The organism is Klebsiella sp. w6, assembly GCF_033100215.1.
Lineage (GTDB): Bacteria > Pseudomonadota > Gammaproteobacteria > Enterobacterales > Enterobacteriaceae > Klebsiella > Klebsiella variicola.
The window spans coordinates 5131451-5188046 of sequence record NZ_CP136907.1 but is presented as its reverse complement, the minus strand read 5'-3'; the positions used below and the strand labels follow the sequence as shown (position 1 = coordinate 5188046).

At 58.4% G+C, this 56596-nt stretch carries 52 protein-coding genes and 4 pseudogenes (2 of these 56 cut by a window edge); 25 read left to right on the top strand and 31 right to left on the bottom strand.

All coding sequences use genetic code 11. The annotated features are described in order from the left end of the window. A protein-coding gene (locus R0140_RS25280) for a Na+/H+ antiporter (RefSeq protein ID WP_004206334.1) crosses the window boundary here: on the top strand, positions 1-369 show its 3' portion. 1278 nt of this gene lie to the left of the window's left edge; 369 of the gene's 1647 nt are visible here — the last part of the coding sequence; its start codon lies off the left edge, out of view; its stop codon occupies positions 367-369. A 162-nt stretch (positions 370-531) separates the two neighbouring features. Here the strand turns inward: R0140_RS25280 and R0140_RS25275 are convergent, their stop codons facing one another. Further along, a complete protein-coding gene (locus R0140_RS25275) occupies positions 532-1413 on the bottom strand; it encodes a LysR family transcriptional regulator (RefSeq protein ID WP_008807271.1) in 882 nt (293 codons plus the stop codon). A 105-nt stretch (positions 1414-1518) separates the two neighbouring features. Between R0140_RS25275 and R0140_RS25270 the strand changes: the two genes are divergently transcribed. The 7 genes from R0140_RS25270 (at position 1519) to R0140_RS25240 (ending at position 8668) form a co-directional block, all read left to right on the top strand. Next, positions 1519-1926 carry a CidA/LrgA family protein gene (locus tag R0140_RS25270; RefSeq protein WP_022065207.1) on the top strand — a complete coding sequence of 136 codons (408 nt, stop codon included), beginning with the start codon at positions 1519-1521 and terminating at the stop codon, positions 1924-1926. Beyond that, positions 1923-2612 (top strand): LrgB family protein, encoded by a 690-nt coding sequence (locus R0140_RS25265; RefSeq protein ID WP_023296899.1) that lies wholly within the window; start codon positions 1923-1925, stop codon positions 2610-2612. Before R0140_RS25270 ends, R0140_RS25265 begins: the two co-directional genes overlap by 4 nt. Positions 2613-3122: 510 nt before the next feature. Further along, positions 3123-3680 carry a fimbrial protein gene (locus R0140_RS25260; protein ID WP_074442684.1) on the top strand — a complete coding sequence of 186 codons (558 nt, stop codon included), beginning with the start codon at positions 3123-3125 and terminating at the stop codon, positions 3678-3680. Between the two features lie 60 nt (positions 3681-3740). Beyond that, positions 3741-4430: a fimbrial assembly chaperone gene (locus R0140_RS25255; RefSeq protein ID WP_032691118.1), complete on the top strand. Its 690-nt coding sequence runs from the start codon at positions 3741-3743 to the stop codon at positions 4428-4430. Continuing rightward, positions 4384-6963 carry a fimbria/pilus outer membrane usher protein gene (locus R0140_RS25250; RefSeq protein ID WP_042946882.1) on the top strand — a complete coding sequence of 860 codons (2580 nt, stop codon included), beginning with the start codon at positions 4384-4386 and terminating at the stop codon, positions 6961-6963. The genes R0140_RS25255 and R0140_RS25250 overlap by 47 nt, the downstream gene beginning before the upstream one ends. 36 nt (positions 6964-6999) lie before the next feature. Beyond that, positions 7000-7551, top strand: a complete 552-nt coding sequence (locus tag R0140_RS25245; RefSeq protein ID WP_044613841.1) for a fimbrial protein — start codon at positions 7000-7002, stop codon at positions 7549-7551. 19 nt (positions 7552-7570) lie between these two features. Beyond that, positions 7571-8668 carry a type 1 fimbrial protein gene (locus tag R0140_RS25240; RefSeq protein ID WP_023296901.1) on the top strand — a complete coding sequence of 366 codons (1098 nt, stop codon included), beginning with the start codon at positions 7571-7573 and terminating at the stop codon, positions 8666-8668. A gap of 54 nt (positions 8669-8722) precedes the next feature. Here the strand turns inward: R0140_RS25240 and actP are convergent, their stop codons facing one another. From actP to acs, 3 genes are all read right to left on the bottom strand, one after another. Next, on the bottom strand, positions 8723-10375 hold the full coding sequence (gene actP / locus R0140_RS25235) for a cation/acetate symporter ActP (protein WP_024623073.1): 1653 nt from the start codon (positions 10373-10375) through the stop codon (positions 8723-8725). Then, a complete protein-coding gene (locus R0140_RS25230) occupies positions 10375-10686 on the bottom strand; it encodes a DUF485 domain-containing protein (RefSeq protein WP_004177812.1) in 312 nt (103 codons plus the stop codon). Before R0140_RS25230 ends, actP begins: the two co-directional genes overlap by 1 nt. A 183-nt stretch (positions 10687-10869) precedes the next feature. Beyond that, positions 10870-12828, bottom strand: a complete 1959-nt coding sequence (acs, locus tag R0140_RS25225) for an acetate--CoA ligase (RefSeq protein ID WP_099216935.1) — start codon at positions 12826-12828, stop codon at positions 10870-10872. Positions 12829-12928: 100 nt separating this feature from the next. On the opposite strand from acs, the pseudogene R0140_RS25220 reads away from it, so the two are divergent. Together R0140_RS25220 and gltP are read left to right on the top strand one after the other, a co-directional pair. Continuing rightward, positions 12929-13129 (top strand): annotated as a pseudogene (locus R0140_RS25220) (hypothetical protein). 111 nt (positions 13130-13240) lie between these two features. Next, on the top strand, positions 13241-14554 hold the full coding sequence (gltP, locus tag R0140_RS25215; RefSeq protein WP_012543161.1) for a glutamate/aspartate:proton symporter GltP: 1314 nt from the start codon (positions 13241-13243) through the stop codon (positions 14552-14554). Between the two features lie 34 nt (positions 14555-14588). On the opposite strand, the gene R0140_RS25210 is transcribed toward gltP, so the two are convergent. Both R0140_RS25210 and fdhF read right to left on the bottom strand, forming a co-directional pair. Then, complete coding sequence (locus R0140_RS25210; protein WP_008807260.1) at positions 14589-15275, bottom strand: tetratricopeptide repeat protein; 687 nt, start codon at positions 15273-15275, stop codon at positions 14589-14591. A 793-nt stretch (positions 15276-16068) separates the two neighbouring features. Further along, the gene (gene fdhF, locus R0140_RS25205; RefSeq protein ID WP_077598908.1) at positions 16069-18216 is read right to left on the bottom strand and encodes a formate dehydrogenase subunit alpha; all 2148 of its coding nucleotides are present in this window, start codon (positions 18214-18216) and stop codon (positions 16069-16071) included. A 272-nt stretch (positions 18217-18488) separates the two neighbouring features. Between fdhF and R0140_RS25200 the strand changes: the two genes are divergently transcribed. The 3 genes from R0140_RS25200 (at position 18489) to R0140_RS25190 (ending at position 20983) form a co-directional block, all read left to right on the top strand. Then, on the top strand, positions 18489-19217 hold the full coding sequence (locus R0140_RS25200; RefSeq protein ID WP_008807258.1) for a response regulator transcription factor: 729 nt from the start codon (positions 18489-18491) through the stop codon (positions 19215-19217). A gap of 84 nt (positions 19218-19301) precedes the next feature. After that, positions 19302-20060 carry a type IV toxin-antitoxin system AbiEi family antitoxin gene (locus R0140_RS25195; RefSeq protein WP_008807257.1) on the top strand — a complete coding sequence of 253 codons (759 nt, stop codon included), beginning with the start codon at positions 19302-19304 and terminating at the stop codon, positions 20058-20060. 5 nt (positions 20061-20065) lie between these two features. After that, on the top strand, positions 20066-20983 hold the full coding sequence (locus R0140_RS25190; RefSeq protein ID WP_012969143.1) for a nucleotidyl transferase AbiEii/AbiGii toxin family protein: 918 nt from the start codon (positions 20066-20068) through the stop codon (positions 20981-20983). A 124-nt stretch (positions 20984-21107) separates the two neighbouring features. On the opposite strand, the gene R0140_RS25185 is transcribed toward R0140_RS25190, so the two are convergent. The 4 genes from R0140_RS25185 to R0140_RS25170 all read right to left on the bottom strand — a co-directional run bounded on the left by R0140_RS25185 (position 21108) and on the right by R0140_RS25170 (position 25677). Next, the gene (locus tag R0140_RS25185; protein ID WP_317703922.1) at positions 21108-22115 is read right to left on the bottom strand and encodes a carbohydrate kinase family protein; all 1008 of its coding nucleotides are present in this window, start codon (positions 22113-22115) and stop codon (positions 21108-21110) included. Between the two features lie 74 nt (positions 22116-22189). Continuing rightward, positions 22190-23131 carry an ABC transporter substrate-binding protein gene (locus tag R0140_RS25180; protein ID WP_012543155.1) on the bottom strand — a complete coding sequence of 314 codons (942 nt, stop codon included), beginning with the start codon at positions 23129-23131 and terminating at the stop codon, positions 22190-22192. A gap of 30 nt (positions 23132-23161) precedes the next feature. Continuing rightward, entirely contained in the window at positions 23162-24160 is a 999-nt protein-coding gene (locus R0140_RS25175) for an ABC transporter permease subunit (RefSeq protein ID WP_004206363.1), read from the bottom strand. After that, positions 24157-25677, bottom strand: coding sequence for a sugar ABC transporter ATP-binding protein (locus R0140_RS25170; protein WP_022065801.1), 1521 nt, complete (start codon positions 25675-25677; stop codon positions 24157-24159). Before R0140_RS25170 ends, R0140_RS25175 begins: the two co-directional genes overlap by 4 nt. Before the next feature lie 179 nt (positions 25678-25856). Between R0140_RS25170 and R0140_RS25165 the strand changes: the two genes are divergently transcribed. Together R0140_RS25165 and yjdP are read left to right on the top strand one after the other, a co-directional pair. Continuing rightward, positions 25857-28142: an ATP-binding protein gene (locus R0140_RS25165; protein WP_032741338.1), complete on the top strand. Its 2286-nt coding sequence runs from the start codon at positions 25857-25859 to the stop codon at positions 28140-28142. Positions 28143-28212: 70 nt separating this feature from the next. After that, a complete protein-coding gene (yjdP, locus tag R0140_RS25160) occupies positions 28213-28566 on the top strand; it encodes a DDRRRQL repeat protein YjdP (RefSeq protein ID WP_012543151.1) in 354 nt (117 codons plus the stop codon). A 22-nt stretch (positions 28567-28588) separates the two neighbouring features. Here the strand turns inward: yjdP and phnP are convergent, their stop codons facing one another. The 12 genes from phnP to R0140_RS25100 all read right to left on the bottom strand — a co-directional run bounded on the left by phnP (position 28589) and on the right by R0140_RS25100 (position 37421). Next, on the bottom strand, positions 28589-29347 hold the full coding sequence (phnP, locus tag R0140_RS25155) for a phosphonate metabolism protein PhnP (RefSeq protein ID WP_008807250.1): 759 nt from the start codon (positions 29345-29347) through the stop codon (positions 28589-28591). Positions 29348-29362: 15 nt separating this feature from the next. Beyond that, positions 29363-29926: a ribose 1,5-bisphosphokinase gene (phnN, locus tag R0140_RS25150; protein ID WP_023339424.1), complete on the bottom strand. Its 564-nt coding sequence runs from the start codon at positions 29924-29926 to the stop codon at positions 29363-29365. Beyond that, a complete protein-coding gene (phnM, locus tag R0140_RS25145; protein WP_016160122.1) occupies positions 29926-31062 on the bottom strand; it encodes an alpha-D-ribose 1-methylphosphonate 5-triphosphate diphosphatase in 1137 nt (378 codons plus the stop codon). The genes phnN and phnM overlap by 1 nt, the downstream gene beginning before the upstream one ends. Beyond that, complete coding sequence (gene phnL, locus R0140_RS25140; protein ID WP_008807247.1) at positions 31059-31739, bottom strand: phosphonate C-P lyase system protein PhnL; 681 nt, start codon at positions 31737-31739, stop codon at positions 31059-31061. Before phnL ends, phnM begins: the two co-directional genes overlap by 4 nt. Positions 31740-31846: 107 nt before the next feature. Continuing rightward, positions 31847-32605, bottom strand: a complete 759-nt coding sequence (phnK, locus tag R0140_RS25135) for a phosphonate C-P lyase system protein PhnK (RefSeq protein ID WP_012543148.1) — start codon at positions 32603-32605, stop codon at positions 31847-31849. Beyond that, the gene (locus tag R0140_RS25130) at positions 32602-33450 is read right to left on the bottom strand and encodes an alpha-D-ribose 1-methylphosphonate 5-phosphate C-P-lyase PhnJ (RefSeq protein ID WP_002885202.1); all 849 of its coding nucleotides are present in this window, start codon (positions 33448-33450) and stop codon (positions 32602-32604) included. Before R0140_RS25130 ends, phnK begins: the two co-directional genes overlap by 4 nt. Continuing rightward, on the bottom strand, positions 33443-34507 hold the full coding sequence (locus R0140_RS25125) for a carbon-phosphorus lyase complex subunit (RefSeq protein WP_008807245.1): 1065 nt from the start codon (positions 34505-34507) through the stop codon (positions 33443-33445). The genes R0140_RS25130 and R0140_RS25125 overlap by 8 nt, the downstream gene beginning before the upstream one ends. Then, positions 34508-35092, bottom strand: a complete 585-nt coding sequence (gene phnH / locus R0140_RS25120; RefSeq protein ID WP_008807244.1) for a phosphonate C-P lyase system protein PhnH — start codon at positions 35090-35092, stop codon at positions 34508-34510. It abuts the gene before it with no gap. Then, positions 35089-35541 carry a phosphonate C-P lyase system protein PhnG gene (phnG, locus tag R0140_RS25115; protein WP_008807243.1) on the bottom strand — a complete coding sequence of 151 codons (453 nt, stop codon included), beginning with the start codon at positions 35539-35541 and terminating at the stop codon, positions 35089-35091. The genes phnH and phnG overlap by 4 nt, the downstream gene beginning before the upstream one ends. Then, positions 35542-36267, bottom strand: coding sequence for a phosphonate metabolism transcriptional regulator PhnF (gene phnF / locus R0140_RS25110; protein WP_032701139.1), 726 nt, complete (start codon positions 36265-36267; stop codon positions 35542-35544). It abuts the gene before it with no gap. A 155-nt stretch (positions 36268-36422) separates the two neighbouring features. Continuing rightward, positions 36423-36857 carry a VOC family metalloprotein YjdN gene (yjdN, locus tag R0140_RS25105; protein WP_002885221.1) on the bottom strand — a complete coding sequence of 145 codons (435 nt, stop codon included), beginning with the start codon at positions 36855-36857 and terminating at the stop codon, positions 36423-36425. 228 nt (positions 36858-37085) lie between these two features. Beyond that, the gene (locus R0140_RS25100; RefSeq protein ID WP_008807241.1) at positions 37086-37421 is read right to left on the bottom strand and encodes a zinc ribbon domain-containing protein YjdM; all 336 of its coding nucleotides are present in this window, start codon (positions 37419-37421) and stop codon (positions 37086-37088) included. A gap of 544 nt (positions 37422-37965) precedes the next feature. Here R0140_RS25100 and proP point away from each other — a divergent pair. Beyond that, on the top strand, positions 37966-39468 hold the full coding sequence (gene proP, locus R0140_RS25095; protein ID WP_008807240.1) for a glycine betaine/L-proline transporter ProP: 1503 nt from the start codon (positions 37966-37968) through the stop codon (positions 39466-39468). Positions 39469-39517: 49 nt separating this feature from the next. Here proP and melR read toward each other — a convergent pair whose 3' ends face one another. Continuing rightward, positions 39518-40456: a transcriptional regulator MelR gene (gene melR, locus R0140_RS25090; protein WP_008807239.1), complete on the bottom strand. Its 939-nt coding sequence runs from the start codon at positions 40454-40456 to the stop codon at positions 39518-39520. Positions 40457-40695: 239 nt separating this feature from the next. On the opposite strand from melR, the gene R0140_RS25085 reads away from it, so the two are divergent. The 5 genes and pseudogenes from R0140_RS25085 to R0140_RS25070 all read left to right on the top strand — a co-directional run bounded on the left by R0140_RS25085 (position 40696) and on the right by R0140_RS25070 (position 45170). Next, positions 40696-42048, top strand: coding sequence for an alpha-glucosidase/alpha-galactosidase (locus tag R0140_RS25085; protein ID WP_050887558.1), 1353 nt, complete (start codon positions 40696-40698; stop codon positions 42046-42048). 93 nt (positions 42049-42141) lie between these two features. Further along, a complete protein-coding gene (melB, locus tag R0140_RS25080) occupies positions 42142-43557 on the top strand; it encodes a melibiose:sodium transporter MelB (RefSeq protein ID WP_008807237.1) in 1416 nt (471 codons plus the stop codon). A 5-nt stretch (positions 43558-43562) separates the two neighbouring features. Then, positions 43563-43682, top strand: a pseudogene (locus tag R0140_RS27855) (hypothetical protein); the annotation flags it as partial. Between the two features lie 150 nt (positions 43683-43832). Beyond that, positions 43833-44789, top strand: coding sequence for a plasmid segregation protein ParM domain-containing protein (parM, locus tag R0140_RS25075; protein ID WP_004146678.1), 957 nt, complete (start codon positions 43833-43835; stop codon positions 44787-44789). A gap of 9 nt (positions 44790-44798) precedes the next feature. Continuing rightward, on the top strand, positions 44799-45170 hold the full coding sequence (locus R0140_RS25070) for a plasmid partitioning/stability family protein (RefSeq protein WP_016160127.1): 372 nt from the start codon (positions 44799-44801) through the stop codon (positions 45168-45170). A 379-nt stretch (positions 45171-45549) separates the two neighbouring features. Here the strand turns inward: R0140_RS25070 and cbpM are convergent, their stop codons facing one another. Both cbpM and cbpA read right to left on the bottom strand, forming a co-directional pair. Then, positions 45550-45855 carry a chaperone modulator CbpM gene (gene cbpM, locus R0140_RS25065; protein WP_012543142.1) on the bottom strand — a complete coding sequence of 102 codons (306 nt, stop codon included), beginning with the start codon at positions 45853-45855 and terminating at the stop codon, positions 45550-45552. Further along, positions 45855-46772, bottom strand: coding sequence for a curved DNA-binding protein (gene cbpA / locus R0140_RS25060; protein ID WP_008807234.1), 918 nt, complete (start codon positions 46770-46772; stop codon positions 45855-45857). The genes cbpM and cbpA overlap by 1 nt, the downstream gene beginning before the upstream one ends. Before the next feature lie 75 nt (positions 46773-46847). On the opposite strand from cbpA, the pseudogene R0140_RS25055 reads away from it, so the two are divergent. Further along, positions 46848-46955 (top strand): annotated as a pseudogene (locus R0140_RS25055) (hypothetical protein); the annotation flags it as partial. On the opposite strand, the gene R0140_RS25050 reads toward R0140_RS25055, so the two are convergent. Continuing rightward, complete coding sequence (locus R0140_RS25050; RefSeq protein WP_032741555.1) at positions 46918-47601, bottom strand: TerC family protein; 684 nt, start codon at positions 47599-47601, stop codon at positions 46918-46920. The pseudogene R0140_RS25055 and the gene R0140_RS25050 sit on opposite strands and share 38 nt — an antisense overlap. Before the next feature lie 224 nt (positions 47602-47825). On the opposite strand from R0140_RS25050, the gene R0140_RS25045 reads away from it, so the two are divergent. After that, positions 47826-48611: a DsbA family protein gene (locus R0140_RS25045; RefSeq protein WP_008807232.1), complete on the top strand. Its 786-nt coding sequence runs from the start codon at positions 47826-47828 to the stop codon at positions 48609-48611. A 46-nt stretch (positions 48612-48657) separates the two neighbouring features. Here the strand turns inward: R0140_RS25045 and pgaD are convergent, their stop codons facing one another. The 4 genes from pgaD to pgaA are packed head-to-tail and all read right to left on the bottom strand — an operon-like array spanning position 48658 to position 54899. After that, on the bottom strand, positions 48658-49107 hold the full coding sequence (gene pgaD / locus R0140_RS25040) for a poly-beta-1,6-N-acetyl-D-glucosamine biosynthesis protein PgaD (protein WP_008807231.1): 450 nt from the start codon (positions 49105-49107) through the stop codon (positions 48658-48660). After that, positions 49107-50435, bottom strand: a complete 1329-nt coding sequence (gene pgaC / locus R0140_RS25035; protein WP_032741342.1) for a poly-beta-1,6-N-acetyl-D-glucosamine synthase — start codon at positions 50433-50435, stop codon at positions 49107-49109. Before pgaC ends, pgaD begins: the two co-directional genes overlap by 1 nt. Next, on the bottom strand, positions 50428-52443 hold the full coding sequence (gene pgaB / locus R0140_RS25030) for a poly-beta-1,6-N-acetyl-D-glucosamine N-deacetylase PgaB (protein ID WP_064160982.1): 2016 nt from the start codon (positions 52441-52443) through the stop codon (positions 50428-50430). The genes pgaC and pgaB overlap by 8 nt, the downstream gene beginning before the upstream one ends. 8 nt (positions 52444-52451) lie before the next feature. After that, complete coding sequence (gene pgaA / locus R0140_RS25025) at positions 52452-54899, bottom strand: poly-beta-1,6 N-acetyl-D-glucosamine export porin PgaA (protein ID WP_224238501.1); 2448 nt, start codon at positions 54897-54899, stop codon at positions 52452-52454. Positions 54900-55531: 632 nt separating this feature from the next. Here pgaA and R0140_RS25020 point away from each other — a divergent pair. Continuing rightward, on the top strand, positions 55532-56098 hold the full coding sequence (locus R0140_RS25020; RefSeq protein ID WP_012969132.1) for a helix-turn-helix transcriptional regulator: 567 nt from the start codon (positions 55532-55534) through the stop codon (positions 56096-56098). On the opposite strand, the pseudogene R0140_RS25015 reads toward R0140_RS25020, so the two are convergent. Then, a pseudogene (locus tag R0140_RS25015) lies at positions 56096-56224 on the bottom strand (hypothetical protein); the annotation flags it as partial. The gene R0140_RS25020 and the pseudogene R0140_RS25015 overlap by 3 nt on opposite strands. Positions 56225-56343: 119 nt before the next feature. Between R0140_RS25015 and R0140_RS25010 the strand changes: the two are divergent. Beyond that, positions 56344-56596: the 5' portion of a PerC family transcriptional regulator gene (locus R0140_RS25010; protein ID WP_306047856.1), read on the top strand. The gene runs 104 nt beyond the window's last position; the window shows 253 of its 357 coding nt (coding positions 1-253); its start codon is at positions 56344-56346; the stop codon falls past the right edge of the window.

Genomic DNA, 56596 nt, shown 5'->3' with positions numbered 1-56596 from the left:
GACAACGTGCAGCAGCGGAAAGAGGAACGGCTGGCGCGCGCAGCGACGGCAGACGTGGCGATTGTGGCGATCCAGAAGATGGAAGAGCGCCTGGCGGCGGATACCAAAGAGAATATCGATAATCAGCTGCTGACCGAAGTCAGTTCGCGGGTGATCGGTAACCTGCGCCGGCGCGCCGATGGTCGTAACGACGTGGAGACCTCTATGCTCGAAGAGAGCCTGGAGCGCCGCTTCCGTCTGGCGGCGCTGCGCTCCGAGCGTGGAGAGCTGTATCACCTGCGCGCCACCCGGCAGATCAGTAACGAGACGCTGCAGAAGCTGCTGCACGATCTCGACCTGCTGGAAGCGCTGTTAATCGAAGATCAATAACCTTTAGTCCGGATAGCGCGACGCTTATTCGGGCTACTGGCGAGACTGCAGTAAATGTGTCGCCCCGGTAAGCGTTAGCGCGACCGGGGGAAACCCGGGCAGCGGCGCAAGCGCTTGACCCGGGCTACCCATTCCTCTGCGAAACGCGTTGTCACCAGGGAATTATTCCAGCCAGAACGCTTTACTGCACGCCAGCCAGGCCTCAGCGCTGCGCGACATATACACGCCCTCCCGCCAAATCATCCCCAGCTCCCAGCGCAGCTCGCTTTGCAATGGGATCCAGCAAAAGTTCTGCGGGTCGAGACGCTGGCAAATCGGCTCGGGCAGGATCGCCACGCCAATGCCGGCCTGCACCATCGCGGCGAGAAAATCCCACTGGCCGCTGCGCACCGCGATACGCGGCTTTACGTCATGCTCGGTAAACAGGCGCATCAGCTGCTGGCTGAGGGCAAATTCTTCGTTGTAGATGACCAGCGGATACGCCGCCAGCTCGGCCGGCGAGAGCGAGGTCACGCCCTCCCACGGCGCGGTTCTTGGCGTCAGGACGCACAGCGGGTGGTTGAACAACGGCAGGGTGGTGAGGTGGCTACCCTCTTCGATGGGCAGGGCGGTCATCGCCATATCGAGCTCGCCGTTGCTGACCGCCTGCTGGACCGTCAGGCCGCCAAACTCGGCGATTTTCAGCTCGACGCCCGGGTAGCGCTCGCGGAAGCGGCTGATCGGCTCCGCCATCAGCATTCCGACCATCGGTGGAATGCCAAGCCGCAGCACCCCTTTATGCAGGTGGTTGATATCGCTCAGTTCTGACTCCAGCTGGCTGAACTCGCCAAGGATCGCCTGGCCGCGTTCAAAAACAACGCGCCCGGTATCGGTGAGCAGCAGTTTACGGCCATCGCGGATCAACAGCGTGCAGTTCAGTTCATCTTCGAGATTTTTGAGCATCTTGCTGATGGTGGGCTGTGTGACGAACAGCTTTTCCGCCGCGCGAGTAAAACTCTGCTGACGAACCACTTCAACGAAATAGCGCAGCGTTCGGATATCCATAATTATTCCCTGAGACTATACCTGCGATGATTTTAATTCATTTCTGTCCGCTTCGGCGGCTCTCTATACTGCACCCCTGACTTCTTTTTTTCAGGAATATCGCTCATGGCCTTCGCGCCAGCTCGCGTTGCCCCCGCCGTGGCGCAGCGTCTTCAAATCCCGCTGCAGGTGCTTCTTTATGTCGGGTTATTTATTTTTGCGCAATATCTGGTGAACAGGTGGCAGGTACCCCTGCCGGCTAACCTGGTCGGCATGGTGATGCTCCTGCTGCTGATCGTCTGCCGGGTGATCCCCCTGAGCTGGGTTCGCGCCGGCGCCCGCTGGCTGCTGGCGGAGATGCTGCTGTTTTTCGTCCCGGCGGTGGTCGCGGTGGTCAATTATACCCAGCTGCTGATGGTTGATGGCTGGCGGATTTTCCTGGTGATCGCCTTAAGCACGCTGATGGTGCTCGGCGCGACGGCCTGGGTCGTCGACAGGGTTTACCGTTACGAAGTGAGCCGGCTAAAAAAATGAATGATGTCATGCTGAGCGTCCTGTGTCTGGTGGCGACGCTGGGTCTCTATTACGCCAATAAAAGACTGTATCGCCGTTTTCATAAACTGCCGCTGATGCCGCTGGTGTTCACGCCGATCCTGCTGGTGCTGATCCTGGTGCTGGGCCATATCTCTTATCAGAGCTATATGGGAGAGACCCACTGGCTGCTGTGGCTGCTGGGCCCCGCCACTATCGCCTTTGCCGTCCCGGTCTATGAAAATGTCGCGGTGATCAAACGCCACTGGATGTCGCTCAGCGCCGGGGTGGTAACGGCGGTGGTGGTGGCGGTGACCAGCTCCGTATGGCTGGCGCGCGGATTGATGTTGTCTGATGAAATCCAGCGCAGCCTGGCGGTGCGCTCGGTGACCACGCCCTTTGCGCTGGCGGCGGCGAAACCGCTCGGTGGTCAGCCCGATCTGGTGGCGCTGTTTGTGGTGATCACCGGCGTCTTTGGCATGGCGGTGGGGGATATGCTGTTTTTACGCCTGGCTATCCGGGAAGGGATGGCGAAAGGAGCCGGGTTCGGCGCGGCTTCCCATGGTGCCGGGACGGCGCGCTCCTATGAGCTGGGCCAGCAGGAGGGCGTGGTGGCCAGCCTGGTGATGATGCTGTCTGGCGTAGTGGTGGTGCTGGCGGCGCCGTTAGTGCGCTGGCTGCTGTTTTAGCGTTCTCGTGTAACCGGTTGTTATGAAATATTGAGGGGCGGAATAGTTGTGAACTATTTTCGCCCCTTTTTGTTTATGCCGGTTATTGGTCATCAGAAAAGATTAAGGCAATTCTTATTACCATCCTCTCTTTGTAACTAAATATTTCATAATCAATACTGATCTAATTATATTGCGAATGATGTATAGGCTTTTTATTATCTCTAAGAATTTTATAAGTTTGTATCGCTATGATTTCAAAGGAACTTCATCTTATTTTTCTCATTTTTTAAGGCGATTTGTTTAAAAATCAATTTTTACATTAATAATTGAGCTTTTACCCTCTGTTCGTTATTCTTTTTACGCGGGCTTGTATTATTGAATGGATTCAAATGCTGGTCGTTTATTTATGTATAATATTAATTATCATAAATCATATGTCACGTAAATGTGTATGTGACGCCGCGCGGATGCAAATTCATTCTCTAATATATCTGCATAAAACAATTGACGGACTGATTGTCGTTTATAATGGATATGGGAATAAATATGAAGATGAGTAAAAAAATTCTGGCTGGTGCCCTGATTTTCTCTGCCTGCAGCGTGCTGTCTACCGTTGCTCAGGCCGATAACACCATTACTTTTAATGGTGTTGTTTCCGATACGACCTGTACGGCGACTATTGACGGCGGCGTAACGGCTATTGATATGGGCACCACCTCAGTGGCGGATCTGAAAGCGTATACCTTCGGCGCTGCCAAGAACTTCTCCTTTAGCTTAGCCGATTGCCCGACCGCGGAAGACGGTGGCAACAGTATCGCTCGCGTCACTTTTGGCGGTGTTTCCGATACCGCGAACAGCGATTATTTTAAAAACCAGGCGACTGATGAGCCGGCAACCGGTGTTGCTGTGGCCCTTTTCGACGAAGCGGGTAAGGTGATGAAGAATAATGAAGAGGGTTCGGATGTCGATATTTCTTCCGGTGCCGCAACCATTCCATTCACCGTTAAAATGGTGAAGTCGGGTGATACCGATCCGACGAAAGGTACCGTTCAGACAACTGTGACTTATAACGTGACTTATTATTAATTCGGCGTTTTGTTGAATGGAGAAAGGGGAATCGTCTGCTATTCCCCTTTAATTAAACGTATGAGATATCCTTTTTTTGTGGTCGGTTTTTTGCTGTCTTCCTCTATTGCGCAAGCCAGCGTGGTCGTGGGCGGCACGCGTCTGGTGTTTGATGGTGCGAAAAACAACGCCGTCATCACGGTTGAGAATAAAGATCAGAGCAGCAATATCGTCCAGTCCTGGCTCTCGGTGGTGGATGCCGCGTCGCCAGCCAAAGACGCGTTTATTATTACGCCGCCGCTGTTCCGTCTCAAAGCCGGAGAGAAAGGATTCGTGCGCGTTGTCCGCTCAGGAAAAAAATTACCCGACGATCGCGAGTCGATGTTTTGGCTCAATATCAAAGGGATCCCGGCAACGGAATATGTCCCGGATAAAAATGTGGTGCAGTTTGCCATCAACTCGAAAATAAAATTGATTTATCGACCTGCCGCGTTAAAAGGCAATACACCGGAATCGTATGCCGAAAAATTACAGTGGGGAAAAGCGGGGGACTCGGTGACGGTAAAAAATAACTCACCGCTGTATATGAATTTTTCCCAGGTTAGTCTTAACGGGAAAAATATTTCTGGCGCATGGTTTGCTGCCCCATTTTCTACTTTAAAAATACCCGTGCAGAGTACCTTGTCCGCGACAGGGAAAAAAGAGATCACATGGAGCGTGATTAATGATTATGGTATGTCAGGGAAGAAATATACCGCTATCATTCAGTAGCGTTGAGCTACTGTTTTCAACCAAAAGTATCTGCGTCGCTATTGTTTTGTGCCTGAGTACCTTGTCTTCTCGCGCTGAGGCCGGTGAATATTTCAACCCGAATTTACTCGAAGTCGCCGAGGATCCTGCGGCTTCGGTGGATCTGTCCTATTTTTCGCAAGATGGCGTACCGCCGGGCACCTATCATCTGGATGTTTACATCAATGATAAGTATGTCAGTTCAGAATCGCTGACCTTTCAGGAAATTGGCCATGACGCAGGCGCGACCGCTTCTCCCTGTCTTTCCGCGGAGTATCTGAATTCGTGGTTGATTAATACCACCGCCTATCCCCAGCTGTTCGCGGCAGGGGAAACCTGCGCCCGGCTGTCGGCGATCCCCGGGATGACATTTTCGGTGTCTCTTGCCCAACAGCGAATCGATTTTACCGTGCCGCAGGCCGCGATGCTGAATCGCCCAAGAGACTATATACCGGAGAGCCAGTGGCAGCAGGGGATCAACGCCGGTCTTCTCAACTATAGTGTCACCGGGCAGCGCAATGCGCCGCGGCATAATGGCGCGACCGTAGACAGCCAGTTTGTTAGCTTGCAGCCTGGGGTGAATCTGGGGCCATGGCGTCTGCGCAACTACAGCACCTATAGCCACAGCGACAACAGCAGCCGCTGGGAGTCGGTTTACTCGTACCTTGCCCGCGATATTCACACCCTGCGCAGTCAACTGGTGGTCGGTAATACCTATACCTCTTCCGGCATCTTCGACAGTGTGAGCTTTACCGGCCTGCAGCTCAGTTCGGACAAAGAGATGCTGCCGGATAGCCTGCATGGCTTTGCGCCGACGATTCGAGGGATCGCGCGCACCACCGCGGAGGTCTCGGTTTATCAGAATGGTTACAGCATTTATAAAACCACCGTCGCTCCCGGCGCCTTTGAGATTAACGATCTGTATGCCACCGGCAGCGCCGGCGATCTGTACGTCACCGTTAAAGAGTCTGACGGCAGCGAGCAAAACTTTGTGGTGCCTTTTGCCTCGCTGGCGGTCCTGCAGCGCGAGGGCCAGCTGGACTATGCGCTGAGCAGCGGCAGGACGCGCTCAGGCAGCTCCGACGATAAAGAATACAACTTTATTCAGTCTTCCCTGGCCTATGGCGCCACCAGTAACTTTACTCTCTATACCGGCTTTCAGCAGGCGGAAGATAAATACACCAACCTGCTGTTAGGCGCTGGCTTTAACCTTGGCACCATCGGCGCGCTGTCGTTTGACGGCTCTCAGTCGTGGGCCGACGTGAAAACCAGCGATACGGCCTCGTCAACCCGCAAAGAACAGGGGCAATCGTATCGCGTCCGCTTCAGCAAAAGCTTTCTGCAGACGGGCACCAGCTTTTCCGTGGCCGGCTATCGCTACTCCACCGCGGGATACTATTCGTTTCAGGATTTTGTCGATAACGCCTCCACGCAGCGCGACTGCTGTACGCAGAGCGGCAGAACGAAAGGCCGGTTTGACGCTTCGCTGTCGCAGACGCTGTTCGGCTATGGTTCGCTCTCGCTTTCTCTGGTCAATGAAACCTATTGGGACAGCTCGCGCATGGAGTCGGTAGGCGTGGGCTATAGCGGGTCGATTGGCAGGGCCTCCTACTTTATTAACTATTCCTATAACCGCAATGTGCAAAGCACCGATGACAGCGGCAATAACCGGCCGGCCAGCGATACCATCGTCTCCCTGACGCTAAGCATCCCGCTTGGCGAGACGCTCTCGGCGAATTACACCTTGAACCATGGTCGGCATAACGACACCACGCACAGCGTGGGGCTCAATGGCTCGGCGTTCGAGGATCGCTCTCTCAACTGGAGTCTCCAGGAGGGTTACAACACCCAGGATAAGAGCACCTCCGGCAACCTCAGCGTCAATTATCAGGGAGCAAAAGGCGATGTCGCCGGCGGCTATGGCTACGACCACTACAGCAATCACTACAATTATTCGCTGCGCGGCGGCATGGTTGCTCACGCGGGCGGGCTCACGCTGTCGCGCTTTCTGGGTGAGAGTGCTGCACTGATCGAAACGCCCGGCGTCAGCGATGTGCGGGTGCAGGGCCAGACCAACGTGACGACGGATGCCGCCGGGTATGCCGTCGTACCGTATGTTCGCCCTTACCATCGCAACAGCCTGGCGCTGGATGAACAGCAGATGGCTGGCGCCGAGGTGGATAACGTCGCCAGAACGGTGGTCCCAACGCGCAATGCAATCGTCAAAGTGCAGTATGACACCCGAATTGGCTATAAGGCGATGCTCACCCTGCGTACTCGCAACGGTGTGGTGCCTTTCGGCGCGCTGGTGACCCTTGATAATGATCGCGCCAGCGCGGCGCGCAGCAATATTGTCGGCGATGAGGGGCAGGTGTATCTCACGGGGCTGCAGAAAAAAGGCCAGCTGTTAGCGCGCTGGGGGGAGAAAAGCAGTGAGCAGTGCACCGTTCATTACGACTTCTCCAGCATGGCTCTTGGCGACGATATTCTGTTCTATCAGGCCGAATGCCGGTAATGGATGCAGGTTTTCAACATGGAAGAAGGGGCTGATATGAATATGCGAGACGGCAGCACAAGGGGCATCCTGGTGGCCAGCCTTTTGCTGCTCTCCCTTCCGGCGCTGGCTTATGAAGGCAGCAGCACGGTCAATTTTAACGTCACGGGCACCATCGAAGCGCCTTCCTGCGAGGTGGCCGTGGAACCGTCGAACAGTATCGATTTAGGCACCGTCTCCTCGCAGACGTTCTCCGGAAATGCCGGGTCGAGCGGCGCCAGCGTGCCGGTTAAGCTGGTCTTTTCCAGTTGTTCCGCCGATGCGTCGGCGGTAACCATCGCATTTAGCGGAGCAAAATTCGATAACACTTACACCTCGGTTTATAAAAACTTCCGCACAGGCAGCGACGGGGCCAGCGGCGTCGGTATGCAACTTCTCACTCTTGCCGATCAGCAGCCCCTCGGGCCTGGCGACCAGTATCTTTATACCTTTGGTGACCGTGCCGACGTCCATATCTTCAATATGGTAGCACGCATGTTTTCGCCCTATGGCCAGGTAAGGCCGGGGATTGTCGGCTTTACCGCCACGTTCGATGTGGCTTACAAATAACGTTTCGACAGGGATGGGTATGAAAAAACTGATCTTCTTGTTCATGCTGGTACTGTGTCCCCTCTATAGCTGGGCGGCCTGCACGGGAACCAACTATGGCGATGTCTCGATGACTAACTTGCCGGAAAAGATTCTGGTCAACGCCGGGAGCTACACCGCGGGCACCGTGCTGTATGACTCGGGGAAAATTACCCGCGCGCAAACGGAGCTGATTAACTGCGAGGGAAGCACCTACGCGGTGTTTGCCTGGTCCTCGAACAATGCCGGGGCGCTGATAGGGGATAATATCTATGCCACCTCGGTGCAGGGGATTGGCCTCCGCGTCAAGGTGTGGCTCAATATCAGCGGTGAATATGACGGTGATACCGATGATTTCAGCCCCGACTCGCAGGTGCATTATATCGGCGATGTGAATTACTATCTCGGTAAGCCCACCGGCCTGTTTGATTATTATGCCTCGACCCATTACACCCCGGCATATCAGCTGCAGCTGGTGGCCACCGGCGGCGCTATCGCCAGCAACAGTCAATTATCGTTCAGCGATCCGGTGGCTACGGTTTCGGCGAAGGATAGTAAGGCGACGCTCTCCATTTCCCGGCTGCACATCAGCGGCACCACCAGCATCCAGATGATCCCGATGGGGTGTATTGTCGGTAGCAATAATCTCAGTTTTGCCATGGGCAGCATCAATGCCAGCGAGTTCAACACCGCGACGAAGGTGGGGAACGCGCGGCAGTCCCTGACCCTTGCCTGCGAGCCGGGAACCAACGTTTCGATGCGTGTGGCGGCGGCGCAAGCGAGTGGGGATAACCCTGGCAACACGGTGATAGCCTTAACGGCAGAGGAGAATGTTGCCACCGGGGTGGGGGTTCAGTTGAATATGGATGGCGAAGCGCTGCCGTTAAATACCGATATCAGCCTCTATACTTCGAGCCGCACGACGGTGACCAACAGCGGCGCGGACGCCAGCTATAGCTATTTCACCAACCCCGACAGCCCAGGCGGGGCCGCGGCCATGCAGACGCTTGCCTTATCCACTAACTATTACAAGACGGGGAGCGCGGTGACCGCGGGTTCGGCAAACGCCACCGGGGTGATCACCTTAACCTATAACTAAGAGGTCGGGGGTGAGCCCCTTCTCCGGACGGCGCCGGGGAAGGGGAGAGAACGATTAATGCGCCTGGCCGCGTTCGATACCGATCCCGGTTTGTGAACGGATAAACTGGGCGCGGAACTGCTCGCGCTCGCGCATCCCTTCCGGTGAGTTATCGGTGGCGGAGAAGACCCAGATACCGATGAACGCGATGGCGATGGAGAACAGCGCCGGATATTCATACGGGAACAGCGCTTTCTCATGGCCGAGGATCTGCACCCAAATGGTCGGGCCGAGGATCATCAGAATGACCGCAGTCAGCAGGCCCAGCCAGCCGCCGACCATCGCGCCGCGGGTGGTCAGCTTCGACCAGTACATCGACAGCAGAATAATCGGGAAGTTACAGCTGGCGGCAATGGAGAAGGCCAGGCCGACCATGAAAGCGATGTTCTGATTTTCAAACAGAATACCCAGCAGAATGGCCACCACCCCGAGGATCAGCACGGTGATCTTGGAGACCTTCAGCTCCTGACGCTCGGTCGCGCCCTTGCGGAAGACGTTGGCGTACAGGTCGTGCGACACCGCTGAGGCGCCGGCGAGCGTCAGGCCAGCCACCACCGCCAGGATAGTGGCGAAAGCGACCGCGGAGATAAAGCCGAGGAACAGATTGCCCCCCACCGCATCCGCCAGATGCACCGCCGCCATGTTATTGCCGCCGATAAGCTGTCCGGCCGCGTCTTTAAACGCCGGGTTCGCGCCGACCAGCATGATGGCGCCGAAGCCGATAATAAAGGTCAGGATATAGAAATAGCCCATAAAACCGGTGGCGTAGAAGACGCTTTTACGCGCTTCTTTGGCATCGCTCACGGTAAAGAAGCGCATCAGAATATGCGGCAGGCCGGCGGTACCGAACATCAGACCCAGACCCAGAGAGAGCGCTGATATCGGATCTTTCACCAGTCCGCCGGGACTCATAATCGCCGCCCCTTTCGGATGGACGGCCATCGCCTCGGTAAACAGGTTATTGAAGCTGAAGCCGACGTGCTTCATGACCATAAAGGCCATAAAGCTGGCGCCGCACAGCAGCAGAACCGCTTTAATAATCTGCACCCAGGTGGTTGCCAGCATGCCGCCGAACAGGACATAGAGCACCATCAGTACGCCAACCAGCACCACGGCGACATGGTAATTGAGGCCGAACAGCAGCTGGATCAGCTTGCCGGCGCCCACCATCTGCGCGATCAGATACAGCGCCACCACCACCAGCGATCCGCAGGCGGAGAGGGTGCGGATCGGCCCCTGCTTCAGGCGGTATGAAGCGACGTCAGCAAAGGTATAGCGGCCAAGGTTGCGCAGTCGTTCGGCAATCAGAAACAGGATAATCGGCCAGCCGACGAGAAAGCCCAGCGAGTAGATCAGGCCGTCGTAGCCTGAGGTATACACCAGCGCGGAAATACCGAGGAACGACGCTGCCGACATAAAGTCGCCGGCAATCGCCAGCCCGTTCTGGAAGCCAGTAATATTGCCGCCGGCGGTATAATAATCGCTGCGCGAACGTACCCGTTTTGAGGCCCAGTAGGTGATGTAAAGCGTCAGGGCGACGAAAATCAGGAACATGACAATCGCCTGCCAGTTGGTCGGCTGGCGCTGTACCGCGCCGGTAATGGCGTCTGCCGCGTGAGCGCCGAGGGGCAGCAGCGTGGCGGCGAGCGCCGTCAGGACTCTCTTGATCATGCTTTTACCTCGTTGAGAACGCTCTTGGTCAAACGGTCGAATTCACCATTGGCCCGCCAGACATAAATACCGGTCAGGATAAACGAAATGACGATCACGCCAATGCCGAGCGGGATCCCGCGGGTGACGCTGGTACCGGCGTGCAGCGGAGTGCCGAGCCAGCCGGGCGCGAAGGCGATAAGCAAAATAAAGCCCACGTAGATCACTAACATAATCACTGACAGAATGGCGGCAAACCGTTGCCGTGATGCAACTAACTCCCTGAAATGCGCACTATTTTCTATCCGCTGACAAAGTTGTTCATTCATCTTAGCGTCTCCAGAGGTCTCCCTTTCGTCATCCACTCAGCGGACGCTGGCGACAGCAACCCCTCCGGCGATGGAGCCGGGATACGGTTTGCTGACGGCGTTCCTGCGAGTGGAATCCTGGGGGAGGGACTTATTTTTATCCTCTCCCCGGCGGGGGAGAGGGTGTAGGGAATCGGTCCTTGCTTACGATGGCATCGTTATGGCCTGCTTCTCTTCGAGCAGTTTTTCCACGACGCCAGGATCGGCGAGCGTCGAGGTATCGCCGAGGTTGCTGGTGTCGCCCGCGGCAATCTTACGCAGAATGCGACGCATGATTTTGCCCGAGCGGGTTTTCGGTAGCGAATCGGTCCAGTGCAGCACATCCGGCGTCGCCAGCGGGCCGATCTCTTTGCGCACCCAGTTACGCACTTCGGCATACAGCTCCGGCGTTGGTTCTTCGCCGTGATTGAGCGTCACGTAGGCGTAGATGGCCTGGCCTTTGATGTTGTGCGGGATCCCCACCACCGCCGCTTCAGCGATTTTCGGGTGCGACACCAGCGCGGATTCAATTTCCGCGGTACCCAGACGGTGGCCGGAGACGTTCAGCACGTCATCCACGCGGCCAGTGATCCAGTAGTAACCATCTTCATCGCGACGCGCGCCATCGCCGCTAAAGTACATATTTTTGAAGGTGGAGAAGTAGGTTTGCTCAAAGCGCTCATGGTCACCGAACAGGGTACGCGCCTGGCCGGGCCAGGAGTCGGCGATGGCAAGATTGCCCTCGGTGGCGCCATCCAGCGGCAGGCCTTCGTTATCCACCAGCACCGGCTGGACGCCGAAGAACGGACGCGTCGCGGAGCCGGCCTTCAGCTCGATTGCGCCCGGCAGCGGGGTGATCATAAAGCCGCCGGTTTCGGTCTGCCACCAGGTGTCCATCACCGGGCACTTCTCGTTACCGATCTTCTTCCAGTACCACTCCCAGGCTTCCGGGTTAATCGGTTCGCCGACCGAGCCGAGAATGCGCAGCGAGGAACGGTCTGTGCCTTCGATCGCTTTGTCGCCTTCTGCCATCAGGGCGCGGATAGCCGTCGGGGCGGTATAGAGAATGCTGACCTTATGCTTATCGACGACCTGGCACATACGCGCCGGGGTTGGCCAGTTCGGTACCCCTTCGAACATCAGGGTGGTGGCGCCGCAGGCCAGCGGACCATACAGCAGATAGCTGTGGCCGGTGACCCAGCCCACATCGGCGGTGCACCAGTAAATATCGCCCGGATGGTAGTCGAAAACGTATTTAAAGGTGATGGCCGCGTAGACCAGGTAGCCGCCGGTGGTGTGCAGCACCCCTTTCGGTTTACCGGTGGAGCCGGAGGTATAGAGGATGAACAGCGGATCTTCGGCGTTCATCTCGACGGGCCGGTGCTCGGCGCTGGCGTTCGCCATCAGGTCGCTCCACCACAGGTCGCGGCCTTCCTGCCAGTCGATTTTGCCGCCGGTACGTTTCAAGACCACGACATGCTCAATACTGTTGACGTTCGGGTTTTTCAGCGCGTCATCAACGTTTTTCTTCAGCGGGATGGCGCGACCAGCGCGCAGCCCTTCGTCAGCGGTGATCACCAGGCGCGAGCTGGAGTCGATAATGCGCCCGGCCACCGCCTCCGGCGAGAAGCCGCCGAAAATCACTGAGTGGATGGCGCCGATGCGGGCGCAGGCCAGCATCGCCACCGCGGCTTCCGGCACCATCGGCATATAAATGGCGACCACATCGCCTTTTTTAATCCCAAGGTCGAGCAGCGCATTGGCGAAGCGGCACACGTCCGCATGCAGTTCACGGTAGGTGATGTGCTTGCTCTGGCTGGCGTCGTCGCCTTCCCAGATGATGGCGGTTTGATCGCCGCGCTCGGCGAGATGGCGGTCGAGGCAGTTGGCGGCGAGGTTCAGGGTGCCATCTTCATACCATTTGATGGAAATATTACCCGGCGCGAAAGAGGTGTTCTTCACGCGGGTATAGGGGCGTATCCAGTCAAGGATCTTGCCCTGCTCGCCCCAAAATGTATCAGGGTCGGTTATGGATTGTTGGTACTGCGCCTTGTACTGTTCCGGGTTAATCAGGCAACGTTCCGCGATATTAGCGGGAATAGGGTGTTTGTGTATTTGGCTCATGGCTTTTTTTCTCCTTTGAACTTGTTAAATATATGTCAAACAAACGTTAAGAGTAGGGGTTTTGACAGCTTTGTTTGTTAATTGGGGGGCAGATCACGCAATGATTCAACTGAGTGAAATTTCATCAAATGAAACTTTGAAGTGAAATAATTACGTAAATGAATTTATAGAAACGGAAGGTGTGAAATATTTTTTATTACAAATACTTATGCATTGTAACTGGGGGAAATTCGTGACTTTATGCAGAAAACCAGAAGAAAGCCCTATTCTTAAAGGCTTGCGCAGCATGCCGTGCAAATGATACTGATATTGCGCGTTAAATAACCCCACAAAGCAACGCAACACAATTCATACCCCCTGCAGTGGGTACCATGACGAAAAGGAATGGTGCCTTTCATTGAGGAAGTCAGTAGTGAAGAAAACGAAAAAAGTCAGTCTGGCCTGGCAAATCTTGCTAGCCCTGGTGCTGGGTATCCTTCTGGGCAGTTATCTGCATTACCACGCCGAAAGTCGCGATTGGTTGATTAGCAATTTGCTGACGCCGGCGGGCGATATCTTTATCCATCTGATTAAAATGATCGTGGTCCCGATTGTCATTTCGACCCTGGTGGTCGGGATTGCCGGCGTGGGCGATGCCAAGCAGTTAGGCCGGATCGGCGCCAAAACCATTATCTATTTCGAAGTGATCACCACGGTGGCGATCGTGCTGGGTATCACCCTGGCCAACGTCTTTCAGCCGGGGACCGGCATTGATATGTCACAGCTGGCGGCGGTTGATATTTCGAAATATCAGAGCACGACTGCCGAGGTGCAAAGCCATGCGCATGGCCTGATGGGCACTATCCTGTCGCTGGTCCCGACCAACATCGTGGCGTCGATGGCGAAAGGCGATATGCTGCCGATTATCTTCTTCTCGGTGCTGTTTGGTTTGGGGCTCTCCTCGCTGCCGGCGACCCACCGTGAGCCGCTGGTGACGGTCTTCCGCTCCATCTCCGAAACCATGTTTAAAGTCACCCACATGGTGATGCGCTATGCGCCGATCGGGGTGTTCGCCCTGATTTCGGTGACCGTCGCCACCTTTGGTTTCGCCTCGCTGTGGCCGCTGGCCAAGCTGGTACTGCTGGTTTACTTCGCGATCCTGTTCTTCGCGCTGGTGGTGCTGGGGATTGTCGCGCGTCTGTGTGGCCTGAGCATCTGGATCCTGATCCGTATCCTGAAAGATGAGCTGATTCTGGCCTACTCCACCGCCAGCTCGGAGAGCGTGCTGCCGCGCATTATCGAGAAGATGGAAGCCTATGGCGCGCCGGCGTCGATCACCAGCTTTGTGGTGCCGACCGGTTATTCCTTTAACCTCGATGGTTCAACGCTGTATCAGAGCATCGCGGCGATCTTTATCGCCCAGCTGTACGGTATCGACCTCTCTATCTGGCAGGAGATCACCCTGGTGCTGACCTTAATGGTGACCTCGAAAGGGATCGCTGGCGTGCCGGGCGTCTCCTTCGTGGTGCTGCTGGCAACCCTGGGTAGCGTGGGGATCCCGCTGGAAGGCCTCGCCTTTATCGCCGGCGTCGACCGTATCCTCGACATGGCGCGTACCGCGCTGAACGTGGTGGGGAATGCGCTGGCGGTGCTGGTTATCGCCAAGTGGGAGCATAAGTTCGACCGCAAAAAAGCGCTGGCGTATGAACGCGAAGTGCTGGGCAAGTTTGATAAAACCGCCCAATAAAACACAAAGCCCGGCGCGAACGCCGGGCTTTTTCTTATCCTTTACTGATCCGGTCAAACTCTTCGCAGCCGGTATCAAACCCCTCCAGGCAGCTGACGTTAAGCCAGTGCAGCGCCTTCTGCTTATTCGGTTCGATAAAGCCTTTCTCTCCCTGCTGGAACATCATCCCGGCCCAGTATTCAGCATAGCCGGTCCGTGAGAGCGCCGAGCTGCCTTTGAAGTATTCGCTCGCTTTCACATCATCTTCCGGGCCGTGCACGCCGCTGGCGTAGATCAGCCCCAGCAGCATCTGGGCGTCCACCGCTGCATCGCTTTCGCTATCCCGGGCGGCATCCTGCAGCAGCGTGATGGCGTGCGCCACATCGGTGGGGCCAGCCTGACGGTTCACCAGCACCCGCGCCAGAACGATCTCCCCGGATTTACTGCCGACCTTGACGGCTTTTTCCGCCAGCTGGCGGGCCTGCGGATAGTCCGCCTGCTGAGGGTTGCGAATTTTGAGCTGCGCCAGCAGCGCCAGTGCATCGCCATCGCCCTGGGCGGCGGCCTTCTGCGCCCAGTATTCGGCTTTCTCATAATCGCCGGAGCTGACCCAAGTATCGGCAAGGTAATATTGCGCGCGTCGATCGCCGGCTTCCGCCTGCTGTTGATACTGGCTGCCCGGTTCGGTGGCGACCGCTGCGCCGCTGGTGAAAACCAGTAGAAATAAAAAGAGGTATTTCATTTGTATTTATTATCAGCAAGGAACATAGCGCGCAGTATAAAGGGAGGCGAAAAAGAAGAAAATGGCGGGAATTAGCGGGGTAAATACCCGGAGAAGGCGCAACGCGCCGCCTCCGGGGAAAATCCCCGGTATCGCTACCGCTTACCGGGGCTACAGCGTTGTGCGATTTGGTAGCCCGGAGAAGGCGCAATGCGCCGCCTCCGGGGAAAATCCCCGGTGGCGCTAACGCTTACCGGGGCTACAGTGTTGTGCGATTTGGTAGCCCGGAGAAGGCGCAATGCGCCGCCTCCGGGGAAAATCCCCGGTGGCGCTAACGCTTACCCGGGCTACAGCGTTGTGCGATTTGGTAGCCCGGAGAAGGCGCAATGCGCCGCCTCCGGGGAAAATCCCCGGTATCGCTACCGCTTACCGGGGCTACAGCGTTGTGCGATTTGGTAGCCCGGAGAAGGCGCAATGCGCCGCCTCCGGGGAAAATCCCCGGTGGCGCTAACGCTTACCGGGGCTACAGCGTTGTGCGATTTGGTAGCCCGGAGAAGGCGCAATGCGCCGCCTCCGGGGAAAATCCCCGGTATCGCTACCGCTTACCGGAGCTACAGCGTTGTGCGATTTGGTAGCCCGGAGAAGGCGCAATGCGCCGCCTCCGGGGAAAATCCCCGGTATCGCTACCGCTTACCGGAGCTACAGCGTTGTGCGATTTGGTAGCCCGGAGAAGGCGCAATGCGCCGCCTCCGGGGAAAATCCCCGGTAGCGCTACCGCTTACCGGGGCTACTCAATGGTACAAAGGTTCGAACCTTAACCCATTGCGCTTTCGCGCAGGCGGGCTTTCAGCTTGTTGTACTCGTCGATCACGTACTGTTCCGCCGCGCGCTGATCGGCAATCCGCTCAACGTTGACCGCGCAGTACTTGTACTCCGGCGTTTTGGTTATCGGACTCAGGTTCTCTGAGACCAGCTCGTTACAGGCACCGATCCACCACTGGTAGGTCATATACACCGCGCCTTTGTTCGGCCGGTCGCTGACCTGCGCGCGGGTGATGATCCGACCTTTACGCGAATTCACCCACACCAGCGCTTCATCTTCGATGCCTAACCGTTCGGCGTCGGCGGTGTTGATTTGCGCATAGCCAGGTTCATCCGCCAGTGCCGCCAGCGCCGCGCAGTTACCGGTCATTGAACGACACGAGTAGTGGCCGACTTCGCGCACCGTCGACAGCACCATTGGGTACTCGTCGGTGAGCTTATCGATCGGCGCGACCCAGTCGCAGGTGAAGAACTGCGCCAGCCCGTTCGGGGTATCGAACTTCTCTTTAAACAGATACGACGTCCCCTGGTCGGCGTCGGACTCATCGCGGCATGGCCACATGACGTAGCCGAGTTCGCCCATTTTTTCATAGGTGGCGCCGTAGAAGTCCGGGCACAGATGCCGCAACTCATCCCAGATCTCCTGGGTATTGTTGTAGTGCATCGGATAGCCCATCCGGGTGGCGATTTCGCTGATGATCTGCCAGTCGGTTTTCAGGTCCCACTTCGGCTCCACGGCTTTAAAGAAGCGCTGGAAGCCGCGGTCCGCTGCGGTATACACGCCTTCGTGCTCGCCCCACGATGTGGACGGCAGGATGACGTCGGCCGCGGAGGCGGTTTTGGTCATGAAAATGTCCTGGACGATAACCAGTTCCAGATCGTCGAACGCTTTGCGGACCGCCGAGAGTTCGGCATCGGTCTGCAGCGGATCCTCACCCATGATGTACGCTGCCCGCACTTCACCGTGCGCCGCGCGATGCGGCAGCTCGCTGATGCGATAGCCGGTATGTTCCGGCAGTCTGTCGACGCCCCAGGCTTTGGCGAACTTCTCGCGGTTCTCCGGGAATTTGACGTACTGGTAGCCCGGATAGGTATCCGGCAGCGCGCCCATATCGCAGGCACCCTGGACGTTGTTCTGGCCGCGTACCGGGTTGACGCCGACGCTCGGCTTGCCGAGGTTGCCGGTGAGGATCGCCAGGCTGGTCAGCGACCGGACCGTCTCCACGCCCTGATAGAACTGGGTGACACCCATGCCCCACAGGATGGCGGCGGATTTGGCGCTGGCGTACATCCGGGCGCAGGCGCGGATCTCCTGGGCGCTAACCCCGGTGATCGCTTCCACCGACTCCGGCGTATAGCCTTCAACGATTTTGCGATACTCCTCGAAGCCCTCGGAACGGCTGGCGACGAAGGATTTATCGTACAGATCCTCTTCAATAATCACATGGCCAATGGCGTTGAGCAGCGCGATATTCGAGCCGTTCTTCAGCGCAATGTGCATGTCGGCGATGCGCGCGGTTTCAATTTTGCGCGGGTCGCAGACGATGATTTTCGCCCCGTTGCGTTTGGCGTTAATGACGTGATTCGCCACGATAGGGTGGGAATCCGCCGGGTTATAACCGAAGATAAACACCAGATCGGTGTTATCAATCTCCGTGATGGCATTACTCATGGCGCCGTTACCGACCGACTGGTGCAGACCTGCAACCGAAGGGCCGTGTCAGACGCGAGCGCAGCAGTCGACGTTATTGGTACCAATAACGGCGCGCGCGAATTTTTGCATCACATAGTTGGTTTCATTACCGGTGCCGCGGGAGGAGCCGGTGGTTTGGATCGCATCCGGGCCATATTTGGCTTTAATGGCGCTGAGGCGAGTGGCGACGTAATCCAGCGCCTCATCCCAGGAGACAGCTTCCAGCTTGCCGCCGCGTTGACGACGGATCATGGGGGTTTTCAGGCGCGGCGTCAGGATCTGGGTATCGTTAATAAAGTCCCAGCCATAATAGCCCTTCAGGCACAGGGTTCCCTGGTTGGTTTTCCCCTGCGCCGCTTCAGCCCGAACGATTTTGCCGTTATCGACCACCAGGTTGATTTTGCAACCTGATGCGCAATACGGGCAAACCGTGACGACTTTTTTCATCGGTCTTGCTCCAGTTATTCAATGGGCGCGTTTGCGCTATCGCGCCGTCACTATGCATCTTCTATGCCATATTTTCATTGTGGATATTCCTTGATGATACGCGGCTTTTTTGGGCGAAATGCTGACGAAAAACAGCCTGTCGACAGATTTGACGTGTCGATACGCCGGAGATGTGACGGCGCTTGAAAAAATGTCACCGGGAGAGGAATTTGTCGGCGCAGGCTTGCAGAATCGATCAGACTGACACTAATTCCCCGCGGGCAGAGGCAAAGATGAAACCAGTCATTTTGGTGGTGGATGACGACATAGCGATGGGCGAACTGCTCAGCGATGTGCTTGGCGCGCACGCGTTTGAAGTATTGGTCTGCCAGACCGGCGGCGACGCGCTGGCGAGGGTGGCGCAGCGGGCAGACATCGCGCTGGTTTTGCTGGATATGATCCTGCCGGATACCCATGGTCTGCAGGTGCTTCAGCAGCTGCAGCGCACGCGGCCTGAGCTGCCGGTGGTGATGCTGTCTGGTCTGGGCAGTGAGTCTGATGTAGTGGTGGGCCTGGAGATGGGCGCCGATGATTACATCGCCAAACCTTTCAGCTCGCGGGTGGTGGTCGCCCGGGTGAAAGCGGTACTGCGACGCAGCGGGGCGCTGGCCGGCGAGACGTCGGGCGTCGGCAGCGGCCTGACGTTTAACGGCTGGCGGCTGGATACCACGCGCTGCGAACTGTATAACCCGCAGCAGCAGGCGATCCCGCTGACCCAGGGAGAATATGGCCTGCTGCTGGCGCTGGCGCAGAACGCGCGCCGGGTATTGAATCGCGAACAGCTGCTGGCGCTGACTCATAATGAAAGCACTGAGGTGTTCGACCGGACTATCGACGTGCTGATCATGCGCCTGCGCCGCAAAATCGAGTTAAACCCGCATCAGCCGACGTTGATTAAAACCCTACGCGGTCTGGGCTATGTCTTTTCCGCCGATGTGACCCACAGCGATAAGGCGGCGTAGGGCGAGGTGCTGCCAACCTGCTCTTGACTTTATTTAGCGCGGCGAGTTTACTTTTTTTATTAAAGTGACACCTTGGGTTAATCTATGCCATCAAAATTAAACTGGCTGCTGCAAAACAGTGCTCCCGGAGATGTGATCCTTCAGTCCTGGTTAAGCCGGCATGCCATCTCTCCCTCTCTGGCCTTTAAATACACGCAAAGTGGCTGGTTAAAAAAACGAGGCAACGGCGTATACGCGCGTGCGGGACGTGAGCCGGAGTGGAACGATGCATTAGCATGTTTGCAAAATCAGCTAGCCGCTCCGGTGTATGTCGCGGGGCTCAGTAGCTTAGTCTGGCAGGGTCGTTCACACTATCTACAGCTCAAACAAAACCAGTGCTGGTTGAGTATGGAAAATAAAGCGCTGCTGCCAAAATGGTTCAGGGAATTCCCGGGTGTGGAGTGGATAGTCATATCGGGGCAAAAACTGCCGGTGCTGGATGATAAATACCGCGTAACGCTTGATGTAAAAGGGAAAAGACTCACCGGCAGTGCGCCGGAACTGGCTGCTTACGAGTTGTTGAGCGCGGTACCGGGGACCCTCTCATTTAACCACGCGGCAGAGCTTTTCCAGGGACTAGTTAATCTTAATCCTCGTAAAGTAGAGTATCTGCTTTCTGTCAGCCAGTCCGTGCAGACCAAGCGTTTGTATCTCTTTTTCGCCAGTTTTTACGAGCATGGTTGGCTCAGACGAATCGATAGCCAAAAAATCGATCTGGGAGCGGGTAAGCGGCAAATCGTGGTAAATGGCAAGTTCAATGCTCAATACCAAATCACTGTGCCTGAACGCTTTCAAAAGGAATAAAAAATATGGATATACAGGCGCCCTATTATCGGCAGGTTGCTCTGTTAATGCAGGTTTTACCCTATGTTGCCGTCGAACGGGAATTTGCGCTGAAAGGTGGCACGGCAATCAATCTCTTTATCCGTGATTTCCCACGATTATCGGTGGATATCGACCTCGCCTGGGTGCCCCTGGAAAGCAGAGCGATCGCTTTACCTCATATACGGGATGCGCTTGCACGTATTGCCGCTAATCTGCAACAACAGGCGGGTATGAACGCTGTATTACAAGCTAATCGTTCCGATGAGATGCGTGTCGTTGTTACTACCGATAGCGCACAAATAAAGATAGAGGTCTCACCGGTCGCACGGGGAACATTATATCCACCACAGGAGCGAGAGGTGGTGGGGGCGGTAGAGGACGTTTTTGGCTATGCCAGCCTTCCGGTGGTTTCGTTGCCCGATCTCTACGGTGGAAAATTATGCGCGGCGCTGGATCGCCAGCATCCCAGAGATTTTTATGATGTGAAATTACTTCTTGATGCGCAGGAGCTTAACCGTCCCATTTTCAATGGGTTTATCGCGTATTTACTTAGCCATAATCGGCCTCTGGCTGAAGTGCTTAGTCCTCGCTGGAAAGATATTGCTGAACCCTTTTACCGTGAATTCAGCGGGATGACATTTGAGACGATAGCCCTGGAGGAACTGACAGCAGTCCCCTACAGGATGATTGATGCGTTAAAATCCTGTTTCACGCAACAGGATATCGATTTTTTGCTGTCATTTAAACGAGGCGAACCAGACTGGCGTTTAGCGCCGGAAACACGTATTCAGGATTTGCCTGCCGTGCAGTGGAAATTGCGCAATATTCATCAGATGCCAGCGATAAAACGCGCTGAGTCGTTAGATAAACTGGAAAAGGTGTTGGCCGAGTGGCGCAGTTAGTCATCTGGCCCGCCCTTGTTGAACTCAGCGTAAAACAGGCGTGATTTGAATAAACCGTATCCCTTTTCTCGCCATGATACGTCGTTCTCCTGTGGCATCGCCCTGATAGCGGGATCTACCCAGTCTAACCATTCTGCAACTGAATAAACGCCTGCAGCTCAGGGAGCGTTTTGGCGCCGTCGATCGCATTCGCGGCCTGCAGGCTGGCGCGGGCGCAGGCGTGGGCCAGCTGCAGACTGTCGGTTAACGGCCAGCGTTCGTGGCTGCCGTACAGCAGGCCGGCGCAGAAGGCGTCCCCGGCTCCGACGCTGCCGATAATCTCCTTCGGCGGCAGCCGCCATGACGGTACCCAGCGCCCGGCTTCCGTGCGGGATACGCCCCATGCGCCCTCCGGACAATGGATCACTACCCGCTGGCGCACGCCGGCGTCAAGTAATGCGCTGGCGGCGCGGGCGATATTAGCGACGTGCGGCTCACCGTTGGTCAGACGGATTTCCAGCCCGCTAAACTCGCTGGCCTCCAGCTCATTGATGGTCAGGTAGTCGAGATGCGCCAGCGCCGGCAGGACCCGCGGGCGGTAGTGCGGATCGCCTTTGCGCGACACCAGGTCGAGGGACACTTCATAGCCTCGATCGCGCATCTGCGCCAGCAGTCGCGCGCTGCGGGTGCCGAACGCCTCGTCGGGGAGATCGAGGCTTTCGAGCAGCAGCAGATAGCCGAGATGAAAAATCTTCAGCGGCGTATCCAGCGGCTCAAAGGCCGGGAGGTCAAGCAGTCGGTTGGCGCCAGGAGAGTGAAAGAAGGTGCGCTGGCCGTCGGCGTCGGTCATCACCTGGGTCATCGAGGTGGGTGCGGAGCTGGTGCGCTGCACGAGCTGGCGATTGATATGGTACTGATCGAGCATGGCGGTAATGTAGTCGCCGTCGTTATCCTCGCCAATCAGGCCAACCGCCTGCAGCGGCAGTCCGGCATGCATTTTAGCCAGGGTCAGCAGGACATTCAGCGGCGCGCCGCCGGTGGCGCGTTCGCTATGGACAATTTCCACCAGCCAGCCGCGCTCCGGCCACTGCCTGATCTGGTGGACATGATCGACCAGCATGTTGCCTGCGGCAATAATCCCTTTACGTTCCATGATCGCTACTCCGCGCCGTCATACTCGTTAAGCGTAGCGCACAATCGGCGGAACGATTGTGCGCCGGGTTGCGCTTATTTCACGGTCCAGCCTTTGTAAGAGCTGACGTTGTTTTTGTCGATCATCGTCACCGGGATTAGCACTGGCGCGGTCGGCGCCGGTTTGCCCTGCAGGATGTCGTAGCCAATCTCCACCGCCTTCGCCGCCATGACCTGCGGATCCTGCGCCGGCGTCGCGACGAACAGGGAGTTCTTACGCTTCAGCGCCTCTTCGCCGTCCGGGCTGCCGTCGACGCCCACGATGAAGAACTCGCTACGCTGCGCCTGTTTCGCCGCCAGATCGGCGCCAATCGCCGTCGGATCGTTGATCGCGAACACACCGTCAATCTTCGGATTGGCCGCCAGCAGGGAGGTCATCACCTCCAGGCCGCCTTCCCGGCTGCCTTTAGCGTTCTGGTTGGAGGAGAGGATTTTTATATCCGGGTGTTTTTTGAACTCCGTTTCGCAGCCTTCGACGCGGTTTTGTACCGCAGATACCGGCGGCCCGTTGATGATCACCACGCTGCCTTTGTTGTTCAGGCGGTCGCTAATGTATTTACAGGCCAGCTCGCCCGCCTGGGTGTTATCGGAGGTAATGGTGGCGTCGGCGCCTTCGGCGGCGACGTCAACCGCCACCACCACGATCCCGGCCTCTTTGGCCCGCTTCACCGCCGGGCCAATACCCTTCGAATCGGCGGCGTTGAGGATGATCATATCGACTTTGGCGGCGATAAAGTTATCGATCTGCGCCACCTGCTGGCCCAAATCGTAGCCGCTGGAGACCAGCGTCACTTTGACATTATCTCCCGCCAGCTTGCGGGCCTCCAGCTCCGCCCCTTTGGTGATCTGCACAAAGAACGGGTTGGCAAGGTCGCCCACTGTCACGCCAATCGCTTTCAGCTCTTTGGCCGACGCAAAGGGGGAGGCGGCCAGCAGCGCGCCAGCACACAGCGCGGTCACTATCGGTTTTAAACGCATTCGCTTTTCCTCGCAGGTAAGATGGTGTTGTTATGCACTTTGATGGTGTCGGGTACGGTATTTGTCGATCAGCACCGCAATGATGATCACCGCCCCTTTGATCACCAGTTGCCAGAAGTAGGAGACCCCCATCAGGGTCATGCCGTTATTGAGGGTGGCGATAATCAGCGCCCCCACCAGCGTACCGGTGATGGTGCCGATACCGCCGACGAAGCTGGTGCCGCCGAGGATCACCGCGGCGATGGCATCCAGCTCGTAGCCGACGCCGAGGTTGCCGTTGGCGCTGTACAGCCGCGAGGCGCTCATCACCCCGCCAAGACCGGAGAGCAGGCCGCTCATGCCGTAGACAAACAGCAGCACCAGCCAGACTTTGATACCGGTCAGCCGCGCCGCCTGCATGTTGCCGCCCACCGCGTAGATATGCACCCCAAGGGTGGTTCGGCGCAGGATAAACCAGCACACCGCGATCACCGCCAGGGCGATGACCACCAGCCACGGCACCGGGCCGAGGTAGTCATTGCCGATCCACTCAAAGCTGATATCGGAGTTGATCACCGTGGTGCCGTCGGCCAGCAGATAGGCGGCGCCGCGCAGCGCCGTGTAGGTGCCGAGGGTGACGATAAACGGCGGTAGCCCGGCGAAGGCGACCAGCGCGCCGTTGAACAGCCCAAGCAGCAGGCCGAGCATCAGCGCCGCCGGAATCGACAGCAACGCCAGCTCCGGGATCAGCGACACCACCATTGCCGCCACCGCGGTGGTGCCGAGAATGGAGCCGACGGAGAGGTCAATGCCGCCGGTAAGAATGATGAAGGTCATTCCCGCCGCCAGCACAATGTTGATCGAGGCCTGGCGGGTGATATTCAGCAGATTGCTTTCCGTGAAAAAGTTGGGGGCGATAAAGCCGAAAACGGCGACGATCAGGATGAGGATCGGCAGAATGCCGACGGTCTGCATCAGGTCGCCCATCAACATTTTTTTCGCCGAAGCGGATTTCGCGACCGGCGCGGAGGTCTCTTTCGGTATGCTCATAGTTGCCCTGCCTTAAGGTGAGAATCGTTCACGCCGGTGGCCAGCGTCATGATGTTTTCCTGGCTGATATCGCCGGCCTGCAGCTCGCCGGCGATAGTGCCCTCGCGCATCACATAGACCCGGTCGCTCATGCCCACCACTTCGGGCAGCTCGCTGGAGATCATCAGAATGGCGACGCCCTGGCGCGCCATGTCGTTCATGATGCGGTAAATCTCGCTTTTCGCGCCGACGTCGACGCCGCGGGTGGGTTCATCGAGGATCAGAATGCGCGGGCCAATCGCCACCCAGCGTGAAATCAATAATTTCTGCTGGTTGCCGCCGGACAGTCCGCCGGCGCGCACCTGGGCGTGCGGCACGCGGATGTTAAGCAACTGGATGGCGTCATCGGAGATGGTTTGCGCCTTCCGGCGGTTGAGCATCCCCCAGTTCGCGTCGCGCTCCAGCGTCGCCATGGTGATGTTTTCCTGGGCTGCCAGTTCGAGAAACAACCCCTGTTCTTTGCGGTTTTCGGTCAGAAAGCCGATCCCGAGGTCGATGGCTTCGCGCGGCGAGTGGATCACCACCGGCTCGCCGTCGATCTCAATCACCCCGCCAGTGGCTTTGCGCACGCCGAAGATCAGCTGCGCCAGTTCGGAGCGCCCGGCGCCGACCAGCCCGGCGAGGCCGACGATTTCGCCAGCATGCACCACGAGGCTGCTGGGCTTCACCTTGCCGCCATCGGTCAGATCCTCGACCCGCAGGCGCGGCTGGCCGCGGGGAATGTCACGTTCTTTATTGAACAGATCGCTGAGCGGGCGGCCGACCATCATGCGCACCAGCTCCGGCGCGTTGAGCTTGTCGCGCACCAGGCTGCCGACATACTGCCCGTCGCGCAGGACGCTGACGCGGTCGGAGAGCTCATACACTTCCGCCATGCGGTGGCTGATATAGATAATCGCCATCCCCTCATCGCGCAGGCGCAGGATGAGCTCGAACAGGCGCTGGGTTTCCCGCGAGGAGAGGGCGGCGGTGGGTTCATCCATCACCAGAATGCGGCTTTGACGGTGGAGCGCGCGGGCGATCTCCACCTGCTGCTGTTCGGCGATGGTCAGGGTCATCACCCGGTCGCTGGCTTTGAACTGGGCGCCGAGACGGTCGATCACCGCCTGCGCCTGGCTGAGCATGGCTTTGCGCTGCACCAGGCCACCGCGCGCCAGCTCGCTGCCGAGGAAAATGTTTTCCGCGACGGTCAGGTTCGGCGCCAGTTGCATCTCCTGGTAGATCAACGTGATCCCGGCGGCCAGCGCGTCCTTGGGGCCGCGGATCGTTTGCGGTTTTCCGTCGATCAGGATCTCGCCGCTGGTGGCGGTATAGGCGCCGGCGAGGATCTTCATCAGCGTGCTTTTTCCGGCGCCGTTCTCCCCCATCAGGGCATGGATCTCGCCGGGCCAGACCGTCAGGTCGACGCCCTTCAGCGCGTAGAATTTGCCAAAGGCTTTGGCAATATGGCGCATTTCCAGTACCGGGGTGGCGGTCATCGCGGCGCTCCTGTCTATGAGAACAATAGCTGCAGTCCACCACCGGAAAATAAATGCAGAATGTCAGAATCCATTCATATTTGTCATAGTGATAAATAGTTAACCGCGATCACAGTTACGCGGCGTCATTTTCTGCACCGTCACGCTTATCTGCCGACCGATCCTTCACTGGAGTTGCTATGACCGCTCGCCGACACCCGTTTTTCACCAGCGCCCGTGGCCGCCTGCTCTCCTTTAATCTGCTGATGGGCGTGGTCACCCTGCTGGTGAGCGGCGTGGCGGTGTTCGGCTTTCACCACGCCAGCCAGCTGCAGGAGCAGGTGCAGCGCCAGACTCTCAACGACATGCGCGGCAGTATGGATCTGGCGCGGGACACGGCGAATGTCGCCACGGCGGCGGTGCGCCTGTCGCAGGTGGTGGGGGCGCTGGAGTACAAAAGCGAAGCGGAACGGCTGCTGGCGACGCAGCAGGCGCTGAAGCACTCGCTGGCCCAGCTGGCGGCGGCCCCGCTGGCGCAGCAGGAGCAGGCGCGGGTGGCCAATATTATTCGCCGCAGCAACGCGCTGCAGCAGAGCGTGGCGGAGATGCTGGAGCGCGGCCAGCGCCGCCATCTGCAGCGCAATGCGCTGCTGAGTTCGCTTTACCAGAATCAGAGCAACCTGCGCCATCTCGCCGATCTTAACGATCGCGGCGGGGATAAGGCGATCGATCCGCGCCGGCTGGCCGAGATGGACCGGCTGATCGTGGCCGCGATCCATACCGTTACGCCGCGGTCGATCGTTCTGCAGCTCGACCAGCTGCGCGGCGACCTGCCGGCAGGCAGCGCCGATCCCGCGCTGGCGTTTTTCCTGCCCGACGTCACCCGGGAACTGGCGACGCTGGCCCCGCTGTCGGCCCAGCTGGAGGAGAGCGACCTGACGATCAGCTGGTACATGTACCACATCAAAGCGCTGGTCGCGTTGCTTAACGAGGATATCAATCAGTACGTGACCCGGGTGGCGGAAGCCTCAGAGCAGCGGGCAGCGCAGAGCCATCGGGAGCTGCGCTCCATCAGCATGTTTATTCTGCTTTCCGCGCTGCTGGCGCTGGCGATCACCGGCTGCGCCGGGTGGTATATCTACCGTAACCTTGGCTCGAACCTGACCGCCATCTCCCTGGCGATGTCGCGGCTGGCTCAGGGGGAGCCGAACGTCTCGGTGCCGGCCCTGCAGCGGCGCGATGAGCTGGGCGAGCTGGCGCGAGCCTTTAACGTTTTCGCCCGCAATACGGCGTCGCTGGAGCACACCACCCGGCTACTGAAAGAGAAGACCACCCAGATGGAGATCGATCGAATTAAGCGCCAGGAGCTTGAAGAAGCGCTGCTGCACAGCCAGAAGATGAAGGCCGTCGGCCAGTTGACCGGGGGGCTGGCGCATGACTTTAACAACCTGCTGGCGGTGATCATCGGCAGCCTCGAGCTGGTGGAACCGGACGCACGCGATGCGCCGCGCCTCTCCAGGGCGCTGAAGGCGGCGGAGCGTGGGGCGCTTCTGACTCAGCGGCTGCTGGCCTTTTCGCGCAAACAGGCGCTGCATCCCCAGGCGGTGGCGATGGCGCCGCTGCTGGAGAACCTCAGCGAGCTGATGCGTCACTCCCTGCCGGCGACCTTAAGTCTGGAGATTGAGGCGCAGTCGCCGGCGTGGCCGGCATGGATAGACGTTGGCCAGCTGGAAAACGCCCTGATCAATCTGGTGATGAACGCCCGTGACGCCATGGCCGGGCGCGACGGGGTTATCAAAATACGCACCTGGAATCAGCGGGTCACCCGCAGCAGCGGTCAGCGGCAGGATATGGTGGTCCTGGAGGTGATCGATCATGGCAGCGGGATGTCACAGGCGGTGAAAGCCCGGGTGTTTGAACCGTTCTTCACCACCAAAGCCACCGGCAGCGGCAGCGGTCTGGGACTGTCGATGGTGTATGGCTTTGTGCGCCAGTCGGGCGGCCGGGTGGCGCTGGAGAGCGCGCCGGGGCAGGGGACGACGGTGCGGCTGCAGCTGCCGCGGGCGATGACCGAGGTTGAGACGACGGTGGCGCCAGCGGAGGACGAGCCGCTGCCGGCGGGAGAACGGCTGGCGCTGGTGCTGGAAGATGAAGAAGATGTACGCCAGACGCTGTGTGAACAGCTGCATCAGTTGGGCTGGCTGACGCTGGAGACGCCGAGTGGCGAAGAGGCGCTGCAGCTGCTGGAGGCGTCGCCGGATATCGCGCTGTTGATTAGCGATCTGATGCTGCCCGGCGCGCTGAGCGGCGCCGACGTGATCCATACCGCCCGACGCCGCTTTCCGGCGCTGCCGGTGCTGCTGATCAGCGGCCAGGATTTGCGTCCGGCGCAGAATCCGGCCCTGCCGGAAGTGGAGTGGCTGCGTAAGCCGTTTACCCGCGCCCAGCTGGCGCAGGCGCTGAGCGCGGCGTACGCGAGGATTTGAGATTCCTCCGCTACTCGGGGGTTGTACGCTTGATTAAGGTAGCGGCAGGACTCTGACGAGATTGGCCCCGATGAAACGTTACGCAACCGCACTGCTCTTTTGCACCCTGTCGCTGACCAGCCTGGCCGCTCGCGCCGATATTATCGATGACGCGATCGGCAATATTCAGCAAGCCATTAACGACGCCTATAACCCGGGTAGCAACCGCTCCGATGACGACGACAGATACGATGATGATGGCCGGTATGATGACGGGCGCTATCAGGGGAGCCGTCAGCAGAGCCGCGACAGCCAGCGTCAGTATGACGATCGACAACGGCAACTGGACGATCGCCGCCGCCAGCTTGACGAACGCCAGCGCCAGCTCGATCAGGATCGTCGCCAGTTAGAAAGCGACCAGCGTCGTCTGGATGATAGCTACTGATCGCTCCGCAACGGACCTGCACTTAATCCAGCACGATTTCCATCCCGTCATATCCCGCTTCGAAACCTGTCGGCAGCGGGTTATCCATCATCCAGACATCTAACTGGTGGCTGATATGGGTGAGGATCACCCGCGGACAGCCAATCACCTGGTTAAGGTGGCGGACGGTGTTTAGATCGTTGTGGTTACGCGGGGTCTGCGCGCGCGGCTCATGACTGCAATCAATGATCATCGCCTGCGGGCGGTTGTTGAGTAAAAACTTCAGCGTCTTGTCCGGCAGCCCGGCGGTATCCGAGAGCCAGGCCACCCGGCTGTGGGCCGACTCCAGCAGATAACCGAAGGTGAGCTTCGAGTGGTTGAGCGGCAGGGGCGTTACCCGCAACCCCTGCAGGTCAAACACCACAAACGGCGTGACGGTATGGCTAAAATCGAGCAGGCCGGGGTGCTTGAGCAGATCGTCGCAGCCGGCGTCGTCCGGCGGGCCATAGACCGGGATCGACGCGCCGACTCCCCAGCGCAGCGGAAACAGCCCCTGCACATGATCCAGATGGTAGTGGGTCAGCAGCACCTGCTGAAAACTACCGGCGGGATGATGTTCCATCAGATCCGGTCGTCCGGCATCAAGCAGCGTCACGGCGCTGTTGAACGTGACCACGCCGCTACAGGGGCGGCGTCGGTGGCTCTCCTCGCGGCGGGCGCGGCGGCAGGCCGCGCAGTCGCAACCGAAGACGGGCACCAGCTGGGCGCCGCCGGTGCCGGTTAAACGGATTGTCAGGCTCATCGTGTCACCTTTCACTCATACCGACTGATCCTCTACGCGTGCCACGTGGCTGCGCAGCAGGCGGAAGAAATCGTCAACCGATTGTCGAAGACTCCCGTCATTATTCAACGTCAGGCAATTGTCCGGCTTATAGCGCGCGGCGCGATCCAGACGCTGGGCGATTTCCAGTGCGTTTTCCCGGCCGCGCTGCTCCAGCCGCTGGCGGAGCACCGGCGGCGAGACGGCGAGACAGATCGGCACCAGCACCTCGCCGTAGCGTTCCCGGGCCAGCGCCAGGTGGGCGCGGGAGCCGTTGGCCACCACGTCAAAGCCAGCGTGCAGCCACAGGTCGATCTCCACGCCAATGCCATAGTAAGTATTGTTGGCGTGCCAGCTGAGAGCAAAAAGATGCTGCTCGGCGCGGGTAAAAAATTCATGTTCGCTGAGGGCGATATGATTCTCGCTGCCCGCGTTAAACGGGCGGGTAATGTAACGATGGGCCACCAGCAGCTGCGGGTGCTCGCGCTCGCGCAGCGCCGCCAGCAGGCTGTCTTTACCGGAGCCAGAGGGGCCCACCAGCCAAATCAGTTTTCCCGGCATTAAAAGACCCTCGTTCCCTGGCGCCAGACATGGTCGATGTGCACATGCTCGCCGCGACGGTGCGCCAGCACCAGGTCGGCGCGTTTCCCCTCGGCGATGACGCCGCGATCGTCAAGGCCCAGCGCCTGCGCCGGATGCTTGCTGACCAGACGGATCGCCTGCGCCAGGGTGAAGGCGTTATCCTCGGCGTCGGCGATGCGGAAAGCGGCATCCAGCAGGCTGGCGGGGTAATAGTCAGACGAGAGAATGTCCAGCAAACCACTGCTCGCCAGCTGGTGCGCCGCGATGTTGCCAGAGTGGGAACCGCCGCGCACGATATTGGGGGCGCCCATCAGGACGTGCATCCCATGCTGACGTGAAGCCTGCGCTGCGGCCAGCGTGGTGGGAAACTCGGCGATGACACTACCTAACTGACTGGATTCGGCCACATGCGCCTCGGTGGCGTCGTCGTGGCTGGCAAGGGCGATACGACGGGCGCGGCACATGGCGGCGATGGTCTGACGATTCGGCTGCGACCAGGTGGCGGCCAGGGCCATCTGCTCGGCTTCAAAACGGTCCATTTCGTCGTGAGTGAGATGGTATTTGCCCTGATAGTAATCGCGGTACTTGCTGCGATCGGCGTACTGACGCTGGCCTGGCGAGTGGTCCATCAGAGAGACCATGCTCACCGACTCGCGGTCAATCAGCTTTTCAAACAGCGGCAGCGTGGTGTGATGCGGCAGCTCGCAGCGCAGGTGCAGGCGATGCTCGGCGCGGTTGAGGCCGCGCTTTTGCGTCTCTTCCACCGCATTGACCATCTTCTCCAGATTCTCAAGACGATCGCCGCCATCACGCACGTCGCCAATCGCCACGGCGTCGAGCACGGTGGTGATGCCGCTGGCGACCATCATGGCGTCATGGCTGCTCATCGCCGAGTGGGCCGGCCAGTCCACCTTCGGTCGCGGGGTAAAGAACTTGTCGAGGTTATCGGTATGCAGTTCGATAAGGCCCGGCAGCAGCCAGCCGCCTTCCCCATCCAGCGCCTGCGGCAGCCGACTCTGGCTTTCGGCGAAAGCGAGGATGCGACCGTGCTGGACTTCCAGTGAACCGTGGACCACGTCGTCGTCGAGAACCAGTTTTACGTTATTGATAATCATGCTGTCATTCCCATGGGGTGCAGTCGGTCGGCGACCTGACGGCGTACCCCTTCGTCATGGAAAATCCCCACGATGGCCGCGCCGCGCGCTTTGGCATCGTGGATCAGGTTGACCACGGCAGCACTGTTTTTGGCATCCAGTGAGGCGGTGGGCTCATCAAGGAGCAGAATCGGATAGTCGACCGCAAAGCCGCGGGCGATGTTGACCCGCTGCTGCTCGCCGCCTGAAAAGGTCGACGGCGCAAGGTGCCACAGGCGTTCCGGAACGTTGAGGCGGGTCAGGAGCTGGGCGGCTTTCGCGGCGCTCGCTTCACGCGGCGTCCCAAGGTCGAGCAGCGGCTGCATCACCACCTCCAGCGCTGAAATGCGCGGGATCACCCGCAGAAACTGGCTGACCCAGCCGATGGTGGTTTTGCGCACTTCCAGTACCTTGCGTGGGGTGGCGGTGACCAGATCCACCCATTCCTCGCCGTGGCGGATGTGGATATGGCCGCTGTCCGGCAGATAATTGGCATACAGCGAACGCAGCAACGTCGATTTGCCGCTGCCGGAGTGACCGTGGAGTACCACGCACTCCCCGGCGTTAACGGTCAGCGAGGCGTCGGCCAGCACCGGCAGGCGCACGCCGTGCTGCTGGTGCAGAACAAAGGTTTTATGGATGTTTTCAACGCGGATCATTTTAGCCCTCTCGGGGTTGGAGTGCCGGATGGCGCTTCGCTTACCCGGCCTACGAATAACGCACCTGTAGGCCGGATAAGGCGCAGCCGCCATCCGGCAAAACAGCATCAATTCTGCAACACCGACGACACCAGTAGCTGGGTGTAAGGATGATGCGGATCGTCGAGCACCCGGTCGGTTAAGCCACTCTCGACTACCTGGCCCTGCTTCATCACCAGCAGACGGTTCGCCAGCAGACGGGCGACGCCGAGATCGTGGGTAACAATCACCACCGCCAGATTCAGCTCCACCGCCAGGCCGCGCAGCAGATCAAGCAGCCGCGCCTGCACGGACACATCCAGCCCGCCGGTGGGTTCATCCATAAACACCAGCTTCGGCTGGGTAACCAGATTGCGGGCGATCTGCAGACGCTGCTGCATGCCGCCGGAAAAGGTAGTGGGCAGGTCGTCGATGCGTGAGGGCGGGATCTCCACCTCCTGCAGCCACTTTTCGGCGGTGGCGCGAATGTTGCCGTAGTGGCGGGCGCCGGTGGCCATCAGCCGTTCGCCGATGTTGCCCCCGGCGGAGACCTGGCGACGCAGGCCGTCCATCGGGTGCTGATGCACCACGCCCCATTCGGTACGTAGCAGGCGGCGGCGTTCGGCTTCGCTCATGGCATACAGCGAGCGCTGCTGGTACAGCACCTCGCCCTGCTGTGGCGTCAGGCGGGCGGAGATCGCCTTCAGCAGGGTGGTTTTACCGGAGCCGGACTCCCCGACGATGCCGAGTACTTCTCCCGGCCACAGTTCAAAGGAGACATCGCGAAAACCTTTGTCCGGGGCGTAGAGATGGGTCAGGTTATTCACAGCAAGTAATGGCTGGCTCATTTTTTCTGCCCCTCGCTCTGCTGGCGGCAATAGTCGGTATCGGAGCAGACAAACATCCGCTGGCCGCTGTCATCCAGTACCACTTCGTCGAGATAGCTGTGGCGCGAGCCGCAGATGGCGCAGGGCTCATCCCACTCCTGCACGGTAAATGGATGGTCATCGAAATCGAGACTTTCCACCGGGGTATAGGGCGGCACCGCGTAGATCCGCTTTTCGCGCCCGGCGCCGAACAGCTGCAGCGCCGGCATCATGTGCATTTTCGGGTTATCGAATTTCGGGATCGGCGAAGGGTCCATCACGTAGCGGCCATTGACCTTCACCGGGTAGGCATAGGTGGTGGCGATATGGCCGAAGCGGGCGATATCTTCATACAGTTTCACCTGCATGACGCCGTACTCTTCCAGCGCGTGCATGGTGCGGGTTTCGGTTTCGCGCGGCTCGATAAAGCGCAGCGGCTCCGGGATCGGCACTTGATAGATCAGGATCTGATCCTCCACCAGCGGCGTCTCCGGGATCCGGTGGCGGGTCTGGATCAGGGTGGCGTCTTCGGTACGCTCGGTGGTGGCGACACCGGTGACGCGCTTAAAGAACTGACGAATCGACACCGCGTTGGTGGTGTCATCCGCGCCCTGGTCAATCACCTTCAGCACGTCGTTCTCGCCGATGACGCTGGCGGTCAGCTGGATGCCGCCGGTGCCCCAGCCGTAGGGCATTGGCATTTCGCGACCGCCGAACGGCACCTGGTAGCCGGGAATGGCCACCGCTTTGAGGATCGCCCGGCGGATCATGCGCTTGGTTTGCTCGTCGAGATAAGCAAAGTTATAGCCAGTCAGTGGGTTAGCCACGTTCGTTCTCCCGTTGCAGGCGTTTCAACAGCGCCAGTTCGGCCTGGAAATCGACATAGTGCGGTAGTTTCAGATGCGAGACGAAGCCGGCCGCTTCGACGTTATCGGCATGGGCCAGCACAAACTCTTCATCCTGAGCCGGGCCAGCAATCTCTTCGTCATAGTCTGGCGCCTGCAGGGCGCGGTCGACGAGGGCCATGGCCATTGCTTTGCGCTCGCTCATGCCGAAGGTCAGACCGTAGCCGCGGGTGAAGTGCGGCGGCTCATCCTGCGGGGCGACGAAGCCGTTGACCATTTCGCATTCGGTGAGCAGCAGCTCGCCAATATTGACGCTAAAGCCCAGCTCTTCCGGCACGATTTCCACCTGCACGTAGCCGCTGCGGATCTCGCCGGCAAACGGATGGTTGCGGCCATAGCCGCGCTGGGTCGAATAGGCCAGCGCCAGCAGGTAACCTTCATCGCCGCGCATCAGCTGCTGCAGGCGCGAGGAACGCGAGCAGGGGTAGACCGGCGGGGTGCGGGTGATATCGTCGGGCGGCGTGCCGCGATCTTCCTCGGCCTTCGCCAGCCCCTGCTGCGTGAGCAGGCTAAAGACGTGCGGCGTCGGCTCTGCTTCGCCATCGGCTTGCTGCACAGACGGCGCTTCGCCGTTGGCCAGCAGGGTAAAATCGAGCAGGCGATGGGTGTAGTCGTAGGTGGGGCCCAGCAACTGGCCGCCGGGAATGTCTTTGTACACTGCGGAGATGCGGCGTTCGAGGCGCATCTCCGCAGTGTTAATCGGTTCGCTGACCGCCAGCCGCGGCAGGGTGGTGCGGTAGGCGCGCAGCAGGAAGATCGCTTCGACGTTATCACCGCTGGCCTGCTTGAGCGCCAGCGCCGCCAGTTCGCGGTCGGCGATGCCGCCCTCGGTCATCACCCGGTCCACCGCCAGGTTGAGCTGGTCGCCTATCTGATCAACGCTCAGTTCGGGAAGCCGTCCATCGCCCCGCCGTTTCTGTTCCTGTAAGGCGTGAGCGGCGAGGATCGCCTTCTCGCCGCCCTTGACGGCTACATACATTTAGCAAACCTCCACGTGGGTGGTGCGCGGGATCGCCAGCAGGCGCTCGCCGCAGGTGAGGATCAGGTCGATGCCCAGCGGGAACGGATGCGGGCGTTCGGTTAATTCGTCGATGATGCAGTCCGGCAGCTGCGGCGCAATCATTCGCTCTTCGGCAATGCCTGCCCCGGTCAGGCGCAGCATGCGTCCGCCGCTGAGGCTGGCGAGCTGAACAATCAGCGTGACGCCGGTTTCCGGAGCAGTGACGGTGCCAGCGGAAAGGACGTTGAGCTGCTCGGCGCTGATGCCGTCATTGGCGACGGCAAAGACCGCCTGCTGCGGCTGGTCCACCAGCGGCGCGCCGGTATGAAAGCGCAGATTCTGTCCCACCAGATCGTTATGCAGAGCGCTGGCGAGCCAGACCGGCGTTTCATGATCGGCAAGGGTCAACAGCAGGCTGGTGGAGGCCACGTTCAATGGCTGCCAGCCGTGCTGAAGCTGCTGCAGGGAGACAATCACCCCCGGCTCGCTCATCGCTTTCAGCAGGCGACGAAAACTGTGTTGGGCATCCTGCACAGCCAGGGTAAAAGCGGGTTGTAAGGTCATGCGTTATCTCCGCGAACCAGGGTAAAGAAGTCGACCCGGCTGGCGTTGACTTCGGCGCGTCGGGCTTCAATGCGCGCGCTGCGTAGCGCTTCCAGCGGGGTTATCAGGGTTTCCATTAACGTATGAAAATGGCGAGGCGACTGCAGCAGGGCGTCGATGGCCGCGCAGCGTTCGGCATGCGGGCGGTCGCGGCCTAAGATCCAGCTGTAGCCGAGCGTCCCGTCGGCCAGACGTACCGCCGCGCGGGTGAGCGTGGCGTCGCCGGCAAAGAAACGGTCGCCGATGCCACCCATGCGGGCCTGGAGCTGTACCAGCCCGGTTTCCGGGGTGCGAATCAATTCATACGCCGGCGCCAGCTGCAGGGACTGCATGCGCGCCAGAAGATCTTGCGGTTCACTGTGGGCCAGCACGGACATCCAGCGCTGGCGGGTGGCGGTATCGAAGTGCATTCAGTGCTCCATGGTAAATTCAATCATGTCGGCGCGGGTCAGGCTGACGGAGTATTCGATGGGGGTCTGCTCGCCCTGGCGGCTGTTGAGGGTGCGTACGCAGAGCAGCGGCGCCATGTTGGGGATCTCCAGCAGCTTGCTCTCTTTCGCCTGCGCGCGGCGGGCGCTGATTTTGGTGCGTGCCCGGGTCAGTTTGACGTCGAGTTCATCGCGCAGCAGGTCGTGCAGCGATCCGTGGCTGAAGGTTTGCAATACCGGCCAGAAGCGCAGGTCGGCGAAGTAGTGGTCGATCAGGCACAGGGCGACGCCATTGACCCGGCGCAGGGTGCGCAGGTGGATGATGTTCTCGCCCTCATTGATGTCAAAGGCCTCGGCAACATGCGCGCTGGCGGGGCGCAACACCGACAGCAGCTTTTCGCTGGTGGGATCGCTGCCCTGTTCCAGCAGGTTCTGGCTGAACCGCGCCTGAGCATTAAGCGGGTAATCGATGGGTCGCATCAGCACCAGCACGCCGACGCCCTGACGGCGCTGCACCCAGCCGCGTTCAACCAGCTGGTCGATAGCCCGGCGCAGGGTATGGCGGTTAACGTCAAAGCGCGTCGCCAGCTGCTGTTCGGCGGGCAGATAGTCGCCGCAGCGATAGTGGTGGCGCAGCTCCTGCTCAAGTCGGGCGGCGATTTCCTGATAGCGCGTGGGATAACTGGTCGGATGTCTGGACAGGTGCATAGTCATCAAGCCTCACACAGCATAGGCGAGGAGGTCCCTCGCGTTGTGGGCCGATCCTGACCGGTTTATGTTGCATTTCGGTTAAGTGATGATGACCAAAGGATGAAGAGTTGGTGCCAGACGGATGACAGGGCGGCCGGGCCGCCCTGGCGGGGTCAGCCTTGTTTGACCACGTTGATCATCCAGGGGACGCCAAAGCGGTCGACGACTTTGCCGAAGCCGTGGGCCCAGAACGTTTCCTGCCAGGCCATCTCAATGCGCCCGCCGACGGCCAGCGCGTCGAACCAGCGCTGGCCTTCAGCGACATCGCTGGGATCGAGGACGAGGGTGAAGCCGGCGTAATGCACATCGGGCCCGAAGGCGCTGTCGCTCAGCATCAGCTCGCCATTATTGATGCGCAGGCTGGCGTGGGCGATGGCATCATCTGCCATCTTCTGGCCAGACGGGCAGCCGTCTGACGCTTCTTGCGCCGGGGGCGGCATTTCGCCAAAGGTCATTTTAAACATCAGCTCCGCGCCCAGCGTCTGCTGATAGAAGGCGATTGCCTCGGCGCAGTTGCCTGCAAAGGCAAGGTAGGGACTTAAGGACATGGTGAATACCTCAGTGACCGTAACCCGTAAAGCGTAGTCGCCGGGGACGCTGTTGAGCCAGACGGCAGCGCGAAAATGTGTAGCGGCATAGCGGCGAAATGGTCAGTGAAAATAGCGGGGACTGAGGCGGAAAATAACAGGTTGCACAGGGAGCGGGTGGGGCACGATGATATCGGGAGCGGCGACGGTGGTGCAGGAAAATAATGACGCCGACCTCCCGGAAATAAATCAGTTCTTTTTGACGAATTCCGACTTGAGCTTCATCGGACCAAAACCGTCAATTTTGCAGTCAATATTGTGATCGCCTTCGACCAGACGGATATTCTTCACTTTGGTGCCGATTTTCAGCATCGAAGAGCTGCCTTTTACCTTCAGATCTTTCACGACGGTAACGCTATCGCCATCGGCCAGTAAATTGCCATTGGCATCTTTAACGATCAGAACGTCGCTCTCTTCTGTCGCCTCGGCAGGGTTCCACTCATGGGCACATTCCGGGCAGATGTACATGCCGTTATCTTCATAAGTGTAAGTCGAATCGCATTTTGGGCAGTGTGGCAGTTGCATGACGTTCCTCGTGATGTCGTCGGAAAACAGGACGTTGGTCCTCTAAACAGCGGCTGATAGCCGAAAGTGTGGCTGATTATAGCGCAATCACCCACTTTTGTCGGGTGTTTTTTTAGTAAAAATTACCCATCACACTATTCGGGTGAAAGCAGAATAACCGCCAAAATTATCCGCCAGAGGATAAGGGGGAATGAGGAAATAATTTTTGCGAGCAGCCAGTAAAATGAACTTATTTATTTTCGGACACTCTGTAATAGGGCGGTAAATTTATGTGAAGTTGATCGCAGATATAAACGCTGTTAGGGTAAAAAAGGGGAGCAGGTCAATTTCATCAGGTATCACGATCGGCCGCTCTATTTATTCACCAGTAGCCAGAGCAGGCGTCAACAGGTTCGGTTGTACATTCTGTCAGCAGACAGTGCAGGCAAACCTGCTACGCTTGAAATGAGGAGCACAGCAATTCACCGCTCCTGACGCACGATACGAATGGCCTTGTCATTCGGCGATGATGCGTGTACTCAAGGCGGAGTAGCAGAGGAAAAATATGCTTAAAAGGAAAAAAATAAAGCCCATCACCCTTAAGGATGTGACCATCATCGATGATGGTAAACTGAAAAAGGCGATCACCGCGGCCTCCCTGGGTAACGCGATGGAGTGGTTCGATTTCGGCGTCTATGGCTTTGTGGCCTACGCCTTAGGTAAAGTCTTCTTCCCCGATGCCAACCCAAGCGTGCAGATGATTGCCGCACTGGGTACCTTCTCCGTTCCATTTTTAATTCGTCCGTTAGGCGGCCTGTTTTTCGGGATGCTGGGCGATAAATATGGTCGGCAGAAAATCCTCGCAATAACCATCGTGATCATGTCGATAAGTACTTTCTGTATCGGCCTGATTCCGTCGTATGCCACGATAGGCATCTGGGCGCCGATCCTGCTGCTGCTGTGTAAAATGGCGCAAGGCTTCTCGGTCGGCGGTGAATATACCGGGGCATCGATCTTCGTCGCGGAATATTCTCCTGACCGTAAACGCGGCTTTATGGGCAGCTGGCTGGACTTTGGCTCCATCGCCGGGTTTGTGATGGGGGCCGGTGTGGTGGTTCTCATCTCCAGCGTGGTGGGGGAACAGAACTTTCTCGACTGGGGTTGGCGTATCCCGTTCTTCCTGGCGCTGCCGTTAGGCATCATCGGTCTCTATCTGCGCCATGCGCTGGAAGAGACCCCGGCGTTCCAGCAGCATGTGGACACCATGGAGCAGGGCGACCGTGAAGGACTGCAGGACGGGCCGAAGGTCTCTTTTAAAGAGATTGCCACCAAGCACTGGCGTAGCCTGCTGACCTGTATTGGTCTGGTGATTTCCACCAACGTGACCTATTACATGCTGCTGACCTATATGCCGAGCTACCTGTCGCATAACCTGCACTACTCGGAAGATCATGGGGTGCTGATCATCATCGCCATCATGGTCGGGATGCTGTTTGTGCAGCCGGTTATCGGTATGCTCAGCGACCGCTTTGGCCGTCGTCCGTTCATCCTGATTGGTAGCGTGGCGCTGTTTGCCCTGGCGATCCCGGCCTTCATTATGATTAACAGCAACGTGATTGGCCTGATTTTCGCTGGTCTGCTGCTGCTGGCGGTCGTGCTGAACTGCTTTATCGGGGTGATGGCCTCCTCGTTGCCGGCGATGTTCCCGACGCACATCCGCTTCAGCGCCCTGGCCAGCGCCTTTAACATCTCGGTGCTGGTTGCTGGTCTGACGCCAACCCTGGCAGCGTGGCTGGTGGAAACCACTCAGAACCTGATGATGCCGGCGTACTACCTGATGGTCATCGCGGTGGTGGGGATGGCGACGGGTCTGTCGATGAAAGAGACGGCTAACCGCCCGCTGAAAGGGGCGACCCCGGCGGCGTCGGATATCCAGGAAGCGAAAGAAATCCTTGGCGAGCACTACGATAACATCGAACAAAAAATCGAAGATATCGATCAGGAGATCGCCGATCTGCAGGCAAAACGGTCGCGTCTGGTGCAGCAGCATCCGCGTATCAACGACTAACCGTTTTCACTGTTAATCATGCCGCCTGGGGAGACCCCGGCGGCATTTTTTATGCCTCCGGCAAGGCCAGCCCGTGACGTCGCTGCTGGCTAAGTTTACGGTACTGCTGCGGCGGCATGCCCACGTAGCGGGTAAAGGTGCTGTAGAAGCGGCTGCTTGAGCGGAACCCGGCGGTAAGGGCAATATCCAGGATGGTCTTGTCGGTATCGCTCAGCAGCGCCCGCACATGATTGATCCGCATGGCGGTAATATACTGCTTCATGGTCTGCTGCATCACCCGCTGAAAGACCCCCATCGCGTAGTTCGGGTTAAGCTTCACGTGCTCGGCAACGGCATTGACGGTCAGCGCCTGGTCATAGTGGGCGGCGATAAACTCCAGCATCTGGCTGACATAAAACTGCGCGTGGCGCGAGACGCTATTCTTGTGGGTGCGCGAGGTTTTGTTGACCAGAATCGGCTGCCAGCCGGAGAGGCTCAGCCGCTTGAGCATCAGGGCGATTTCATCGATCGCCAGCTGGCGAATCTGTTCATTGTCGTGGTTCAGCTCCTGCTGCCAGCGGCGCACTTCAAAGGCGCTTAACTGCTGCGCGGCGAGGGACTTAATTACCATTCCATGGGTGACGTGGTTGATAAGCTCCCGGTCCAGCGGCCACGACAGAAACAGATGCATCGGCAGGTTGAATATCGCCATCTGCTGGCAATCGCCGGGGCGGGTCAGCTGATGCGGCGTACAGGCCCAGAACAGGGTGATATAGCCTTTCTCAATGCGCACCACTTCGTTATTAATCAAATACTCTACATCGCCGTCGAACGGCACGTTGACCTCCACCTGGCCGTGCCAGTGGCTGGTGGGCATGGCGTGCGGCGGGCGCAGTTCGATATCCATACGCTGATACTCGGAGTAGAGCGCCAGCGGGCTGCGGCTCTGCTTTTCGTCGCTGCTGCACATAAAGGGATCGGGGGGCAGGGAAGTAAAGCGGTGTTCCATGATTAACCTATTCCTGGATTGTCAGAGTGGCTGCATTTTTCGCCAGAACTGACTACAGCTTAGCGGAATAACCGGCCCGTTTTCTCTCCTTTTAAGTCGATCTATTGCCAAAAACTCAGATTTTGTGGCGCTTAATGGCCGATCTGAGTTTACGGGAATGCTCCGGCGGGAACAGGGCAGCGTAACGCTGAACGACGTGCCACTCTGCAAGTGTTCAATGACCTGATGGAGAGTGCGTGATGACCGCCCCAAAAATTACTTTTATCGGCGCCGGTTCGACGGTGTTCGTCAAAAATATTCTCGGTGATGTTTTCCAGCGCCCGGCGCTGAAATCGGCGCATATCGCGCTGATGGATATCGATGAAACCCGGCTGGAAGAGTCGCATATCGTGGTGCGCAAGCTGATGGATTCGGTGGGCGCGAACGGCGAAATCAGCTGCCATCGCGATCGTAAAACCGCCCTGCAGGGCGCCGATTTCGTTGTGGTCGCTTTCCAGATTGGCGGCTATGAGCCCTGTACCGTCACCGATTTTGCCGTCTGCAAGCGCCACGGCCTGGAGCAGACCATTGCCGATACGCTGGGGCCGGGAGGCATTATGCGCGCGCTGCGCACCATCCCGCACCTGTGGGCTATCTGCGACGATATGACCGAGGTCTGCCCGGACGCCACCCTGCTTAACTACGTCAACCCAATGGCGATGAATACCTGGGCCATGTACGCCCGCTACCCGCATATCAAGCAGGTTGGCCTCTGCCATTCGGTACAGGGGACGGCGGAAGAGCTGGCGCGCGACCTCGATCTCGATCCGGCGGATTTACGCTACCGCTGCGCGGGAATCAACCATATGGCGTTCTATCTGTCGCTGGAGAAAAAGCTCGCGGATGGCAGCTACGTCAGTCTCTATCCCGACCTGCTGCAGGCCTACGCCGAGGGCCGGGCGCCGAAGCCTAACCTGCACGGCAACCCGCGTTGCGAAAACATCGTCCGCTACGAAATGTTCAAAAAGCTGGGCTACTTTGTCACCGAATCGTCGGAGCATTTCGCGGAATATACGCCATGGTTTATCAAGCCGGGCCGCGATGACCTTATCGCTCACTATAAAGTGCCGCTGGATGAATACCCTAAACGCTGCGTCGAGCAGCTGGCCAACTGGCATCAGGAGCTGGAGAGCTATCAGCGCGGCGAGCGCATAGAGGTGAAACCATCCCGCGAGTATGCCAGCACCATCATGAACGCCATCTGGACCGGCGAGCCAAGCGTGGTGTACGGCAATGTGCGCAACGATAATCTCATCGACAACCTGCCGCAGGGTTGCTGCGTGGAAGTGGCTTGCCTGGTGGACGCCAACGGTATTCAGCCGACCAAAGTGGGCGCGCTGCCGGCGCATCTGGCGGCGCTGATGCAGACCAACATCAACGTACAAACGCTGCTGACGCAGGCGATCCTCAACGAAGACCGGGATTACGTCTATTACGCCACGATGATGGATCCGCACACCGCCGCGGTGCTGGGGATCGAAGAGATCTACGCGCTGGTGGACGATCTGATCGCCAGCCACGGCGACTGGCTGCCGGCCTGGCTGCACCGTTAATCCTCTCATGCCGCCGGGGGCAACGAACCCGGCGGTGCCTGTCACGCTCTATCAAACGCTGAAGGAGGCGCTGGCGACAGCGACCTGTACCCTATGAGTATTTCAATGACAACAAAGCTCAGCTACGGATTTGGTGCCTTTGGTAAAGATTTCGCTATCGGTATCGTCTACATGTATCTGATGTATTACTACACCGATATTGTTGGCCTGTCGGTTGGGGTAGTCGGCACCTTGTTCCTGGTGGCAAGGATCCTCGATGCGATAGCCGATCCGATCATGGGATGGATCGTCAACTGCACGCGATCGCGATGGGGGAAGTTCAAACCGTGGATCCTGATCGGCACGATAACCAACTCGGTGGTGCTGTATATGCTGTTCAGCGCCCATCACTTCAGCGGCGGGGCCCTACTGGCGTGGGTGTGGCTAACCTACCTGCTGTGGGGCTTCACCTACACCATCATGGATGTGCCGTTCTGGTCGCTGGTGCCGACCATTACCCTCGATAAACGTGAACGTGAACAACTGGTGCCTTACCCGCGCTTTTTCGCCAGCCTTGCTGGGTTTGTGACGGCCGGCGTCACGCTGCCGTTTGTCAGCGCCGTGGGCGGCGCCGACCGCGGTTTCGGTTTCCAGATGTTTACCCTGGTGCTGATTGCCTTCTTTGTGATTTCCACCCTGGTCACCCTGCGTAACGTGCATGAGGTTTACTCCTCGGATAGCGGCGTGAGCGAGGATTCCAGCCATCTTTCACTGCGCCAGATGGTGGCGCTCATCTATAAAAACGATCAGCTGGCCTGCCTGTTAGGCATGGCGCTGGCCTATAACACGGCGGCGAACATTATCGCTGGCTTTGCCATTTACTACTTTACCTACGTGATTGGCAGCGCGGAGATGTTCCCGTATTACATGTCCTACGCGGGGGCGGCGAATTTGCTGACGCTGATCCTGTTCCCACGACTGGTGAAAGGGCTGTCGCGGCGCATTCTGTGGGCGGGTGCTTCGATCATGCCCGTGCTGGGCTGCGGCGTGCTGTTGCTGATGGCGCTGAGCGGCGTTTACAACATCGCGCTGATTTCGCTGGCCGGGGTGCTGTTGAATATCGGCACCGCGCTGTTCTGGGTGCTGCAGGTTATTATGGTGGCCGATACCGTCGACTACGGCGAATATACGATGAATATCCGCTGCGAAAGCATCGCCTACTCGGTACAGACGCTGGTGGTGAAAGCGGGCTCGGCGTTTGCGGCCTGGTTTATTGCCATCGTGCTCGGTATCATCGGCTACGTGCCGAATGTTGTGCAGTCATCTCACACGCTGCTGGGGATGCAGGCGATTATGATTGCGCTGCCGACGCTCTTTTTCGCCCTGACGCTGTTTCTCTATTTCCGTTATTACAAACTGAATGGCGATATGTTGCGCCGTATTCAGATTCACCTGCTGGATAAATATCGCCGGGTACCGGAAAATGTCGTCGAGCCGGAACGGCCGATTGTGGTACCCAACCAGGTGTAAAAAGCGTGCGAAAACCGCTGAGGAAAGAGGGGAGGGATGCTCTCTTTTTGTACAAGAACAGTGTCTGAAACAGACAGAAAGAGTGAAACTGTATTTCTCTATTTTGTCTCAGTTATTTCTCTTTCAGGGCGCATTGGATTGTTCGTTTCTCCATTTTTTCTCAAATAAAACTCGGAATTGTCTCTTTTTCGTGCACTTGCGCGGCTTTTTAACTCTTGCTACTCTTTTTGGGTCTTACATTTTTCTCTTATTTGTCTCAGTGATGGAGCAATGCGATGCGCATTTTTATCGATGATGGTTCAACCAATATCAAAATGCTGTGGGAGCAAGATGGCGAAACTTTCACCCATATCAGCCCCAACAGTTTCAAACGCGGCTGGTCTGCCACCTTCGGTTCCGGGAAGCCTTTTAACTACACCGTGGATGATGAAAAGTACTCATTCGACCTGATCACTCCCGATGCGCTCCCCACCAATAACATTGACTGGCAATATAGCCCGTTGAACTCCATCGCTGTCCATCACGCGCTTCTGACCAGCGGTCTTGAGCCGCAGGATGTCGAGATTGTGGTCACCCTGCCGCTGACCGAATTTTACGACGAAGATGCGCAATATCGTCTTGATAACATTGAGCGTAAGAAAAAGAGCCTGCTGCGCGACGTTAAACTGAACAAAGGCGTGGTGTTCAATATCACGAAAGTTACCGTGCGCCCGGAATCCATTCCGGCGGGGATCAGCCTGTGCGATGAACTGAAACCGTCGCATTCGGTGCTGATTATCGACCTTGGCGGCACCACGCTGGATATTTCAATGGTCGCCGGGCAGATGACCTCGGTTTCGCGCATTTACGGCGATCCGAAGCTGGGGGTATCGCTGGTGACCGATGCCGTTAAGCTGGCGCTGGCCCGGGCGAATACCGACACTTCCAGCTATAACGTTGACCAGATAATCATCAACCGCCACGACGAAGAATACCTGACCGACAACATCAACGATCCGGATGCGGTTTCTGAGGTGAAGAAGGTGATCAATAACAGCATCGAACGTCTGACCACCCGCGTCCTGACGGCGATTGATAGCTTTAAAGGCTATTCGCACGCCATCGTGATTGGCGGCGGCGCGCCGCTGGTGGCCGATGCGATTCGTGAACGTATGGGGCTGCGCGAGGACCGTTTCGTGGTGGCTGAAGAGCCGCAGTTTGCCCTGGTGCGTGGTCTGAAAATTATTGGTTAAGGAGCGTCTATGACTCTGGATCGCAGAAAAGTGCTGATTTACCTGCGCCCGGATATCAGCGCCAGCGAGCGCTTCGCGGACGCAAAAATTGAGGCCCACCACCGTGGCGACCGCGGCGATATGTCGCGTACGGCGCTGCTGGCGGGGCTGGCGTTAGGGGAAGTTGATAGCCGCTTGCCGTCGATGCTGGCGGCGCTGCTGGCGGAAGATACTAAACCGGAAACGCTGCGTAAGATGCTGGCTTCGTTCCTTGAGATCCAGCCGGCCTCTTCCGCCCCGGCATCCGCGCCAGCGGCGGCTCCAGCTAAGGCGCCGGAGCCACCCGCGCCGGTCAGCGAGAGCGTCTCCGCGCGTAATCTCGCCGGTTCGTTACCGGATTAAGCGCTATTCCCGGTTTGCGCTATTCGGGAAACTCCCCGGCTTGCGCTGCGCTTAGCCGGGCTACTGTTTGCACTGCCCGGTAGCCCGGGTAAGGCGGAACGCCGCGACCCGGGAAATTCCGCTTAGTTTGTAGGCCGGATAAGGCGTAGCCGCCACCCGGCATACAGGCGGCTCCCTGGCTGTGGCCATGCCCGGCGGCGCTACGCTTGCGCGGGCCTACGGATCCAGTGCAATGGTGGGCCCAGTCCGGTAGCCCGGGTAAGGCGGAACGCCGCGACCCGGGAAATTCCCCGGCTTGCGCTGTGCTTAGTTTGTAGGCCGGATAAGGCGTAGCCGCCATCCGGCACGAAGGCGGAACGCTGCCACCCGGGATGTCGCCCTATCCGTGGGCGAGGAAGCGGGCCAGGCGCTGCTGCAGCAGGCGATTTTCGCGAGTCAGCCGCGCGTTTTCATCCAGCAGGGTCAGCGCCACCGCGATCCCCGGCCAGTCCAGCTCCAGCTCGTTACGCAGGCGCACCGCGCGATGGACAATCGTCACCGCGCTGTCGTCGAATAGCCAGGTTTCCGCCTGCGGCTGGTGCGGTTCAATCATCCCCAAGCCGACGATCTCCGTCAGCTCCTCTTCCGATACCCCGGTACGCAGGCACAATTCGGTAATGGTAAACGTCACTGTTACTGTAGCCATCAGGCTTTCCCCCATGTCTTACGCGGATCGAAGCTGGCTTCGGCGGCGGCCAATTGTTGCCAGAGCTCACGCGCTTTTTCATCTGGTTTTGGCGGCATGACAATTTTGATGACGGCGAACAAATCGCCAGTGTGGGTTTTGCTCACCAGCCCTTTGCCCTTGATACGCAGTCGCTGCCCTGCCTGACTGCCCGGCGGCACCGTCAGCAGAATGCTCTCTTTCAGGGTGGGCACCGTGACTTTCGCACCCAGCGCGGCCTCCCATGGCGCCAGCGGCAGGACGATCTCCAGGTTATGGCCGACAATATCGAACAGCGGATGCGGGGCGATGTGGATAACCAGCCACAGATCGCCGTTCGGGCCGCCGTTTTCGCCCGGCGTTCCCTGGCCTTTCAGACGGATACGCTGACCATCGACTACCCCGGCGGGGATCTTCACATTCAGCGTTTTCGGCGTTTCACTTTCGATCATGCCAAACACGTTGTACACCGGCAGGTTATAGCTGATGGTGCGCGTCTGCTCGGCCAGCGTCTCTTCAAGGAACACCGCCACTTCGATCTCCAGATCGTGGCCGCGTGCGGCATGCTGACGGCGACGCTGATGCGCCTGCTGGCCAAACATGGAGGAGAAGATGTCGTCGAAATCTTGCTGGCTGTAGCTCTGCTCGTGTGTCTGCTGCTGGCGACCGAAGCCGGGATCGTTGCGATGCTGCCAGAGCTGATCGTATTCGGCGCGCCGCTGCTCATCTTTCAGGACTTCCCAGGCTTCGGCGAGATCCTTGAATTTGGCTTCGGCATCGCTTTCTTTACTGACGTCGGGGTGATATTTGCGCGCCAGGCGGCGGTAGGCGGTCTTGATAGTTTTCAGATCGTCGGTTGGTTGCACCCCGAGAATGGCATAATAATCCTTCAATTCCATGATTTTATCTCATCTATGCTCAGTGCGGTGGTTACATATTCCCTGGAACAGGCGTCAGTATAAAGCGTAGGGCAAATGCGCCCTGAAGGGGAAGAAAAGTGGCGGAAACTTGACGCCGTCGGGGTCGGCGGCGTCGTGGGCGAGGCTAGTCTTTCGCCTGCGGCCGTGGGCGGCGGCGCCATCCTTCAAACAGCACCAGCAGCGCGCCGACGGCGCCAGCCACGCGCGCGGTGCCGTCCCCGGTGGCGGGAAACAGTTGCTGAATGGTGGGATCGCTGACCAGCATTGAGCCGGCAATCCAGCCGATGAGCATTCCGCCCAACAGCACCACGGCGGGAAAGCGGGTGAGCAGGACCAGGACCAGTTTACTGCCCGCGACGATAATCGGAATGCTGATCGCCACGCCGAGGGCGACCAGCGCAATGTGCCCTTTTCCCGCCGCAGCGACCGCCAACACATTATCCAGCGACATGATCACATCGGCGACGGTGATGGTGATCGCGGTGCGCCACAGGCTCGCGGAGCTGCCGACCTCGCTCTCTTCTTCCTCATTACTCACCAGCTTCATACCAATCCACAGCAGGAGCAACGCGCCGACTATTTTCAGCCACGGTAGCGACAGAAGATACAGGGCGAGCGCCAGCAGCAGCACGCGCGCCAGGATCGCCCCCACGGTACCGATGATGATCGCTTTGGTGCGCTTTTGTGGCGGCAGTTTGCGGCAAGCCATGGCTATCACCACGGCGTTATCGCCGCCCAGCAGTAAATCGATGGCGATAATCTGCAGCATAATCACCGCCATGTCCCATTGTTGGAGTAACGCATTCATTTCGAGAGAAACCACCTGAAAAAAGAGCAAGAAAAACCGCTGCGCAGGGTACTCCGCCTGGGGCGCATTGACCACTGACGCAGACCCACGCCGTCGCGCGGGAAAAGCGTGCCTGAAAAATAAAGTTACGAATCAACGCGCCGTTGGGCAAGGCTTCGGCGAAAAAGGGTGATATTTTGTCACCCAGACTCACCTGCCGTTCACTTATCGCAAGGATCCCCACTATGTCTGGCCACAAGAAATACCTCTCTGTCGCCCTGCTGAGCGCTGTCTTACTGCCGGCGATGGCCTCTGCCGCTGACGCGCCGGCGACTTTCACCCCGGAACAGGAGGCGAAAATCGGCAAAATCGCCGCCGACTACCTGGTCGCCCACCCGGAAGTCCTCCTGCAGGCGAGCCAGAAATTGCAGCAAATACAGGCTGAACAGCAGGCCAGCGCGGCCACTCAGGCAGTGCTGAAAAACGCGGCTGTATTGACCCAGGATAAAAATACCCCGACCTACGGCCCGGCCAACGGCAAAGTCACGGTGATCGAATTCTTCGACTACCAGTGCGTGTACTGCAGCCGTCTGGCGCCGGTGATGGAGCAGGTGATTAAAGCGCACCCGCAGACCCGTTTCGCCTTTAAAGAGTGGCCGATTTTCGGCGGCCGCTGGGAAAGCTCGCTGGAGGCGGCAAAAACCGGCCTGCAGATCTATCAGCAGAAAGGGGCGGATGCCTATCTGGCCTACCATAACGGGATTTACGCTACCGGCCATAACGAAGGTAAGCTGACGACGGCGGATATCCAGCAGCAGGCGAAGAAAGCCGGCTTTGATGCGAAGAAGGCCACCGACGTCGAACCGGTGCTGCAGAGCATTAACGATCTGGCGCAGGAGATTGGTCTGAGCGGCACGCCGGGCGTGATCGTGATGCCGACCACCGGCGCCACGGAAGCCAGCATCACCGTCTTCCCGGGGCTGGCGGATCAGGCCTCGCTGGAAGCCGCCATCAAAAAAGCCGGCGGCTGATCCACGGCGTCGTAACCCATACAGGCCGCCGACGGCGGCCTTGCTCTCATGCGCGCTCGCTCTCTTCCTGCGGCGGCGGTAACGCGTGGCTTTTTAAATCAATAATCTGCCCGATTTGATCGTGGTAAACGGTGAGCAAATTATAGCGGCTCATCTCCGAGATAATTTGCGGCGCAACGTTAAAGCTGCTCGCCAGCTCATCATGTCGCAGGGTGAGCACCGCGGTATGATGCCGGGTGCGAGCGCGGCGCCGGTTGTAATGATACCAGAGGATCAACAGCCAGCCGTTCAGTGCGGCAATCAGCAGATACACCAGCGCCGTATTCAGTGAAGCCATCAGCGACTCCCAGCGCGGAGAGGGCGGCGCGATGAACTGCATCAGCAAATTGGCGTACAGAAAGAACAGAAAACCGAGCCAGGCCAGCAGCGTTAAACCGGCGTCGACCAGCCGGGGCAGCACACGGTGTTCGGTTAAGATGAGCGTATTTTCATTCATCACAGGCTTCCTTTTCCCCGGTCCGGACTCACCCAGCGCGCGCGGGAACGTTGACGTTTCACCATCACTTTCGGAAAAGCGACCAGCGTGGTCAGCAGGCCGATCATCCAGTAGACCATCGGGAACCAGATCACCCAGAACAGTGATTTGGCGACTTTTTTCTCGTAGCATCGCTCGATATACAGACTGGCGACGAACTGCAGCAGGCACATCACGCCAAGCAGCATGCCGGTGAACTCCGGCGGAAACAGGCTGTGCACCGCCAGATTGTCAGGCAGCGGCATCAGGCGGCTGAGGATAAACAGCAGAATGGTAACCGCGTAGGCAAAGGCCCACAGCGTGGAGCAGGCATACTCCAGAAACAGCGGCCACATCCGATGATGCTCCCAGTGAAACAGGCGACGGAGGTTGACCAGAAAAACCTCCGCGCCGCCCTGCGCCCAGCGCAGACGCTGCTTCCATAACCCTTTGAGGGTCTCCGGCATCAGGATCCAGCACAGCGCCCGCGGCTCGAAAAAGATGTCCCAGTGGCGGAGCTGAAGCTTCCAGCTGATATCAATATCTTCGGTGATCATATCCGGGCTCCAGTAGCCGACGTCCGCCAGCGCCTGGCGCCGGAAGGCGGCAATCACACCGGAGACGGTAAAGACCCGGCCATAGATCCGCTGCGTCCGCTTGATAAGCCCAATGATCGACGAGAACTCACCCACCTGAATGCGGCCGATCAGCGTGGATCGGGTGCGGATCCGCGGATTGCCGGTGACCGCCCCGACGTGCGGATAGTGGATCAACGGCGCGACCAGCCAGGCCGCGGTATCCCGGTCCAGCAGGGCGTCGCCATCGATGCAGACCAGCAGATCGCCGCGGGCGGCGGCGGCGCCTGCTTTGAGCGCTACCGCTTTTCCCTGATTGGCGGCAAGGTGGATCACCCGCAGCCTCGGCTCCTCCTGCGCCAGCTGCTGGAGCACCTGGGCGGTGTTGTCCGAAGAGCCGTCGTTAATGGCGATCACTTCGAGATTGGCGTAACGCTGGGCCAGCGCCGCGCTGATGGTTTCCCGAGCGTTTTTCTCCTCGTTAAAACAAGGGATCAGGATCGAAATCAGCGGATTGCCCGGCAGCGTCGGCGGCGGGGTATCCTCCCCCCACGGCCAGTGGCGTTCCAGCTGAAACCAGAAATAAAGGCCCCCGGTGATCCACAGCACTGACATAAACAGCGGCCAGAAGAAGACAAAGTCGAGGATAAGCTCGCCGGTAAATACCGCTGCGACGCCTAACGGCAGCCCGAATACGAGGCATAAAATGCACAATGCGATAATGCGATCAGTCATGGTCAGGGTACCACCAGGAAGAAAATTGCGGCCTGATACGGGAGATATCAGGCTGGTTGTTAATAAAATCGTCAGGGTAGTAGCCGTAGTTTTTGACGCCGTTCAGCCGCAGCAAACGCATCCAGTCCGCCAGCTGCTGGTCGGGAATGGCGTTTTGCTGGCGTCGGTTCCAGTCTCGGGCCTGCAGTTCAAAGATGGTTTTCTTCAGCGCGCCCGGGTGGCTGGCGACGGCCTGGACCAGCCGCGTCAGCCAGGCCTGGCTGGCGTCAATCGGTACGGACTCCATCAGCGGCATCGCCATGGGTACCGTCCAGTCATAGGCGGCAAGGAAGTCATCCAGATTCTGCGCGAACCAGGCTTCGCTCTGCGGCTCCAGGATCGGCAGGGCGAAGAGATTACGCGCCGTTTTCACCTGCGGGCCGCGGATGGCCTGCACCGCCTGGCGTAGATCCAGAGTGAAGCGGGTCAGGGTTTGGCTTTTGAAACGCATCCATGCCTGGCGCTCTTGCGGACGTTGGGGCACCGGGCCGGCATCGTGCCCCAGACCCGTCTGCCGCCAGGCGGCGACCGCCTCCGGGCTCACGTCTTCAAAATCGGTCAGCACGGCGTCATCGTGAAACAGAATCCCGCTGAAGCTGGCGTGCCGGGCCAGATCTTCGTAGATGTCGGTGATCTGCTGGCGAACCCGGGGATCCCAGGGCGACAGGCGAACGTACGGCTGGCGGGCAAGTAACGCCTTCCCGGTTTGCGGATCCCAGCGCTGAACGCGCGGCAGATCGGACGAGAGATCGAAGGCCAGCACCGGCATCCAGGCATAGACCTTCACCCCGCCGCGGGTCTGCAACTGCCAGGAGACGAAGTTAAACAGGTCGGCGCGCATCGGCAGCCAGCGGTTGGGGAAATAGAGCGACTTGACCGTGCCGTCGCCTTGCGGGTCGGAAAAGGCCTGCAGAAAGACATGGCTGATTTTCATGTCATAGACGCGCTGCACCAGCTTATCGATATTTTTCGCCTGCTGGACGGGATTGGGGTCATAGACATAGTCCAGATCCACATGCATCACCCGAACAGGATCGGCTTCCTGAATCTGGGTTACGGCGTTGGCAAAGGCCTTGATCGACGGGTTACCGGCGATCAGCATGCGCGGAATATTGTCCAGATCTTTCACATTGCCCAGGCCGTCGTTCAGCGTAAACGCCAGCTGATACCCCTGCTGTTTGGCGATAGCCAGGGTGCTGCCGCTGGCGGCGCCATAGGGCCACACCCAGGCGCGCGGCGCTTTCCCGGCGACCTCGTGGATTTTCGCCGTCACTTTCTGCACGTCATCGGCCATGCGCCGGGTAAACTGCGCGTCGCTTTCATAGCGGCCGGTGGTTTTATCCCAGCCGCGGTTGGCGGCGGCGGGCTCGCGGCTGCCCTGCGGATTGGCCGGCAGACCGTAGTGCGAGGCCCAGGTGTGCGCGCCGATCTCCACCAGCGGCGAGCGGCTGAGCTCGCGCACCATCTCCCAGGTAGCGAAGCGCTCGCGCGGCGTCATCAGGCCGCCAAAATTAACGGGCTGGTCAGCGGGAGTGTCCACCCAGCTGCCCACCGGCGCCCACAGCGCCGGAACATTCCAGGCTTTAAGTAGCGGCCAGACGCGGGTGTAAAAGCTGCTATAGCCATCGTCGAAGCTGAGAAGAAAAGCCTTAGGTGGCAGTGGCTTAAGTCCTTGGTTCGCATCCAGAATGTCCTGAACGCTCACCGCATGGTAGCCGTGATCCAGCAGCCAGGCGATCTGCTCGTTGAGCGCACTGGTGCGCACTGAAAGATAACGCTGGTCGGCGGCATCGTCTTCCACGTCATGGTAGGCCAGCACCAGAAAGCGATCCGCCGGCCAGGGTTGATTGGCCTCCGGTTGGGGGCGCTGCTGCGGGGCGAGGAAGGGGACTTCCTCAGCACGCACGCTGAAGATAAGGCACAGCCAGACGAGAAGCATCAGGCCGTTGCGCAGGGTCGTGTTCAGCATGGTCATCCTTAAAACCGTATATTTGCATCAAGAGTGATGGCGAGGTTGTTTTCGCGTTTACCGTCGTAGGGGCGTTTGTCCCAGTTCAGCATCACCCCGGTGTCGACGACGTTGTTCCAGCGCACGCGCTGCCCATAGCCCAGCACCGTGATCGCCCCGGCGGCGTGATTTTTTTGCCAGTAGCTGCCGCCGCCGGCGAGCAGCTGCTGGCTCCAGACGGTGTCATAGCGCTGGTAAAGCGTGTGATCGACGGCCAGCGCCGCGGTGGCGGCGAGGTCCCGTGCCGGACTGTAGTAGGCGGTGTCGGTGCGGCTATTGGCGCTGGCCGACAGACCGGGCTGCAGATCCAGCGTTAACCACGGCGTCTGCCAGAGGCGCTCTTTACCGGCGAGGGTGTACTCCTGGCGGCGGTTGCGATCGGTAAACCGGCTGGCGGCCACGCTGACGCGGTATTCCCGGCGTTCGTTTTGATACCAGCGCAGCCAGCCTTCGCCGCGGTTGGCGCTGACGCCGTTGCGTAACGCGCGCAGCGGAGTCTGCTGCGAAATCCGCTCCAGTTCGCCGCCCAGCTGCCAGCGATCGCTGACGTCGTGGGCGGCGGAAAGGCGGACGCCGGGCTTGTTCTCGCCGTGAAAATTGACGCTGGAGAGTTCAAGCTCGCCCCAGTAGTCGCGCGGGCGCCATTCAACGCCGGCGAACAGCTGGCGACGGCTGCCTTTCCCCTCTTCAAAATTGCCTTCAGCGAAGCGGTGCCCGCCGAACAACCGCCAGCTGTCGGCTAGCGGCGGGCTGTAGATCGCCGTCTCAAAACTGAGGTCGTGGGTGCCGCTCACCGGGTTGTCGGAGTGCAGCCCTTTGCCAACGCTCAGGCGAAGTTCGGAAAGATGATGGACCTCGCGCGCTCTGGCCAGGCGCTGGGTATTCAGATCCCGTGGCGAGCGGGCGACGATGTCGTCAGTCAGCAGATCCATTTGCCGCCACTCCTGCAGATCGAGGGCGACCCAGGCCTGCTGGCGCTCCAGCTGCAGGCTGGCGGGTTCCAGAGATTCCGCTGCTTTTAGCTGGCTTTCGGCGGCTCGCGGTAGCCCTCTGTCCTGCAGAAGGGCGGCATAATCTATCTGCAGGCCCTGATTGCCGGGGGCCGTTGCCGCCAGGCGCTGCATCCGGGCTTCGGCCTGCGGCAGGGCGTTGGTGGCCGCTAAATAGTGCACGTTAAGCGACTGTGCGGTGAGCCAGTCGTCATTCGGCTGCGGCGTCGGCGAACCGTAGAGACGACGGATGTAGGGTGCATTCCGGGTGAGGCGGGCGACATACTGTTGCGCCGCCGGGTACTGACCGGTGTCCAGCAGGGCGTAGAAAAGCTCGTGTTCCTCATTCTGTTGGCTTGTCAGCCACGAGGGATGCTGGTGAATAAGCGTCAGCGCAGGCTCAATTTGCTTAAGGGCGATATAAGAGGAGATGACCCAGCCGATAGCCCAGTCGGGAACGGTCTGCTGCTGCGCGATGAGATTTTGGTATTCACGGATGACCTGCGCGTAATCTGCATTGGCGTACAGCGCACCCAGACGATCAATGCGCGCCCGGATGATGTCGGGCGCAGCCTGTGGGTCGGGGTGCCAGGCGGCAATCATCGCGTCATACTGCGTGAGCGCCGTGCGGGCCAGCGCGTAACGCGCGTTTTCTTCGCGGGAAGGGGTATCGGCAAGGCGCACCAGTTCGGCGGCGGCGTTCAGCTGCAGATTGCGCTTTTCCGCAGGCGTCAGTTCGACGCTATTCGCCAGGTCGAGAGCAGGGGAATCGATCCGGTTGCGGGTAAGGGTCGCCATCAGGCTGGCCAGCGCGGCTTTGTTTTGCGGCTCACGATCGAGGATCTGCGTGTCCACCAACAGCTGGTCCCAGCTTTTGCCAAGCCGCAGGTAGACATAAGAGAGCGTCTGCAGGTGGGCAACGCTCGCCTGCTCCGCTACCAGGCGACGCGCTTCGCTGAGCGCCTCGCCGTCCTTGCGGGCATCGGCCAGCGTTTTGATATAGCCGATACGATAATCGTCACTGTCAGGGGCCTGGCTGAGAGCCTGCTGCCAGAGGGTGAGCGAGGCTTGCCACTGTTTCTGGTTACGCAGGGCCTGTGCCGCCGCGGCGGTACCGCGTGCGGGAAGCGGCATATAAACCTGATAGCGTCGCCAGACTTTCACCACTTCATCGTCCTGGCCGGCCCAGAGAGCTACCTGCAGCCAGTCCGCCACCTGAGAAGGGGTTAAGGCATGCCGCAGCTGGTACTGCTGAAGATAAGAGAGAAAGGGGGCGTACTGGCCTTGACGCGCTTGCAGGATCTGCTGGTCATAGAGCGAATCTGCTCCCTGAACCAGCGCCGGGAAGAGCAAAAGCAAGCCGATTGACAGCGAGAGTTTCGTGTTGCGATTAAACAATAACGTATTTGAATAAGGTGATCTTTCCATTTCTATTTGCCATATGTTCATCAAGAATCCATTGCACAACACGACCGTCCTTTGACGGTGAGTTAAAGGATGAGGATGGTCCCATTTAGCTGACTGGCACTGCGGGTGAATGACTTATTGCAAACTAATAAACATATCTCCTGTTGATAATTGAATGGATAATTTATACCCGATACGGCAGCGGATAAATATGGATAAATGATGAGCTGCGTTTTAAGATAATTCTGTAAAATCGACTTAATTCGAGCGGCGTTGTTGAAGTTGGTTTCTTTAACTTACTGAAATAAATAAAAAAGAGAGAGGGTTGGAATTTTGTTTCAAAATTGATGTGCTGCTTATATTGTGAAGAGGTTGGTGGTTTTTACTGGATATTTAAGATGATTTCTGACAAAAATTCTCAATGCCAAAAAAAGCATCTTTTCTGTGGATTTTTTTTATTTATAATTAATCCGTTTATTTTCCATCAGAACGCAAGGAGGGTTTTCACAGCCAGAGTCAGATGCCGCGCTAATGATAAATCACAGGTCTCGTTATTTTTACCGCCATGCGAAGCGTCCAAAGGGGGAAGGAAAACGTCTGGTTGACGAGAATTTGTTGATTAAATGTTAAAGGGACGATTTGTGGCAACTTCAATGATATTGGTTACTCAGGATTACTATCTTTTTCAAGGGGTTAAGAATTTCTTTCCTGATATCATTCAGTTAGATTCTAGCGGAAAAACGATTTTAGATAATGAGGTTGATGAGGTCTCTCTGCTGGTTGATAGCCGTTCGCCGCTTTGTCATTACGATTACCTGGTGATGGAGGCGGCACAATCCAGAAAGCGAATATGTTGTATCGTCCTCGATATGCGCCATCGGGAAGAGCATTTACTGAGTCTGAAATCGTTTTTAAACATGTCATTATCACCCGCCGATATGGCGACATTATTTGGGCTTTTTCTGGAGATGAAGAGCAAGCGGCTGACCAAAGAGTGGTTTGACGATCTGCGCTTAAGTTTGTCTGAACAGTTAATGCTACGTTTGCTTGGGGCGGGTATGACCATGGAGGAGGTGGCGGTGAATCTGAATACCTCGGTAAAAAGCCTTTACCGGAAGCGCACTGCGCTTTATGAGCGACTGGGGTTAGATAATTTTAATGAAGCCTGCTTATTTATCTTCAGAAATAAACTGCTGGAGCACTCCGTTAGGTCGCCATGAGGCTTGGTTGTACAGGGAGTGGATGATATCGCAAGGTATTTGATAACGGAAATATAATAAATTAAATAGCTATTGATAGGTACAACCGTCGATACCGTCCGGTATCCATGGCGGCGTTCGACATATAATTCCGGAGCTCTTTGGAAGTAATTACCGCGAATGCGGTTTGCTATGCACAGCGATTATTATAATGAATATATTCCTTGCGCTGCACAGGAATAGTTTTGTCATAAATTAACTCTACCATGGTATTCCGGCTCAGGTGTCGGAATACCATGGGATATCGTGAAAGCATCAGAGGAGCGAGGTGGATGAGAATAAGGGACAGTATTGCTGAACGGTTAGAGGCGAGTGGGCTCTACCGTCGGGCGGCATCCAGATGGATTGAGGTGATGCAGCGCTGCCTGAACGATGATGACAGAGAGTGGATCCGTCACCATCGTAATCAGTGTCTGAAAAAGGCGCAACGTCCGCCAGCGCCGAAAGAGGAGTTTGCCG

What these genes read in the sequence shown, in the direction of transcription:
- R0140_RS25275 (WP_008807271.1), bottom strand. Translation starts at nt 1,413, where the DNA reads ATGGATATCCGAACGCTGCGCTATTTCGTTGAAGTGGTTCGTCAGCAG.
- R0140_RS25270 (WP_022065207.1), top strand. Translation starts at nt 1,519, where the DNA reads ATGGCCTTCGCGCCAGCTCGCGTTGCCCCCGCCGTGGCGCAGCGTCTT.
- R0140_RS25265 (WP_023296899.1), top strand. Translation starts at nt 1,923, where the DNA reads ATGAATGATGTCATGCTGAGCGTCCTGTGTCTGGTGGCGACGCTGGGT.
- R0140_RS25260 (WP_074442684.1), top strand. Translation starts at nt 3,123, where the DNA reads ATGGATATGGGAATAAATATGAAGATGAGTAAAAAAATTCTGGCTGGT.
- R0140_RS25255 (WP_032691118.1), top strand. Translation starts at nt 3,741, where the DNA reads ATGAGATATCCTTTTTTTGTGGTCGGTTTTTTGCTGTCTTCCTCTATT.
- R0140_RS25250 (WP_042946882.1), top strand. Translation starts at nt 4,384, where the DNA reads ATGATTATGGTATGTCAGGGAAGAAATATACCGCTATCATTCAGTAGC.
- R0140_RS25245 (WP_044613841.1), top strand. Translation starts at nt 7,000, where the DNA reads ATGAATATGCGAGACGGCAGCACAAGGGGCATCCTGGTGGCCAGCCTT.
- R0140_RS25240 (WP_023296901.1), top strand. Translation starts at nt 7,571, where the DNA reads ATGAAAAAACTGATCTTCTTGTTCATGCTGGTACTGTGTCCCCTCTAT.
- R0140_RS25230 (WP_004177812.1), bottom strand. Translation starts at nt 10,686, where the DNA reads ATGAATGAACAACTTTGTCAGCGGATAGAAAATAGTGCGCATTTCAGG.
- acs (WP_099216935.1), bottom strand. Translation starts at nt 12,828, where the DNA reads ATGAGCCAAATACACAAACACCCTATTCCCGCTAATATCGCGGAACGT.
- R0140_RS25210 (WP_008807260.1), bottom strand. Translation starts at nt 15,275, where the DNA reads ATGAAATACCTCTTTTTATTTCTACTGGTTTTCACCAGCGGCGCAGCG.
- R0140_RS25200 (WP_008807258.1), top strand. Translation starts at nt 18,489, where the DNA reads ATGAAACCAGTCATTTTGGTGGTGGATGACGACATAGCGATGGGCGAA.
- R0140_RS25195 (WP_008807257.1), top strand. Translation starts at nt 19,302, where the DNA reads ATGCCATCAAAATTAAACTGGCTGCTGCAAAACAGTGCTCCCGGAGAT.
- R0140_RS25190 (WP_012969143.1), top strand. Translation starts at nt 20,066, where the DNA reads ATGGATATACAGGCGCCCTATTATCGGCAGGTTGCTCTGTTAATGCAG.
- R0140_RS25185 (WP_317703922.1), bottom strand. Translation starts at nt 22,115, where the DNA reads ATGGAACGTAAAGGGATTATTGCCGCAGGCAACATGCTGGTCGATCAT.
- R0140_RS25180 (WP_012543155.1), bottom strand. Translation starts at nt 23,131, where the DNA reads ATGCGTTTAAAACCGATAGTGACCGCGCTGTGTGCTGGCGCGCTGCTG.
- R0140_RS25175 (WP_004206363.1), bottom strand. Translation starts at nt 24,160, where the DNA reads ATGAGCATACCGAAAGAGACCTCCGCGCCGGTCGCGAAATCCGCTTCG.
- R0140_RS25170 (WP_022065801.1), bottom strand. Translation starts at nt 25,677, where the DNA reads ATGACCGCCACCCCGGTACTGGAAATGCGCCATATTGCCAAAGCCTTT.
- R0140_RS25165 (WP_032741338.1), top strand. Translation starts at nt 25,857, where the DNA reads ATGACCGCTCGCCGACACCCGTTTTTCACCAGCGCCCGTGGCCGCCTG.
- yjdP (WP_012543151.1), top strand. Translation starts at nt 28,213, where the DNA reads ATGAAACGTTACGCAACCGCACTGCTCTTTTGCACCCTGTCGCTGACC.
- phnP (WP_008807250.1), bottom strand. Translation starts at nt 29,347, where the DNA reads ATGAGCCTGACAATCCGTTTAACCGGCACCGGCGGCGCCCAGCTGGTG.
- phnN (WP_023339424.1), bottom strand. Translation starts at nt 29,926, where the DNA reads ATGCCGGGAAAACTGATTTGGCTGGTGGGCCCCTCTGGCTCCGGTAAA.
- phnM (WP_016160122.1), bottom strand. Translation starts at nt 31,062, where the DNA reads ATGATTATCAATAACGTAAAACTGGTTCTCGACGACGACGTGGTCCAC.
- phnL (WP_008807247.1), bottom strand. Translation starts at nt 31,739, where the DNA reads ATGATCCGCGTTGAAAACATCCATAAAACCTTTGTTCTGCACCAGCAG.
- phnK (WP_012543148.1), bottom strand. Translation starts at nt 32,605, where the DNA reads ATGAGCCAGCCATTACTTGCTGTGAATAACCTGACCCATCTCTACGCC.
- R0140_RS25125 (WP_008807245.1), bottom strand. Translation starts at nt 34,507, where the DNA reads ATGTATGTAGCCGTCAAGGGCGGCGAGAAGGCGATCCTCGCCGCTCAC.
- phnH (WP_008807244.1), bottom strand. Translation starts at nt 35,092, where the DNA reads ATGACCTTACAACCCGCTTTTACCCTGGCTGTGCAGGATGCCCAACAC.
- phnG (WP_008807243.1), bottom strand. Translation starts at nt 35,541, where the DNA reads ATGCACTTCGATACCGCCACCCGCCAGCGCTGGATGTCCGTGCTGGCC.
- phnF (WP_032701139.1), bottom strand. Translation starts at nt 36,267, where the DNA reads ATGCACCTGTCCAGACATCCGACCAGTTATCCCACGCGCTATCAGGAA.
- yjdN (WP_002885221.1), bottom strand. Translation starts at nt 36,857, where the DNA reads ATGTCCTTAAGTCCCTACCTTGCCTTTGCAGGCAACTGCGCCGAGGCA.
- R0140_RS25100 (WP_008807241.1), bottom strand. Translation starts at nt 37,421, where the DNA reads ATGCAACTGCCACACTGCCCAAAATGCGATTCGACTTACACTTATGAA.
- proP (WP_008807240.1), top strand. Translation starts at nt 37,966, where the DNA reads ATGCTTAAAAGGAAAAAAATAAAGCCCATCACCCTTAAGGATGTGACC.
- melR (WP_008807239.1), bottom strand. Translation starts at nt 40,456, where the DNA reads ATGGAACACCGCTTTACTTCCCTGCCCCCCGATCCCTTTATGTGCAGC.
- R0140_RS25085 (WP_050887558.1), top strand. Translation starts at nt 40,696, where the DNA reads ATGACCGCCCCAAAAATTACTTTTATCGGCGCCGGTTCGACGGTGTTC.
- melB (WP_008807237.1), top strand. Translation starts at nt 42,142, where the DNA reads ATGAGTATTTCAATGACAACAAAGCTCAGCTACGGATTTGGTGCCTTT.
- parM (WP_004146678.1), top strand. Translation starts at nt 43,833, where the DNA reads ATGCGCATTTTTATCGATGATGGTTCAACCAATATCAAAATGCTGTGG.
- R0140_RS25070 (WP_016160127.1), top strand. Translation starts at nt 44,799, where the DNA reads ATGACTCTGGATCGCAGAAAAGTGCTGATTTACCTGCGCCCGGATATC.
- cbpM (WP_012543142.1), bottom strand. Translation starts at nt 45,855, where the DNA reads ATGGCTACAGTAACAGTGACGTTTACCATTACCGAATTGTGCCTGCGT.
- cbpA (WP_008807234.1), bottom strand. Translation starts at nt 46,772, where the DNA reads ATGGAATTGAAGGATTATTATGCCATTCTCGGGGTGCAACCAACCGAC.
- R0140_RS25050 (WP_032741555.1), bottom strand. Translation starts at nt 47,601, where the DNA reads ATGAATGCGTTACTCCAACAATGGGACATGGCGGTGATTATGCTGCAG.
- R0140_RS25045 (WP_008807232.1), top strand. Translation starts at nt 47,826, where the DNA reads ATGTCTGGCCACAAGAAATACCTCTCTGTCGCCCTGCTGAGCGCTGTC.
- pgaD (WP_008807231.1), bottom strand. Translation starts at nt 49,107, where the DNA reads ATGAATGAAAATACGCTCATCTTAACCGAACACCGTGTGCTGCCCCGG.
- pgaC (WP_032741342.1), bottom strand. Translation starts at nt 50,435, where the DNA reads ATGACTGATCGCATTATCGCATTGTGCATTTTATGCCTCGTATTCGGG.
- pgaB (WP_064160982.1), bottom strand. Translation starts at nt 52,443, where the DNA reads ATGCTGAACACGACCCTGCGCAACGGCCTGATGCTTCTCGTCTGGCTG.
- pgaA (WP_224238501.1), bottom strand. Translation starts at nt 54,899, where the DNA reads ATGGAAAGATCACCTTATTCAAATACGTTATTGTTTAATCGCAACACG.
- R0140_RS25020 (WP_012969132.1), top strand. Translation starts at nt 55,532, where the DNA reads ATGATATTGGTTACTCAGGATTACTATCTTTTTCAAGGGGTTAAGAAT.